This is a genomic window from Pseudoduganella sp. GW821-FHT05F09, assembly GCF_059419605.1.
Genome location: NZ_JBWKSD010000008.1, coordinates 1 through 56,698, shown reverse-complemented (window position 1 = coordinate 56,698; position 56,698 = coordinate 1). Strand labels below are relative to the sequence as shown.

General features: G+C 66.3%; 51 protein-coding genes and 2 tRNA genes (1 of these 53 cut by a window edge). 38 read left to right on the top strand and 15 right to left on the bottom strand.

What is annotated here, in order from left to right; translation table 11 throughout:
• From AC07S4_RS23610 to AC07S4_RS23580, 7 genes are all read right to left on the bottom strand, one after another.
• Positions 1-448, bottom strand: the beginning of a protein-coding gene (locus tag AC07S4_RS23610) for a methyltransferase (RefSeq protein WP_494988945.1). Its footprint begins 713 nt before the window's first position; only the first 448 of its 1,161 coding nucleotides appear in the window; the start codon lies at positions 446-448; its stop codon lies off the left edge, out of view.
• A 105-nt stretch (positions 449-553) separates the two neighbouring features.
• Positions 554-1,495 carry a hypothetical protein gene (locus tag AC07S4_RS23605; protein ID WP_494988944.1) on the bottom strand — a complete coding sequence of 314 codons (942 nt, stop codon included), beginning with the start codon at positions 1,493-1,495 and terminating at the stop codon, positions 554-556.
• Between the two features lie 67 nt (positions 1,496-1,562).
• Positions 1,563-1,775 (bottom strand): hypothetical protein, encoded by a 213-nt coding sequence (locus tag AC07S4_RS23600; protein ID WP_107875433.1) that lies wholly within the window; start codon positions 1,773-1,775, stop codon positions 1,563-1,565.
• Positions 1,776-1,809: 34 nt separating this feature from the next.
• Positions 1,810-2,271 (bottom strand): putative metalloprotease CJM1_0395 family protein, encoded by a 462-nt coding sequence (locus tag AC07S4_RS23595; RefSeq protein WP_494988943.1) that lies wholly within the window; start codon positions 2,269-2,271, stop codon positions 1,810-1,812.
• 269 nt (positions 2,272-2,540) lie between these two features.
• Positions 2,541-6,353, bottom strand: a complete 3,813-nt coding sequence (locus tag AC07S4_RS23590; protein ID WP_494988942.1) for an AAA family ATPase — start codon at positions 6,351-6,353, stop codon at positions 2,541-2,543.
• 13 nt (positions 6,354-6,366) lie between these two features.
• Positions 6,367-7,620 carry an exonuclease SbcCD subunit D C-terminal domain-containing protein gene (locus AC07S4_RS23585; protein ID WP_494988941.1) on the bottom strand — a complete coding sequence of 418 codons (1,254 nt, stop codon included), beginning with the start codon at positions 7,618-7,620 and terminating at the stop codon, positions 6,367-6,369.
• Between the two features lie 94 nt (positions 7,621-7,714).
• On the bottom strand, positions 7,715-10,381 hold the full coding sequence (locus AC07S4_RS23580) for a sensor domain-containing diguanylate cyclase (protein WP_494988940.1): 2,667 nt from the start codon (positions 10,379-10,381) through the stop codon (positions 7,715-7,717).
• Positions 10,382-10,569: 188 nt separating this feature from the next.
• On the opposite strand from AC07S4_RS23580, the gene AC07S4_RS23575 reads away from it, so the two are divergent.
• The 7 genes from AC07S4_RS23575 to clpB all read left to right on the top strand — a co-directional run bounded on the left by AC07S4_RS23575 (position 10,570) and on the right by clpB (position 21,909).
• On the top strand, positions 10,570-11,841 hold the full coding sequence (locus AC07S4_RS23575; protein ID WP_494988939.1) for a winged helix-turn-helix domain-containing protein: 1,272 nt from the start codon (positions 10,570-10,572) through the stop codon (positions 11,839-11,841).
• Complete coding sequence (locus AC07S4_RS23570; protein ID WP_494988938.1) at positions 11,838-12,827, top strand: DUF2804 domain-containing protein; 990 nt, start codon at positions 11,838-11,840, stop codon at positions 12,825-12,827. The genes AC07S4_RS23575 and AC07S4_RS23570 overlap by 4 nt, the downstream gene beginning before the upstream one ends.
• 34 nt (positions 12,828-12,861) lie before the next feature.
• Positions 12,862-15,249 (top strand): bifunctional acetate--CoA ligase family protein/GNAT family N-acetyltransferase, encoded by a 2,388-nt coding sequence (locus AC07S4_RS23565; protein WP_494988937.1) that lies wholly within the window; start codon positions 12,862-12,864, stop codon positions 15,247-15,249.
• Positions 15,250-15,374: 125 nt separating this feature from the next.
• On the top strand, positions 15,375-16,109 hold the full coding sequence (locus AC07S4_RS23560) for a hemerythrin domain-containing protein (protein ID WP_494988936.1): 735 nt from the start codon (positions 15,375-15,377) through the stop codon (positions 16,107-16,109).
• Positions 16,110-16,181: 72 nt separating this feature from the next.
• A complete protein-coding gene (locus tag AC07S4_RS23555; RefSeq protein ID WP_494988935.1) occupies positions 16,182-18,782 on the top strand; it encodes a DUF349 domain-containing protein in 2,601 nt (866 codons plus the stop codon).
• Positions 18,779-19,237, top strand: coding sequence for a molybdopterin synthase catalytic subunit MoaE (moaE, locus tag AC07S4_RS23550; protein ID WP_494988934.1), 459 nt, complete (start codon positions 18,779-18,781; stop codon positions 19,235-19,237). Before AC07S4_RS23555 ends, moaE begins: the two co-directional genes overlap by 4 nt.
• A gap of 77 nt (positions 19,238-19,314) precedes the next feature.
• Entirely contained in the window at positions 19,315-21,909 is a 2,595-nt protein-coding gene (clpB, locus tag AC07S4_RS23545; protein ID WP_494988933.1) for an ATP-dependent chaperone ClpB, read from the top strand.
• On the opposite strand, the gene AC07S4_RS23540 is transcribed toward clpB, so the two are convergent.
• A complete protein-coding gene (locus tag AC07S4_RS23540; RefSeq protein ID WP_161074698.1) occupies positions 21,906-22,280 on the bottom strand; it encodes a hypothetical protein in 375 nt (124 codons plus the stop codon). The two genes, clpB and AC07S4_RS23540, sit on opposite strands and share 4 nt — an antisense overlap.
• A gap of 16 nt (positions 22,281-22,296) precedes the next feature.
• Entirely contained in the window at positions 22,297-23,739 is a 1,443-nt protein-coding gene (locus tag AC07S4_RS23535) for an aldehyde dehydrogenase family protein (protein WP_494988932.1), read from the bottom strand.
• A gap of 129 nt (positions 23,740-23,868) precedes the next feature.
• Between AC07S4_RS23535 and AC07S4_RS23530 the strand changes: the two genes are divergently transcribed.
• On the top strand, positions 23,869-26,784 hold the full coding sequence (locus AC07S4_RS23530; protein ID WP_494988931.1) for an ATP-binding protein: 2,916 nt from the start codon (positions 23,869-23,871) through the stop codon (positions 26,782-26,784).
• Here the strand turns inward: AC07S4_RS23530 and AC07S4_RS23525 are convergent.
• Positions 26,741-27,526 carry an AraC family transcriptional regulator gene (locus AC07S4_RS23525; protein ID WP_494988930.1) on the bottom strand — a complete coding sequence of 262 codons (786 nt, stop codon included), beginning with the start codon at positions 27,524-27,526 and terminating at the stop codon, positions 26,741-26,743. The genes AC07S4_RS23530 and AC07S4_RS23525 overlap by 44 nt on opposite strands.
• A 100-nt stretch (positions 27,527-27,626) precedes the next feature.
• Here AC07S4_RS23525 and AC07S4_RS23520 point away from each other — a divergent pair, with 100 nt between their 5' ends.
• The 5 genes from AC07S4_RS23520 to AC07S4_RS23500 all read left to right on the top strand — a co-directional run bounded on the left by AC07S4_RS23520 (position 27,627) and on the right by AC07S4_RS23500 (position 33,325).
• Positions 27,627-28,835 carry an MFS transporter gene (locus AC07S4_RS23520; protein WP_494988929.1) on the top strand — a complete coding sequence of 403 codons (1,209 nt, stop codon included), beginning with the start codon at positions 27,627-27,629 and terminating at the stop codon, positions 28,833-28,835.
• Positions 28,836-28,872: 37 nt separating this feature from the next.
• Positions 28,873-29,367 (top strand): ribonuclease E activity regulator RraA, encoded by a 495-nt coding sequence (rraA, locus tag AC07S4_RS23515; protein ID WP_494988928.1) that lies wholly within the window; start codon positions 28,873-28,875, stop codon positions 29,365-29,367.
• Positions 29,368-29,455: 88 nt separating this feature from the next.
• The gene (locus AC07S4_RS23510; protein WP_494988927.1) at positions 29,456-30,436 is read left to right on the top strand and encodes an Rpn family recombination-promoting nuclease/putative transposase; all 981 of its coding nucleotides are present in this window, start codon (positions 29,456-29,458) and stop codon (positions 30,434-30,436) included.
• Between the two features lie 339 nt (positions 30,437-30,775).
• A complete protein-coding gene (locus tag AC07S4_RS23505) occupies positions 30,776-31,972 on the top strand; it encodes a 23S rRNA (adenine(2030)-N(6))-methyltransferase RlmJ (RefSeq protein WP_494988926.1) in 1,197 nt (398 codons plus the stop codon).
• Between the two features lie 75 nt (positions 31,973-32,047).
• Positions 32,048-33,325, top strand: a complete 1,278-nt coding sequence (locus AC07S4_RS23500; protein WP_494988925.1) for an EAL and HDOD domain-containing protein — start codon at positions 32,048-32,050, stop codon at positions 33,323-33,325.
• 7 nt (positions 33,326-33,332) lie between these two features.
• Here the strand turns inward: AC07S4_RS23500 and AC07S4_RS23495 are convergent, their stop codons facing one another.
• From AC07S4_RS23495 to AC07S4_RS23475, 5 genes are all read right to left on the bottom strand, one after another.
• A complete protein-coding gene (locus AC07S4_RS23495; RefSeq protein ID WP_494988924.1) occupies positions 33,333-34,307 on the bottom strand; it encodes an alpha/beta fold hydrolase in 975 nt (324 codons plus the stop codon).
• Positions 34,295-34,780: a GNAT family N-acetyltransferase gene (locus AC07S4_RS23490; RefSeq protein WP_494988923.1), complete on the bottom strand. Its 486-nt coding sequence runs from the start codon at positions 34,778-34,780 to the stop codon at positions 34,295-34,297. Before AC07S4_RS23490 ends, AC07S4_RS23495 begins: the two co-directional genes overlap by 13 nt.
• Positions 34,758-35,036, bottom strand: coding sequence for a hypothetical protein (locus tag AC07S4_RS23485; protein WP_494988922.1), 279 nt, complete (start codon positions 35,034-35,036; stop codon positions 34,758-34,760). The genes AC07S4_RS23490 and AC07S4_RS23485 overlap by 23 nt, the downstream gene beginning before the upstream one ends.
• 93 nt (positions 35,037-35,129) lie before the next feature.
• The gene (locus AC07S4_RS23480) at positions 35,130-35,867 is read right to left on the bottom strand and encodes an SAM-dependent methyltransferase (protein ID WP_494988921.1); all 738 of its coding nucleotides are present in this window, start codon (positions 35,865-35,867) and stop codon (positions 35,130-35,132) included.
• Positions 35,868-35,878: 11 nt separating this feature from the next.
• Positions 35,879-36,490, bottom strand: a complete 612-nt coding sequence (locus AC07S4_RS23475; RefSeq protein ID WP_494988920.1) for a Maf-like protein — start codon at positions 36,488-36,490, stop codon at positions 35,879-35,881.
• Between the two features lie 156 nt (positions 36,491-36,646).
• On the opposite strand from AC07S4_RS23475, the gene AC07S4_RS23470 reads away from it, so the two are divergent.
• The 25 genes from AC07S4_RS23470 to AC07S4_RS23350 all read left to right on the top strand — a co-directional run bounded on the left by AC07S4_RS23470 (position 36,647) and on the right by AC07S4_RS23350 (position 56,697).
• Positions 36,647-37,135, top strand: coding sequence for a YceD family protein (locus tag AC07S4_RS23470; protein WP_494988919.1), 489 nt, complete (start codon positions 36,647-36,649; stop codon positions 37,133-37,135).
• 208 nt (positions 37,136-37,343) lie between these two features.
• The gene (gene rpmF, locus AC07S4_RS23465) at positions 37,344-37,526 is read left to right on the top strand and encodes a 50S ribosomal protein L32 (RefSeq protein ID WP_008449924.1); all 183 of its coding nucleotides are present in this window, start codon (positions 37,344-37,346) and stop codon (positions 37,524-37,526) included.
• 147 nt (positions 37,527-37,673) lie between these two features.
• Positions 37,674-38,735 carry a phosphate acyltransferase PlsX gene (gene plsX, locus AC07S4_RS23460; protein ID WP_494988918.1) on the top strand — a complete coding sequence of 354 codons (1,062 nt, stop codon included), beginning with the start codon at positions 37,674-37,676 and terminating at the stop codon, positions 38,733-38,735.
• Between the two features lie 16 nt (positions 38,736-38,751).
• On the top strand, positions 38,752-39,738 hold the full coding sequence (locus tag AC07S4_RS23455; protein ID WP_494988917.1) for a beta-ketoacyl-ACP synthase III: 987 nt from the start codon (positions 38,752-38,754) through the stop codon (positions 39,736-39,738).
• A 105-nt stretch (positions 39,739-39,843) separates the two neighbouring features.
• Positions 39,844-40,785, top strand: a complete 942-nt coding sequence (gene fabD, locus AC07S4_RS23450) for an ACP S-malonyltransferase (RefSeq protein ID WP_494988916.1) — start codon at positions 39,844-39,846, stop codon at positions 40,783-40,785.
• An 11-nt stretch (positions 40,786-40,796) separates the two neighbouring features.
• The gene (fabG, locus tag AC07S4_RS23445) at positions 40,797-41,543 is read left to right on the top strand and encodes a 3-oxoacyl-ACP reductase FabG (protein ID WP_057158026.1); all 747 of its coding nucleotides are present in this window, start codon (positions 40,797-40,799) and stop codon (positions 41,541-41,543) included.
• A 146-nt stretch (positions 41,544-41,689) separates the two neighbouring features.
• Positions 41,690-41,929: an acyl carrier protein gene (gene acpP / locus AC07S4_RS23440; protein WP_055936274.1), complete on the top strand. Its 240-nt coding sequence runs from the start codon at positions 41,690-41,692 to the stop codon at positions 41,927-41,929.
• Positions 41,930-41,959: 30 nt separating this feature from the next.
• Entirely contained in the window at positions 41,960-43,204 is a 1,245-nt protein-coding gene (fabF, locus tag AC07S4_RS23435) for a beta-ketoacyl-ACP synthase II (RefSeq protein ID WP_494988915.1), read from the top strand.
• Between the two features lie 135 nt (positions 43,205-43,339).
• Positions 43,340-43,762 carry a protein YgfX gene (locus tag AC07S4_RS23430; protein WP_494988914.1) on the top strand — a complete coding sequence of 141 codons (423 nt, stop codon included), beginning with the start codon at positions 43,340-43,342 and terminating at the stop codon, positions 43,760-43,762.
• A 70-nt stretch (positions 43,763-43,832) separates the two neighbouring features.
• Positions 43,833-44,432 carry an RNA polymerase sigma factor RpoE gene (rpoE, locus tag AC07S4_RS23425; RefSeq protein WP_494988913.1) on the top strand — a complete coding sequence of 200 codons (600 nt, stop codon included), beginning with the start codon at positions 43,833-43,835 and terminating at the stop codon, positions 44,430-44,432.
• A 16-nt stretch (positions 44,433-44,448) separates the two neighbouring features.
• Positions 44,449-44,916: a sigma-E factor negative regulatory protein gene (locus tag AC07S4_RS23420; RefSeq protein WP_494988912.1), complete on the top strand. Its 468-nt coding sequence runs from the start codon at positions 44,449-44,451 to the stop codon at positions 44,914-44,916.
• 110 nt (positions 44,917-45,026) lie between these two features.
• The gene (locus AC07S4_RS23415; RefSeq protein ID WP_494988911.1) at positions 45,027-46,529 is read left to right on the top strand and encodes a DegQ family serine endoprotease; all 1,503 of its coding nucleotides are present in this window, start codon (positions 45,027-45,029) and stop codon (positions 46,527-46,529) included.
• Between the two features lie 58 nt (positions 46,530-46,587).
• Positions 46,588-46,827: a glutaredoxin family protein gene (locus AC07S4_RS23410; RefSeq protein ID WP_494988910.1), complete on the top strand. Its 240-nt coding sequence runs from the start codon at positions 46,588-46,590 to the stop codon at positions 46,825-46,827.
• A 151-nt stretch (positions 46,828-46,978) separates the two neighbouring features.
• Positions 46,979-48,772, top strand: a complete 1,794-nt coding sequence (gene lepA, locus AC07S4_RS23405) for a translation elongation factor 4 (RefSeq protein ID WP_228893333.1) — start codon at positions 46,979-46,981, stop codon at positions 48,770-48,772.
• Complete coding sequence (lepB, locus tag AC07S4_RS23400; RefSeq protein ID WP_494988909.1) at positions 48,769-49,689, top strand: signal peptidase I; 921 nt, start codon at positions 48,769-48,771, stop codon at positions 49,687-49,689. The genes lepA and lepB overlap by 4 nt, the downstream gene beginning before the upstream one ends.
• Positions 49,690-49,705: 16 nt before the next feature.
• Entirely contained in the window at positions 49,706-50,098 is a 393-nt protein-coding gene (locus AC07S4_RS23395) for a DUF4845 domain-containing protein (protein WP_494988908.1), read from the top strand.
• A gap of 12 nt (positions 50,099-50,110) precedes the next feature.
• Positions 50,111-50,944 (top strand): ribonuclease III, encoded by an 834-nt coding sequence (gene rnc / locus AC07S4_RS23390; protein WP_228893332.1) that lies wholly within the window; start codon positions 50,111-50,113, stop codon positions 50,942-50,944.
• Positions 50,945-50,957: 13 nt separating this feature from the next.
• Positions 50,958-51,881: a GTPase Era gene (gene era, locus AC07S4_RS23385; RefSeq protein WP_494988907.1), complete on the top strand. Its 924-nt coding sequence runs from the start codon at positions 50,958-50,960 to the stop codon at positions 51,879-51,881.
• A gap of 13 nt (positions 51,882-51,894) precedes the next feature.
• Positions 51,895-52,671 (top strand): DNA repair protein RecO, encoded by a 777-nt coding sequence (gene recO / locus AC07S4_RS23380; protein ID WP_494988906.1) that lies wholly within the window; start codon positions 51,895-51,897, stop codon positions 52,669-52,671.
• A gap of 21 nt (positions 52,672-52,692) precedes the next feature.
• A complete protein-coding gene (pdxJ, locus tag AC07S4_RS23375) occupies positions 52,693-53,472 on the top strand; it encodes a pyridoxine 5'-phosphate synthase (protein WP_494988905.1) in 780 nt (259 codons plus the stop codon).
• Complete coding sequence (gene acpS / locus AC07S4_RS23370; RefSeq protein WP_494988904.1) at positions 53,469-53,861, top strand: holo-ACP synthase; 393 nt, start codon at positions 53,469-53,471, stop codon at positions 53,859-53,861. Before pdxJ ends, acpS begins: the two co-directional genes overlap by 4 nt.
• Before the next feature lie 12 nt (positions 53,862-53,873).
• The gene (uvrC, locus tag AC07S4_RS23365) at positions 53,874-55,727 is read left to right on the top strand and encodes an excinuclease ABC subunit UvrC (protein ID WP_494988903.1); all 1,854 of its coding nucleotides are present in this window, start codon (positions 53,874-53,876) and stop codon (positions 55,725-55,727) included.
• An 89-nt stretch (positions 55,728-55,816) separates the two neighbouring features.
• A complete protein-coding gene (gene pgsA / locus AC07S4_RS23360) occupies positions 55,817-56,407 on the top strand; it encodes a CDP-diacylglycerol--glycerol-3-phosphate 3-phosphatidyltransferase (RefSeq protein ID WP_161075453.1) in 591 nt (196 codons plus the stop codon).
• 95 nt (positions 56,408-56,502) lie between these two features.
• Positions 56,503-56,578, top strand: a tRNA-Gly gene (locus tag AC07S4_RS23355).
• A gap of 43 nt (positions 56,579-56,621) precedes the next feature.
• A tRNA-Gly gene (locus tag AC07S4_RS23350) sits at positions 56,622-56,697 on the top strand.
• Position 56,698 lies beyond the last annotated feature (1 nt).

Here is a 56,698-nt window from a genome sequence, read left to right as displayed (position 1 = left end):
GGTGCTCGCCACGGCCGTAGGCTTCGTTGCAGGCCAGTTTCACGTCCGGCGCGCGGCGCAGGGGAATGCTGTAGTCCGCTTCGAACGGCACCAGCAGCATGGCCAGCGTGCGGCCGCGCTGCGATTGCGCCTGGCGGTGCAGGTGGAAGGCTTCGGTGGGCGTGGCCGGCACCTTGGGCGCCTTGGCTTTCTTGCCCTTGCTGCCCTTGTGGTCGGCGCGGCGGGCCAGCGCTTGCAGCAGCTGGCGCGCGTTCTGGAAGTCGCCCTTCCACAGCAGCGCCGTGCCTTCGCAGGCCAGGCGGTAGGCGGTGTCCGCGTTGGTGGTGTCGTCGGCGATGACGATGCGCTTGGGCGGCGCCATGCCGCTCTCGGAGCGCCAGAGTGCCGAGTGGTCCGTGCCGTTTTCGGTCCAGTGGATGTATTGTGCTTCGGGAGTGGCTGCGGTCATGGAATCTTCAATCTTGTAGGTAAACGGCAGAACCGCCGCGCTGGGGCGGCGGTTCTGTATCAGCGGCTATTATACGCGGCGCGCCGGAGCTGCCGGCGCGGAGGATCAGGCGGCGGCTTGCTGCGGTTCGGTTTCCGCAGCCGGTATCACGGGCGCGGCGGGCGCTGGCTCGGCTGCCGGGCTTGCTGCTGCCGCTGCTGCTGCAGCCTCAGGCACGCTGCCCGGTGCCTTGGCCAGCACATTGGCCGGCGTTTCCTGCGTGCCGTAAGCGTGGGCGACGGCTTTGGACTTGCCGGCTTGCGGGCCGTAGGTGTCGAGCTGTTCGGTGCTGTTGACCAGGTTGAGCAGGCGCAGCGACAGCGTGCCCAGCTTTTGCTGCTCGCCAGGCTGCTTCTTGTCTTCCTGCACCACGTCGCTCTTGAGCGGCTTGTCGAACAGGCGGAACAGGTCTTGCAGGCTGCCGGGGAATTTAATGTCCGGGAACTCCACGGCCGGCAGCGGATCGGCTGCCGAGCGCGCCGCTTTGGCAGCGTCGGCTGCGCCATCGGCGGCGGCCGTGCTCTGGCTGGCGCTGGCTTGCAGCGCGTAGTCGTACTGGACTTCCACTTCAAAATCGAAAGTGCTGCCGTCGGCGGTGGTGATGGTGCCTTTGCCGAGGAAATGCGAGCTTTCCGTCAGGCTGAACGCGGCCGATTTGCTGCTGCCGCCCGCGCCCTGGCTTTGCTGCACGCCCGCCGCAAAGCTGGACGAAGATTCCAGGCTGACCGAGTCAAACGACACGGTAGCGCCCTTGGCGCTGTCGCCGAACAGCTGCTGGGCGAAGCTGCCGAGCAGGTTTTGCGCCAGGTCCACGGTGGAATTGCCCAGGGAGTCGACGCGCTGCTGCAGGTCGATGCCGTTCTTGGACAGGGACACTAAATCGTTCTGTGCCTTCTCCAGCAGCGAGGAATTGCCAACGTGCAAGTTCTTGCTGTCTGTTTGCTGGTTAGCAAGAGACAGGCCGGCGGGCTGGAGCTGGCGGGAGCTCAGGGGAGAGATAGTGGACATCGCGGCACCTATTAACGGGTTTCCTGTTCTAACGGCATAAAACCCGATTTCTTTAGCGCCGCCGTGCTTAATGGTGGTGCGACCAGCTGCCGTCCGGGGAGGCCAGATACGATTGCACGGCGTCTTTTTGGCCGGTGGCGTGGCGTTTTACTTCGCCGCACTGGCAGATGCCCTGGTATGGCTGGATATGGGAGCAGGCCGATACTTTCTGCAGGAACACTTGTACCGATTTGTTGCATTTCACGCATTTAAACGTCAGCGTGCGGGGGGCTTTCAGCATGGGAGGCTCGCGGAAAAAAGGGAGGATTCTAGCATTAAGCGTAGACGTCGACGGCGGCCCCGGCCGCCGGCCCGGACCCGCCGGGGGCGTAGGCCCGCTCCAGTTCGGCGCGCGCCTGCTGTTCCAGCTGCTGGGCGCGCGCGGCCACGGCGCGGTCCTGGGACGATGGTTCGGCCGGCGCCAGGGCGGCGGCCTGGATGGTGCGGGCGCGGGCCATGGTTTCCTGCGGGCTGGCGCCGGGGGAGGTGTCGATGCTGACTTCGCCGCCCACGGCGTAGTTCACGCCGTTGGCGCCGCGCTGGTAGGTGTAGCTGGGGCCGGAGGTGGCCAGGCCGCCGGCGGCAGACAAATGGGCCAGTTCATGCTGGCGCACCTCGGTGTCGCGCTGCTTGAGTTTGGCTATCTGCGCCAGCTGTTCGGGCGACAGCTGCACCCTGGCCTGCGCGCTGGCGGGCGCGGCCGCACTGGAGACGGAGGAGATGGCGCTGATGCTCATGGCCATTCCATCTTAGCAAAAAGCGTAACAAAGTGTTGTATTCGGCGCGGCGCGGTCAACTGAATGGCCAGGGCCGCGTTGAACGCTTATCCGAACCGTTGCTGAAAGAGGCTAGCTGTGGACCAGAAGAAACACCCGACGAAGGAAGCCGTGCGGGAGTGGATGCGGAACAAGATCGAGGAACGCCGCCCACCGCCCGACCCGCAGCAAGTGCGGCGCGAGCTGGGCTGGGACATGGTGAAAGTCGAGCGCGGCGAACTGCCCGTGCGTTAGGACGCCAGCACCGAGACCACGCTCTTGCCGCCCGCCGAGGGCTGCACCAGGATGCGGGTGGAAATCCGCTCCGTCATCTCCTGCACGTGGGAGATCACGCCGACCTTGCGGCCCATCGCTTGCAGCCCGTCCAGCGCGTCCATGGCCACGCGCAGGGTTTCGGCGTCCAGGCTGCCGAAGCCTTCGTCGATGAACAGCGATTCCACCCGCACCCGGTTGGACGACAGCGACGCCAGCCCCAGCGCGAGCGCCAGCGACACCAGGAAGGATTCGCCGCCGGACAGCGAGTGCACCGAACGCATTTCGCCGCCCATGTCCTGGTCGCGCACCAGCAGGCCCAGCGAGGGGCCGCTGCTGTGGTTGATGCGCTCGAGCTGGTAGCGGCGCGCCAGGTGGCCCAGGTGGGCGTTGGCGTAGCCCAGCAGGACGTCCAGCGTGAATTGCTGCGCGTAGTTGCGGAATTTCTTGCCGTCGGCCGAACCGATCAGCTCACTCAGGCGCGCCCAGCGCTGTTCGATGGCTTCCTGCTGTTCAATCTCTCCCAGCATGGCGTGCGCGCGCTGGCGCTTGTCGTTGTCCTGCGCGAGGCCGAGGCGGTGCGCGGCGGCCTGGTCGTGGGCCAGCTTGCGCTCGGCCGACAGCTGGTCCAGCGCCTGCGCCAGCGTTTCCATGCTGCGGCTGGCGCCCGCCTGCGCCGGGGCGCTCTCCAGATGCTGCTGGCGCTGGAGCTGGCGTTCTTTCAGCACCGTGGCGGCGCTGGCCGCTGCCTGGTCCAGCGCGTGCAGCGCCTCGCGTTCGGCGCGGATGGCGTCCGCCGGGCGGAAGAGCAGGGCCAGCAGTTCTTCCAGCGTGATGGCGCTGCCGGCCAGTTCGGCCAGGTCGATGGTTCCGGTCTCCGGCGCGGCCTGCTGGTGGTTGAAGCTGTCCAGCCAGGCGGCGAGGCGGGCGGCGGCGGCTTCGGCGGCGGCGTGCAGCGTGTCCAGGCGGGCGGCCGACTGGGCGATGGCCTCTTCGGCGCGCGCATGCTGCTGTGCTGCCTGCTGGCCCGCTTGCTGCTGCGCCGCGTGACGCGCGCGCGCGGCGTCGATGGCCGCTTGCAGCAGCACTTCCACGTCGCGCACCTCCTTGCCGCCCCACAGGGCCATGCGCTGTTCCTGCATGGCTTGCAGGCCGGCGTCGGCGCTGCTGAAGGCGCTGCGGGCGGCGTCGGCGTCCTGGCCGGTCTTGGCCTGGGCGGCGGCCAGCGCGTGCAGTTCCGCGTCCAGCGCGGCGAAGGCGTGGGCGCGTTCGTCCAGCTGGGTGCGCTGGGTCTGCCATTGCCGGGCTTCGGCGCGGCGCGCCTCGTAGAAGCGCGCGGGGCCGGACTTCCATTCGTCCTTCCAGCCTTCGTTCGGCAGCTCGGTGCTGTTGAATGCCGCGTCCAGTTCGTCCAGCAGGCCGCTCAGCTGCAGCGCCACTTCAATGCGCTTGTCCTCCAGTGCCTGGAATTCAGCGTTCGACTGCGCCAGCGCGGTGTGCGCGGCCGCTGCGGCGGCTTGCTGGCGCGCGTGTTCGGCAGTGGCGCTGTCGCAGGCCTGCTGCGCAGCGTCGCGCGCTGCGCTCGCCCGTCGCTGCGCCAGTTCCTGCTCGCCGATCAGCTGGAGCGCGTCGCGCGCGCCGGACAGCTCGGCGGCGAACCAGGCCGCAGCGTCTGCGCCTGCGGCGGCTTCGGTCTCAGCCGCCAGCGGGTGCGCGCTCCATGTGGCGCCGGCGCGGGCCAGCGCTTCCTCCAGCGCGTGCTGCTCGGTGGCCAGCAAGGCCAGCCGCTCGACGCTGTTTTGCGCGGTGGTGCGCTGGTAGGTCTGCAGTTCGATGTTCTTTTGCAGCTGCTCGCGGCAGCGCGTCACCTCGGCCTGCAGGCTGGCGTGCATGGCGGCCAGGGCGCCGTCGTCGTGGCGGTAGGGGTGCTCCTCCGCGCCGCAGACCGGGCAGGGCTGGCCGTCCTGCAGCGTGGCGCGCAGCGTTTCCACGTTTTCCGCGCAAGCGGCTTCGGCCAGTTTCAGCGAACGTTCGGCCTGGCCGAAAGTCGCCATCAGGATCGCGTGCTGCTGCTGCGCCTCGGCCAGATGCTGTTCCGCCGCTGCCTTGCTGCGCTGCTGCTGCGCGGCGTCGCCGTCGAGCTGCGCCTTGCGCTGCCGGCGCGCGTCCAGCTCGGACCATGCCTTCTCGCCGGTGGCCAGCAGGTCGCGCCGCTGCTCCAGCGCGCGGCGGCGGCCGTGCATGGCCTCCGCGTCAAACGCCGCCAGCGCGGCAATGGCTTGCTGGCGCTGCGTTTCCAGCGCTTGCAGGCGTTCGGCTGCGCCTTCCAGCCCTGCCGTGGCGCGCGCTGCTTCGTCGCGGTGGTGGCTGGCCTGGCGCTGCACCGCCGCCAGCGCGTAGCCGTGTTTCTCGGCCTGCGAGGCGGCTTGTCCGGCCTGCACGAACAGCACGTCCCACTTCTGCCACGACTCGGCCAGCGCCTGCCATTGCTGGTGGCGCGCCAGCCACGCCGCCCCGTGCTCCTGCGCGGCGCTGAGCTGGCGGTGCTCGGTTTGCTTGTTCTGCAAGGCGCTGCGGGCCAGCTTGTCTGCCTGGCTGGCCGTTTCCAGCGCGGCGCTGGCCTGCCGGTGGGCGGGCAGCATGGCTTCGATGCGCGCGTCCAGCGCCTTGGCCTGGTCCAGCTTGGGCGCGGCGTTGCGCTGCGCCGCTTCGGCTTCAGCCACCGCCGCTTCGGATTGCAGCAGCACGGCCGCCGCATGCGCCTGCGCCTGCAGCGCCTGTTCGGATTCCAGTTTGCGCGCCGCCAGCGCTGCTTGCGCGGTCTCGATCTCGCCTTCGATGCGCGTGATGTCGGCGGCGAGCGGGCGCGCGGGCTGCACGGCGTCCAGCTGCTCCAGCGCGGCGCGGCGCGGCGCCGCCGCTTCCACATCCGCCAAGCGCTCCTGCAAGGATTGCTGCGCTTGCAGCTCGCTCTGTTCCAGCCTTTGCGCCTGCTCGTGCCAGCGCAGTTCCTGTTCCAGCACGGCTTTTTGCGCGTCCAGTTCCGCCACCACGGCGTCCGCCTGGGCGCTTTGCGCTTCCAGCGCGCCGCGCTCCTCGCCGCTGAGCGGCTTCTGGTCCGCCAGGCGGCCGGTGAGGCGCTGCAGCGCCGCCTGTTCCAGCTTGGCGCGCTCGAAGGCGCGCATGGAAATCTCGCTGTAGACGGCGCTGCCGGTCAGCGTTTCGAGCAGCTCGCCGCGCTCGTTGTCGTCCGCTTTCAGGAAAGTGGCGAACTCGTTTTGCGCCAGCAGCACGGCGCGCGTGAACTGCTCGAACGACAGGCCGATGCGCTTTTCGATTTCCGCCTTCACTTCGGTCTTGGTGCCGCCCACCGGCAGCAGGTCCGGCAGTTGCAGCAAGCTCATTGCCGTGGGCTGCAGCGCGCCCTCGGCCTTGTTGCGCGAGCGGCGCACGCTCCAGCGCGCGCGGTAGCGGTGGTTGTCGCTGCCGACGAAATCGACTTCCGCGTAGCCGTCGGCCACGCCCCGGCGCAGCAGGTTGCGCGTGTCCTGCGTGGTGACGGTTTCGGCGCCCACGTCCGGCAGCATGCTGCGGCCCAGGGCTTTCAGCAGGCGCGGCGTGGCGTCGTACAAGGCCAGGCACAGCGCGTCGAGCAGGGTGCTTTTGCCCGCGCCGGTGGGGCCGCTGATGGCGAACAGGCCGGCCGAGGCCAGCGGCTCCTGTTCAAAGTCCACACTGAATTCTCCGGCCAGCGAGGCCAGGTTTTTACCGCCGATTCTGAGGATGCGCATAGATATTCTTGGTTCAGGCGCCGGGCAGCATAAGCTCGGTAAAGGCACTCAACTGGTCCGCCGGCGCTTCGTTGCCGAAGCGCTGGAGGTAGAGGCGCTTGAAGATGTCGTCCGGCTGCAGCTTGTCCAGCTGGTCCAGCGTCAGCGCGGCGTCGTCGAGCGAGGGGGCGCGGCTGGGCGTGGAGGTCTCGATTTTCGCCAGGCGGAACGGCTTGCCTTCCAGCGCGGCTTCCACGCGGGAGCGCATGCCGGGCTGCGGCGCGTCCAGCAGCACGCGTACTTCCAGGAAGGGCCAGGCTTCGGGCGGCAAGGCGGTTTCGCCGGGCAGGGCGGCCAGCGCTTCCAGCACCTGCTCCAGCGGGGCGGGCTTGGCCGGCACGCGCATCAGCTCCACCGCGCGCGGCACGGGGATGGCGCTCACTTCGCAGGGCGTGCCGCCGGCGCCTAGGTCCACGCGCAGGATCTGGTGGCGGTAGCCGGTTTCGGCGAAGGACAGCGGAATGGGGCTGCCGCAGTAGCGTATGCCTTCCTGTTTACCCACCGCCTGCGCCAGGTGCAGGTGGCCCAGCGCCGCGTAGGCGATGGATGGGCCGAAGATCCCGGTTGGCAGCATCTCGGTGCCGCCGATGACGATGCGGCGTTCGGAGTCGTTCGACATCTGCCCGTCCACCATGTGGCAGTGGCCCATGGCGATGATGGACTGGCCGGGCTGCAGGCGCGACTGCGCCACTTCGCAGGCTTGCTGGTAGAGCAGGGCGATGCCGGCCAGGTAAGGATCGGCGGGGGGCTGGCCGTCCTGGCCGGCATCCGGCTGGCGCGGCACGTCGCCGGGGCGCAGGAAGGGCACGGCCAGGCACCAGGCCTCCACCGCGCCGCTCTTGCCGGTCAGCGGCAGCACCAGGCGCTCCACGTCGATCTGGCCGTCGGCGCCGCGCGGCACATTGCCGATCACTTGCGTGCCGTGCGCTTCGAGCAGCGGGCCGGGGGCTTCCAGGCGGCCCGGCGAGTCGTGGTTGCCGGCGATGACGATCAGGTCGAGCTGCGGCGCGCGCGCCCTGGCCTGCTGCAGGAAGCGGTACAGCTGGCGCTGCGCGGCGGACGAGGGATTGGCGTTGTCGAACACGTCGCCGGCGATCAGCAGCGCGTCGGCCTGCTCGGCGACGATGGTGTCGAGCAGCCAGTCGAGGAAGCACTGGTGCTCGTAGCCGCGTTCAAAATTGTGGAGCGACTGGCCCAGATGCCAGTCGGAGGTGTGCAGCAGACGCATGGATTGCCTGGATAGGGTGTAGGTAGGGCCGAAAAGCGCTCAATATAGCCTAAACTCGGCCCTCGCGAGTTGCGGCGTATCCAACGGCGGACGTTCAGGCCGCATTCGGGGTGGCGTGCAGCGCGGGCAGCGCCGACAGCACAGGCGCGGCGCGGTAGGTGTTGCGGCCGGCCTGCTTGGCCTGGTACAGCAGCATGTCGGCCCGGTTCAGCAGTTCGGCCGGGGTGACTTCCTCGCCCTGGTAGAAGGTCAGTCCGATGCTGGTGGAGACCGACACGGTGGCCACGTCCAGCTCGAACGGCGCCTGCATGGTGGTGACGATCTTGGCCGCCAGGTTCTCGGCATCCTCGCTGCGCGCCAGGCGCTCGACGATGATGGTGAACTCGTCGCCGCCCAGGCGCGCGATGGTGTCGCTGGCGCGCATGGCGTGCGTCAGGCGCGCCGAGAACACCTTCAGCAGCGCGTCGCCCACGCTGTGGCCGTAGGTGTCGTTGACCGGCTTGAAGCGGTCGATGTCCATATACATCACCGCCATCATGGTGTTGTTGTCGCGGCTGGCGGCCATGGCGTTGTTGAGCTCCTGCAGGAAGCCGGCGCGGTTGGTCAGCCCGGTGAGCGCGTCGATCTGCGACAGCTTGAGCAGGCGCTGCTTCTCGCGCTTTTGCGCCGTAATGTCCTGCCGCATGACGTGGAAGCCCACCACGCTGTAGCCGCCTTCGTCGAACTGCGGAATGTAGATCACCTCGAAGCTGCGCACGATGCTGTGGCTTTCGTCGTCCTCCTCGAAGGACAGCGTTTCGCCGGCCAGCGCGCGCTGGATATAGGGCTGCAGATACTGGTAGCGCTCATCGCCCACCGTCTCGCGGATGGTGCGGCCCACCATGTCGGTGCCGGACTGGCTGAATTCGCGCTCGTAGGCCAGGTTGTTGAAGCGGTAGACTTCGTCCTCGTCCACATAGGCGATCATGGCGGGCAGGGTGTCGGTGATGGTGCGCAGGCGCGCTTCGCTTTCGCGCAGCGCCATGACGGACTTGCGCATCAGCGTGATGTCGTCCAGCGTGCCGACAAAGCCATCGATGCGGCCGTCGATGATGATGGGCGCCACCTTCATCGAGGTCCAGACGATCTTGCCGTCCGGGTGCACGCAGCGCAGCGTGTCCTGGAAGGGCTGCAGCGTGTCGCGCAGGTGGCGGATGGCGGCGCTCAGCACCTCGCGGTCGTTTGGATGCACGCCCACCATCCAGGCGTCGCCCAGGGCCTGCTCGCGCGTCAGCCCGGTGATGGCTTCGAAGGTGCGGTTGACATAAGTGCAATGGCCGCTGGCGTCCGCGCGGATCAGGCCCAGCGGCGAGGCGTCGTTGACGGCCTGGAGTTCGGCCTGGTTCTGGCGCATTTTCAGCTCGTCGCGCTTGCGCGAGGTGATGTTGCGGGTGGTGACGGTCACGCCGTCGTCGATCGCCACGATCTGGTGGCGCAGCCAGCGCGGCTCGCCGGGCAGGGTGCGCGTCTCGAATTCCTCCTCCAGCGGCTGGCCGGTTTCCATCACCGCGCGGTAGCGGTCCAGAAAGCCTTCCTTGCGCCAGTTCGGCACCAGTTCGCCGATGCGCTGGCCCAGCAGCGTGTCGCGCGGCAGCTCCAGCATGCGCGCGCCGCGCTCGTTCACGTCGACCAGCGTGAAGTCCACCACCTCGCCGCGCGCGTGCGAGCGGCAGGCTTTCAGCAGGAACACCGCGTCCAGGCTGGCGTCGGCCGCCGCGCGCAGCTTCTGCTGGGCCTCGGTGGCCGCCAGCATGCTGCGGCGCAGCCGCCGGCTTTGCTGCATCAGCAGCGCGGCGAAGGCGCACACCAGCACCGAGGCCAGCGTGGCCAGCACAAAGTAGATGCGGCGCTGGTTCTCGAAGCGCGCCATGGACGAACTGACCGTGTTGCCCACCACCGCCGTCAGCGAGTAGCGCGGCATGTCGCGGTAGCTGTAGATGCGCTCCACGCCGTCCAGCGGCTGCTTCAGCGTCAGCTCGTCGGCGCTGCCGTAGGCGTCGGTGCTGGTGGTGGTGAAGTCGATGGCGTCGCTGATGTACAGGTGTTCCTCGATGCGGCCGATGGCCAGGCCGGTGTCGCGGCTGGTCAGCATCACCAGGCCGTTGGGCTCCACGTGCAGGCGGTCGTAGTCTTCCACGAAGTAGGCCGGGTCCACCATCAGCATGATGACGCCGGCGAACTGGCCCCTGGCGTCGTTCAGGCGCCGCGCAATCTGGATCTGCCACTTCTTGGTCTTGGGCTCGACCATGGGGTTGGAGGCCAGCGCCGCGTCGTCCTGCGCCAGCGTCAGGATCTTGAACATCGGGTCGGCGCTGATGTCCGGGCTGAAGAAGCCGTTGCGGCTTTCCAGCAGCCTGCCGTCGGCCAGGTAGAGCGCGATGGGCAGTTCCAGGCGCGAGGGCATGAGCGAATCGAGCAGGCCGCCCTTGCGGGTGAACTCGGGCAGGCGCAGCGTGCCGCCGGTTTCCTCGTATTTGAGCTTGAACAGCTGGGTGGCGTGCTCGGTCTGGCGCAGCAGGTGGCTGGTGTGTTCGGCCAGGGTGCGGGCCAGCGTCTGGCTGTGCAGCACCGCCTCGTGGCGCGCGCTGTGGTACTCCTGCTTGACCTGGTAGGCCACGGCGCCCCACATGGACAGCAGCAGCCCGAGGGCAAACGCGGGCAGCAAAACCGCCCGGTAGGTTTTGCGCAGGAAGCGCCGGACTGGGTTATCTGATCTTATCAATTGGTCGCCTTGGGGCTTTTGGGGTAACGCAGTCTCCATTGTGGGATATTTTGCACGTAAATCCGCTGCTTGGGTCCTGGCAAAACCAAAATAAATCCGCCGGGCAGGAAAAAATGATAAATCGCCAATGGAACGCCCGTTTTCTTTTAGAATGACGGGCTGCGTTTAACCATGGAAGGGCCGCGCTTTTGACCGAATTGACACTCAGCCTGGCGGCGGCGCGCGCCCTGCATCTGGCGGCGCAGGGGCTGTTGCAGCCGCGCCGCAGAAAAGCGCGCAAGGCCGACGTGCTGGAGGCGATACGGCAGATGGGCGTGCTGCAGATCGACACCATCCACGTGGTGGCGCGCAGTCCCTTCCTGGTGCTGTGGAGCCGCCTGGGCGACTATCCGCAGCCGTGGCTGGAGGAGCTGCTGGCCGAGGGCGCGCTGTTCGAGTACTGGGCGCACGAGGCCTGCTTCGTGCCGGTGGAGGATTACGGCCTGTACCGCCACCGCATGATAGACCCCGGTTCCATGGGCTGGAAGTACTCCGAGACCTGGATGGCCGAGCGGCGCGCCGACGTCGACGCGGTGCTGGCCCACATCCGCGCCAACGGCCCGGCGCGCTCCTCGGACTTCGAACGCACCGACGGCAAGGGCGGCGGCTGGTGGGAATGGAAGCCGGAAAAGCGCTCGCTGGAGGTGCTGTTCACGGCCGGCCAGCTGATGATAGCGCGGCGCCACAACTTCCAGCGCGTGTACGACCTGGCCGAGCGTGTGCTTGAACGCTCCCTGCCGGGGTGGGACGACAGCCGCATGCCCGCCATGGACGAGACCCGCCGCACCTTCGTGCTGAAAACGGTGAAGGCGCTGGGGCTGGCCAAGGCGTCCTGGATTGCCGACTACTTCCGCACCAAGCCGCCGCGCCTGGACCCGGAAACGCTGGTGGCCGAAGGCGCGCTGCTGCGCGCCCGCGTGCAGGGCTGGGATGAAGCGGTCTACATCCATCCCGAGCATGCCGCGCTGGCCGCCAGCGCGGCGGCCGGCGGCCTGGCTGCCACGGCGACCGCCATCCTGTCCCCGTTCGACCCGGTGGTGTGGGACCGCCGCCGCGCGCTGGAGCTGTTCAATTTCGACTATCGGCTTGAATGCTACACGCCGGCGGAAAAACGCCGCTACGGCTATTTCACGCTGCCCATCCTGCGCCGCGGCGCGCTGGTGGGCCGGGTGGACGCCAAGGCGCACCGGCGCGAGGGCGTGTTTGAACTGAAGTCCGTGGCGCTGGAGCCTGGCACGCGCGCCAGCGAGCGCTTCGTGCGCGACGTGGCGGCGGCCTTGCAGCGCTGCGCCAACTGGCACGGCTGCCCGCGGCTGCGGGTGCAAGGCGCCGAGCCGGCGGAATTTGCCGCCGTGCTGCAGGCCGAACTTGATAGCATGATGAAGACCGTATTGGAGACTATGTTGGAGAAGACTGCGTGACCCTGCCCGCCGCACCCGCCAGCCTGATTGGCGCCGACGGCCAGCCCCTGTTCGGACGCTACGCCGGTATGGCCGGGGGATTCGACTGGCGCGCGCTGGCCGCCCCGCATGCGCGCAGCGCCTTGTGGCGCGGCTTCCGCCACAAGCGCTGGCACTACGTGGCGCTGTCCACCGAGCAGGTGTTCTGCGCCGTGGCCATTGTGGACCTGGGCTGGATAGGCACCTGCTTCGGCTACGCCTTCGACCGCGACGACGGCGACATGCTGGCCAATTTCTCGCAGGACGGCCTGCCGTTGACGGCGGCCCGGGTGGCGGCGCACGCGGACGGCCGCAGCACCTTCAAGGTCAAGCAGACCTACATCAACATCGAAGGGCTGGGCGAGGGCCGCTACAAGCTGGAGCTGGACTGCCCCTACCTGGTCATCGACGCCGAATTCGGCCCCGCCGCCGCGCCGCCGCTGCTGGCTTGCGGCCCGGTCAAGAACGGCTCGGTGCACGCCACGCAGAAGTCGGCCGGCATGCCGCTGTCGGGCAACGTGAAGCTGTGGCGCGGCGAGTACGACCTGGCCGGCGGCGTGGCCAGTTTCGACTATTCCAACGGTCTGCTGGCGCGCAATACCGCCTGGCGCTGGGCGTCGGCGCATAATCTGGAACTGGGATTCAATTTGCAGGCCGGCTATTTCGGCGGCCACGAAAATGCGCTGTGGCTGGACGGCCAGGTGCACGCCCTGGGGCCGGCCCATTTCATCTACGACCAGGCCGATCCGCTGGCGCGCTGGCACATCTTCACCGAGGACGACCTGCTCGAGCTGTTTTTCACGCCGGAAGGCGCGCGCCGCCAGGACAAAAACCTGGTGGTGGCGGCCAGCCGCTATGTGCAGCCCATAGGCACTTTTACCGGCTGGGTGCGCAGCAGCGCGGACCAGCCGAAACGCATGGTGACGCAGCTGGTGGGCGTGACCGAAGACCACACCTCGCGCTGGTGAGCCAGCACCGGCGCGCGGGCTGAAAGGACGGCCGATGAGCATCAGGAACTTCAACAGTCTGTTCGACCCCGGCTCGGTGGCCGTGATCGGCGCTTCGCTGCGGCCGGGCAGCCTGGGCGCCATCGTGCTGACCAATATGGCCGAGGGCGGCTACGCCGGTGCGCTGTGGCCGGTCAACCCCAAATATGACGAGCTGCTGGGCGTGCGCTGCTACGGCAAGGTGTCGGCCCTGCCGAAGGCGCCGGACCTGGCCATTATCTGCACCCCGCCGGCCACGGTGCCGGGCCTGATCGCCGAACTGGGCGCGCGCGGCACGCGCGCCGCCGTGGTGCTCAGCAAAGGCCTGGACGAGACCCGCAGCGGCGGCAAGACGGCGCGCCAGGCCATGCTGGATGCGGCCAAGCCGCACCTGCTGCGCATCCTGGGTCCGGGCGGGGTGGGCCTGCTGGCCCCGCACAGCGGCCTGAACGCCAGCCTGGCCGAAGGCGGCGCCAAGGCCGGCAAGATCGCCTTCGTGTCGCAGTCGGACGCGCTGATGGCGGCGGTGCTGGACTGGGCGCGGCTGCACGGCATCGGCTTTTCCAAGTTCGCCTCGCTGGGTGAGCGCGCCGACATCGACCTGGGCGACCTGCTCGACTTCCTGGCCGACGACGCCGACACGGCGGCCATCCTGGTCTACATGGAAAACCTGGCCTGCGCGCGCAAATTCATGTCGGCGGCGCGCCTGGCCGCGCGCGCCAAGCCGGTGATCGTGCTCAAGGCGGGGCGCGACGCCAGCGACCCGGTCTACGACGCCGCCTTCCGCCGCGCCGGCATGCTGCGCGTGCATTCCACTGAAGACCTGTTCGACGCGGCCGAAACGCTGGCCCATGCGCGCGCGCTGCGCGGCGAGCGGCTCGCCATCGTGGCCAACGGCGGCGCGCTGGGCACCATCGCCACCGACGCGCTGGCCTACGCGGACGGCAAGCTGGCGCCGCTGTCGCCCGAGACCGTCAAGCTGCTGCGCGCGGCCCAGCCCGAGGTGGCCGCGCACGGGGCGTCCGCAGCGCAAAATCCCGTCCAGCTGGGCGGCGCCGCCACGCCCGAGCAGTACGTGGCCGCCTTCGAGGCGCTGCTGCGCGAGCCGCAGGTGGACGCGGTGCTGCTGATCCATGCGCCCGCCACCGGCGTGGACGCCAGCCGTATCGCCGCGCTGCTGGCGCCGCTGGCGCGCGGCTCGGGCAAGAACGTGCTGTCGTGCTGGCTGGGCGGGGCCTCGGTGGCCGGGGCACGCCGCGTGTTCGCCGAGGCCGGCCTGCCGAGCTACGACACGCCCGAGCAGGCCGTGCGCGGCTTCATGCAGATGGCGCAATACCGCCGCAACCAGGAATTGCTGATGGAGGTGCCGGGCCAGTTTCCGCCGGGCAGCAAGCCGGAACGCGCCGCCGCGCGCGCCGTCATCGCCGCCGCCATGGCCGAGGGGCGCCAGGTGCTGGCGCCGGAGGAAACGCGCGCCGTGCTGGGCGCTTACGGCATCCGCATGGCGGAGCCGGACAGCGCGCCGCCGCACAGCGACGAGCTTGCCATCGGCGTGCATGACGATCCCTCGTTCGGCCCGGTGATCAGCCTGGCGCCGGGCGGCGCGGCCGGCGCCCGCGCCCGCGCGGAGGCCCGCGTGATCGGCCTGCCGCCGCTCAACATGGTGCTGGCGCGCGACTTGCTTGAGCGCTCAGGGCTGGGCGACGGCGACGCCGTCTGCCACACGCTGATACAGGTGTCCGACCTGGTGGCCGATACCTGCGAACTGGCCAGCCTGGCTATCGATCCGCTGCTGGCTGGACGGGACGGCGGCGTGCTGGCGCTGGACGCGCGCATTACGCTGGGCGCGCCGCGCGCCAGCTACCGGCTGGCCATTCGCGCCTATCCGCAGGAGCTGGAGCAGGAAGTGCAGTGGCAGGGCGGGCCGCTGACGCTGCGCCCGATCCGGCCGGAGGACGCGCCGCAGCATGTCGAATTTTTTGCCAGGATAGATCCGGACGACGTGCGCCTGCGTTTCTTTTCCGCCATGCGCGAACTGCAGCCGGCGCAGCTGGCGCGGCTCACGCAAATCGACTACGACCGGGCCATGGCCTTTATCGCCACCCGCATCGGTAGTGGGGGCAAGCCCGAAACACTAGGGGTAGTAAGGGCTGTTGCAGACCCCGACAATCAGCACGCCGAATTCGCTATTTTGGTGCGTTCGGACTTGAAGGGAAAGGGCCTAGGCGCTATTCTGTTTCAAAAGCTGGTCGAATATTTCCGCAGCCGAGGCACTGCGGCGATAGTCGGCGAAGCGTTGTCTGAAAATGGCGGTGTCCAGCAGCTGGTCCGGCGCTTCGGCGGCACGGTCAGCCCGTCGCTGGAGCCAGGGATGGCCAATTTGCTGCTCAAGCTGCAAGCCTGAGGCAACCCGGATTACCAAGCTCTAATAACGGGACAGTTTGTGCTAGATCAAAGTCCCGGTCGTCGCGTTTATTTACACTTTTACTTCCGCCTCGTCGCATTGTGTGATTTCAGCTTGGAGTAAGAATGTTAACGGCCACCTACACCTTGGTTGCTCTGTCCGTCGAGCAAGCCAACATACGCGTCAGTTTGCTTTCGTTCCAAAAATACGTGCAGTCCACCCTGCTGCGCCAGAACAGCCTGACCTTGTCGCAGCTGGAATTCGCCTGCGAATCGCTGAACCGGCTGTACCAGGCTTGCCATTGGCGCAAGATCGAGATGTATCTGATCCCGGCCATCCGCCAGGCCACCGAGCAGGCCAACCAGCTGCTGGAAGAGCTGAACCGCCTCAATGACGTGGCGCTGGGCGTGATCCGTTCCTTGCAGCAGCAGGTTTCCGAGTCGAAAGACGAGTCGGAGCAGCGCGTGCAGGAAATCTGCTCCGGCATCGACGCTTTCTGCGAGTCGCTGCTGCAGCGCCTGGACAAGGAGGAGAAGGAGCTGTTCGCCGTGGCGCGCACCGTCATCGGTGGCGAGGCCTGGTTCGCCATCGCCAACCAGTTCCTGCTGCACGACGCCAACGTGGCCGAAGCGCGCCGCTGCAAGGGCGGCCAGCTGCACCTGGTGCCGGCGCCGGAGGCCAAGCCGCGCGCCGCGCAGGGGCGTCACAGCGGCGCGGATGCGCGCGAAGATGCGCTGCTGCCGGCGCTGGCGGTGCTGCCCATCGTGATGCCGGACGAGGACCTGGACCCGAATATCGCGGTCTCCGAACTGGTGCGTCCGCGCCGCCAGCGGCCGCTCAGCCGCGCGCTGGCGGACTAGCAAATAAATAGGGGGCAAAGCATTTGGCGTTCCTTTGCTATCATGGTGGTTTTGAGACAGCGATAGCCCATCATGTTCGAATTCCTCTTCAAGCGCCCCGGCGATGCACCCAACGGCCAGCCGGCCGACGCCGGGCAAGCTTCCGCTGCCGTGGCTGCGTCCGTGCAAGCTGAGCAGACCGCATCGCGCCGCGCCGCGCAGGCCGAGCGCGCCAAGGCGCTGGCCGAGGACGAGGCTGCCGCTGTCGAACTGATCTTGCAGAGCGAATTTGCCGACGTGCGGCTGGCTGCGGCCGCGCACGTGGTGTCGCAGCCAGCGCTGGAGAAGGTGCAGCAGGCCATGCGCAACACCGACCGCCGCGTGGCCAAGCTGATGCAGTCGCGCCTGGACGCGATCCGCCACCAGCAGGCCGAGCAGCGCCAGGCCTTGGCGGCCATCGCCAACGCGCGCAAACTGCTGGCCGACGAAAAACTCACGCCCAACCAGGTTGCCGAGCTGGACCGCTTGTGGAAGGTGATCGCCGCCACGCCGGAGCTGGCCGAGGAATTCAGCGGCGTGCGCGGCGCGCTGGGGCAGCGCCTGGAAGACCAGGTCAATCTGCAGCGCGCCGCGCTCGATGCGCTGGCCGCCGTGCGCCGCGTGGCGGCGGGCCAGGCGGACGCAGCCGAACTCGATGCGCTGGCCGGGGAACACGCCAAACACATGGCCGCGTCCGAAAAAGGCGCTTTGCCGCGCAATCTGCTGGGCGATTTTGAAACCGCCATGAGCGAGGCGCGCGCCAAGCTGGCAGCGCAGACTGGCGCGGCGGCAGCCGCCGCATCCGCATCCGCATCCGGCTCCGCCGGTGATGATGCCAGCGCGGCGCAAGCCGCTGCCGGCGGCAATGCTGCGGACGGCGCCGTTGCCAAGCAAGAGGCTGCCAACAGCGGCGCCCATACCGGCGCGGCCGGGGGCGATCCGGCGGAGATTGCGGGCGAGCAGGGCGCAAAGCCGCACGGCTCCGCCAAGCCGGCCGAACCGCGCCCGGCCAAACAGCGCGAGCTGTCGCCCGCCGCGCAGGAAGCCGCGCGCGAGGCCAACAAGCGCTTCATGGCCGCGCTGGACGCCATGGAGGCGGCGCTGGCCGAAGGCCAGCTGCACATCGCCAACGATCATGACAAAGTCCTTAAGGAAACCAAGACCGGCCGCCTGAGCACCGCCCAGGCCGACCGCCTGGCGCATGTGCGCGCCGACCTGAAGCGCCTGGGCGACTGGGCGCGCTGGGGCGGCAACGTTTCTCGCGAGGAACTGGTCAAGGCCGTGGAAGACCTCAAGGGCCAGCAGCTGGCCATGGCCGAGCTGGCCAAGAAAGTGGGCAGCATGCGCGAGCGCTGGAAAGCGCTGGACGTGGTCTCCGGCGCGGCCCCGAAAGGCCTGTGGGAGCGTTTCGACAGCGCCTGCACCGCCGCCTACGCGCCCGCCGCCGCCCATTTCAAGCACCTGGCCGACGAACGCCACACCAACGCCGCCAAGGGGCAGGCGCTGATCGCCGAGGTCGAGGCGCTGCAAGCCAAGTCCGCCGCCGGCGAACCCGACTTCAAGGCCCTGGCCGCCGCGTCGCAGCGCTTGCGCCAGGCCTGGGGCCGCCTGGGCGCCATCGACCGCAAGGAAAAGAAAAAGCTGGACACCGCTTTCGGCAAGGCCATGGACGCCATGCTGGCGCCGCTGGAGAACCAGCGCAGCATCGAAGTGGCTTGCCGCGAGCAGCTGATCGAGGAAACCGCCAAGCTCAACCCGTCCGACCGCCACACGCTGGACACGCTGCGCATCCTGCAGGAACGCTGGCAGGAGCACGCCAAGGCGCTGCCGCTGGAGCGCAAGCAGGAGCAAGCGCTGTGGCAGCGCTTCCGCGCCGCCTGCGACGCCATTTTCGCCGCCCGCAAGGAATCGGCCCACGCCGCCGACCACGAGCGCCGCGCCCATCTGCACGCCCGCGAGGCGATATGTGCGCAGCTGGAGCAAGCCACTTTCAGCGGCGACGACAAGGCCCAGCAGGCCGCCATCGCCAAGGCCCTGCGCGACGCCGCCAGCGCCTGGCACGCGTCCGGCCACGTGCCGCGCGCCAGCGAGCCCAAGATCGAGGCGCGCTACAAGGCCGCCGTGGCCGCCGTCCAGGCGCAGGGCGACGCCATCCGCAAACGCGCCGGCGCGGCCCAGGCCAACGCACTGCGCGACAAGCTGCGCCTGGCCCAGGCGCTGGAAACCGAGCTGGCCGGCGCCAACGGCGCCGGCGTGGATGCCGCCGGCTGGGACGAGCGCTGGAAAGCCTTGCCCGCGCTGGCCAATGAATACGAACGCGCGCTGCACACCCGTTTCGCCTCCGCGCTGTCCGCGTCGGCGGAGGAGGGCAAGCGCAGCGCCTATGCAGCCCAGCTGGAGGCGTCCCGCGCCAGGCTGCTGCAGGAAGTGCTGCGCCTGGAGATCGTGGCCGGCGTGGACAGCGGCGCCGAGTTTGCGCGCGAACGCCTGAAAATGCAGGTCGAAGTGCTGCAATCGTCGCTCAAGTCCGGCCAGAAGCCGATGACGCAAGCGGCCCAGTTCCTGCAACTGTGCGCCATGCCCGCGCTGGCGGACGCGCGCACCGCCACCCGCATTGAGCAGCTGTTCCGCCGCATAGGCGCGGAGGCGAAATGAAGCAGGTCCGGGTGCAGGCGGAGGACTTCGATGCCGCCGCCGAAGTGGCGCAGCTGCGCGCCGGAAACGCCAAGGTGGGCGGCATCGTCACCTTTGTGGGCACCGTGCGCGACCTGAATGAAGGCGCGGACGTGGCGGAAATGGAGCTCGAGCACTATCCGGGCATGACGGAGCAGTCGATCGAGGCCATTATCGAACAGGCCAAGGCGCGCTGGCCCATCTACGGCGCGCTGGTGATCCACCGCATCGGCCAGCTCAAGCCGACCGAGCAGATCGTGCTGGTGGCGGTCACGTCGGCCCATCGCGGCGAGGCCTTCGCCGCCTGCGAGTTCATTATCGACTTCCTCAAGACCGAAGCGCCGTTCTGGAAGAAAGAGCAGACCCCCGACGGCGCCCGCTGGGTCGACGCCCGCGTCAGCGACGACGCCGCCTTGAAGAAATGGACGGTTTCTTGATGTAGATCAGAATGCTCTCCTTGAAAACCGCTTGCGCAGCCCAATTTGCACAGTAGACCAATTCAGGAGCATTCGACATGCGGCAAGACAAACTCACCACCAAACTTCAGGAAGCCCTGGCCGACGCGCAAAGCTTGGCCGTGGGCAATGACAACCCCTATATCGAACCGGTGCACCTGCTGGTCGCCCTGGTCAACCAGGACGACGGCAGCGCGCGCTCGCTGCTGCAGCGCGCCGGCGTCAACGTCAACGGCCTGACCAACGCGCTGAAATCCTCGCTGGAGCGCCTGCCCAAGGTGTCCGGCACCAGCGGCGACGTGCAGGTCAGCCGCGAGCTGATGGGCGTGCTCAACCTGGCCGACAAGGAAGCGCAGAAGCGCGGCGACCAGTTCGTGTCCAGCGAAATGATCCTGCTGGCGCTGGCCGACGACAAGTCGGACGCCGGCAAGCTGGCGCGCGAGGGCGGCCTGACCCGCAAGGCGCTGGAAGCGGCGATCGACACCGTGCGCGGCGGCGGCAAGGTGGACTCGCAGGAAGCCGAAGGCCAGCGCGAGGCGCTGAAAAAATACACGCTGGACCTCACCGAGCGCGCCCGCGCCGGCAAGCTGGACCCGGTGATCGGCCGCGATGATGAAATCCGCCGCGCCATCCAGGTGCTGCAGCGCCGCACCAAGAACAATCCCGTGCTGATCGGCGAACCAGGCGTGGGCAAGACCGCCATCGTCGAAGGCCTGGCGCAGCGCATCGTCAACAACGAAGTGCCCGATTCGCTGCGCGGCAAGCGCGTGCTGTCGCTGGACATGGCGGCCCTGCTGGCGGGCGCCAAATACCGCGGCGAGTTCGAGGAGCGCCTGAAATCGGTGCTGAAGGAACTGGCCATGGACGAAGGCCAGACCATCGTCTTCATCGACGAGCTGCACACTATGGTGGGCGCGGGCAAGGCCGAAGGCGCCATGGACGCGGGCAATATGCTCAAGCCTGCGCTGGCGCGCGGCGAGCTGCACTGCGTGGGCGCGACCACGCTGGACGAATACCGCAAATACATCGAGAAGGACGCCGCGCTGGAGCGCCGCTTCCAGAAAATCCTGGTCGACGAGCCGACCGTGGAGGCCACCATCGCCATCCTGCGCGGCTTGCAGGACAAGTACGAGCTGCACCACAAGGTTGCCATCACCGACGCGGCCATCATCGCGGCGGCCGAGCTGTCGCACCGCTACATCACGGACCGCTTCCTGCCCGACAAGGCGATTGACCTGATCGACGAGGCGGCCTCCAAGATCAAGATCGAGATCGACTCCAAGCCGGAGGTGATGGACAAGCTGGAACGCCGCCTGATCCAGCTGAAGATCGAGAAGGAAGCCGTCAAGAAGGAAAAGGACGAGGCCTCGCGCCGCCGCCTGGACCTGATCGACGAGGAAATCGTCAAGCTGCAGCGCGAGTACAACGACTTCGAGGAAATCCTGAAGGCCGAGAAGGCCAATGTGCAGGGCACCACGCACATCAAGGAGGAAATCGAGCGCATCAAGCAGCAGATGGAGGAAGCCACGCGCGCCTCCAACTGGCAGCGCGTGTCCGAGCTCCAGTACGGCAAGCTGCCGGAGCTGGAGTCGCAGCTCAAGCAGGCCGAAACGGCAGGCGCCGCGCCGGACAGCGCGGACAAGCCCAAGCTGCTGCGCACCCAGGTGGGCGCGGAGGAAATCGCCGAAGTGGTGTCGCGCGCAACCGGCATTCCCGTGTCGCGCATGATGACGGGCGAGCGCGAGAAGCTGCTGCACATTGAGGAGAAGCTGCACGAGCGCGTGGTGGGCCAGGACGAGGCCATCAACGCGGTGGCGGACGCCATCCGCCGTTCGCGCGCGGGCCTGGGCGATCCCAACCGCCCATACGGCTCCTTCATGTTCCTCGGCCCCACCGGCGTGGGCAAGACCGAGCTGACCAAGGCGCTGGCGTCCTTCCTGTTCGACACCGAGGAATCGCTGATCCGCCTGGACATGAGCGAGTTCATGGAGAAGCATTCGGTGGCCCGCCTGATCGGCGCGCCGCCCGGCTACGTGGGCTACGACGAGGGCGGCTATCTGACCGAAGCGGTGCGCCGCAAGCCTTACAGCGTGATCCTGCTGGACGAGGTGGAGAAGGCGCACCACGACGTGTTCAACGTGCTGCTGCAGGTGCTGGACGACGGCCGCATGACCGACGGCCAGGGCCGCACGGTGGACTTCAAGAACACCGTCATCATCATGACGTCGAATCTCGGTTCGCAGAAGATCCAGTCCATGGAGGATTCCGATCCTGCGCTGGTGAAGCTGTCGGTGATGGCCGAGGTGCGCTCGCACTTCCGTCCGGAGTTCATCAACCGTATCGACGAGATCGTGGTGTTCCACGGCCTGGACGAGAAGAACATCGGTTCCATCGCCAAGATCCAGCTGCACATCCTGGAACAGCGCCTGGCGCGCATGGACATGGCGCTGGTGGTGAGCGACGCGGCGCTGCAGAAGATCGCAGAGGCGGGCTACGATCCAGTGTACGGCGCGCGGCCGCTGAAGCGCGCCATCCAGCAGCAGATCGAAAATCCGCTGTCGCGTTTGATACTGGAAGGCCGCTTCGGTCCGAAAGACACCATCCGCGTCGACGAACGCAACGGCGCGCTGGTCTTCGAAGCCGAAGCCGCCTAGCCGGCTTCCCGCTCCCCAAAATCCTCCACCTCATAGCGGTCCAGAAAACGCCTCGGCTCACGCCGGGGCAGGCCGCTGTCCGCCATCGCGAAGCGCAGCCGGTCCGCCTCCAGCTGCTCTATCGTGCGCCGCACGTAGGCGCCGAGCGACTGCCGCGTGGTGCATTTCTGCCACATCGGATAGCGTCCGCTGACGCGGTAGCCGTCCAGGTATTCAATCTCAAAATCGCACTCGAAATAATCCTGCGGCCCGGTGGCCCAGCTGCGCAGCAGTTTGTCGGCAGACACGAAGGAGCCCAGTACCGCCGTCACATGGGCGCGCTCCTGGTGGATGCGGATTTTGGCGATTCCTACTTTTTCGTCATAGTGCATGGCATGCTCGCGAAGGTCAGTGCCGCATTTCGCCGTCAACCTGGCGCCACAGATGCAGCGGGTTGGCGTCCTGCAGCGCGGCGGGCAGCAGGCTGGGTGGAACATCTAGATAAAACACGGGACGCAGAAAGCGCGCCATCGCCTGCGCGGCGGTGGCGCCGCTGAACACCGGCATGGAGGTGAAGCTGTTCACATTCACATGGCGCGCCATGCGTTCGAGCTGCGGCATCAGGCGCGCGGCCAGGGCGCTGTCGCCGCTGTCCATGTGCAGGCTCGCCACCAGCTGCGGGCCGAGCCGCGCGGCCACCGCCATCAGCTCATCGGGGCAGGCGCAGCGCAGCAGCAGCCCGGCGGGACCGGGACGGTCCTCCGCCAGCGTGGGCGCGGCCAGCAGGCTGCAAGCTTCCGCCTCGGCGAATACGGCGCGCGCCAGGGGCAGGTCCTGCGCCTGGCCTTCGTCTTCGCCCTTGCCCTCGGCCAGCAAGTCCACATGCCCGCTGCGCAGCAGCCGTTCGACCGTGCCGGCGTGAACCTGCCGCGCACCGCCGGCCAGCGCCACCGGCGGCAGGGCCTGTACGCCGTCGATGATGGTCTCCCGCAAATCGATATAGCCGTCGCCCTCTATCGCCACCACCATGCCGGGCTTGAACTGGCGGTGCCCGGTGCAGGGGCTGAAGTGCATCAGCAACTGCTGGCCCAGGTGCTCGGCGCGCGCATTGAGCGCGTGCGGCAGGATGAACACGGGATTGCTGCTGGCCGTCTCCAGCAGCACCGGCACCGGCTCGCTGCGGTCCAGGCTGCGCCGCATCAGCGCCATGCCTTCGGCGCGGTTGCCGGAGAAGGTGGCGGCCTTCACGTCGGGATGGCAGAGCAGTGCGCCGGCGCTGGCGGCGCTTGGCGCCACCAGGCTGTACACGCCTTGCGGCAAGCCGCTGGCCCGCACCGCCGCGGCGATGGCATCGGCCAGCAGCGCGCAGGTGCGCGGGTGGCTGGCGCTGCCGCGCACCAGGACCGGGCAGCCGGCGGCCAGCGCGGACAGCGCATCGGCCGCCGCCGCCGCATACACCGGCGCGGCGCAGTCCAGGCCGGTGCCCAGCACCGCCACCGGTCCCAGCGCAATATTCTGCATGCGCTGGCCGGGCGGCGCGGTTTCTATGGCCGCCCCCAGCCAGAGATGGCGGCGCAGCACCGCGCTGCAGGCGCGTAGTTGTTGTAGCAATGCATCATGTTCTATGGCAATAGCGGAAGGGCTGGCGCCCAGTTCGGCGGCGGCGCTGGCGGCCACGGCCTCGCGCGCGCTGCCGACATGCTGCGAGATCAGGTCCAGCAGGCGGCAACGCTCCTCCACGCTGCTGTGGCGCAGCGCCTCGGCGGCTTCATCGGCGCGGCGCGCTGCCGTGTCCAGGCTGGTCCAGGCGAACTGCGGCAGCGGGACGGCGGAGGTGTTCGGGTTGTTCACTAGGGCATGCCTTTGAAGGTCTGTGGCGCTCGAATATTGTAAAAAGTATTCCGTGCAGCAGTTAATAAATTCTTGTAAATTGGCGTTAAATATCCATAAGGGATAGGCGCCGGCCATACCGACGATTGAATGACCTCCAACCACACAGCCATCCTGTTTGGCGCCTATCGCCTGGTGCCGTCCGAACGCGCGCTTTTCGAGGGCGGGCAGCCGGTACGCCTGAGCGGACGCGCTTTCGACCTGTTGCTGGTGTTGCTGGAACGGCCAGGCGAAGTGCTCAGCAAGGACGAGCTGATCGCCCGTGTGTGGCCCAGCACCTGCGTCGAGGAAGGCAATCTGCGGGTGCATATCGGCGCACTGCGCAGGGCGCTGCGCGACGCCAGCGGCAGCCAGTACGTGGAAAACGTGGTCGGGCGCGGCTACAGCTTCGTGGCGCCGGTGCGGCGCGTTGCGCAGGACGCCGGCGGGGCGGCGGAGCAGTCGGCGCAGCCGCCAGCACAGCCGCCCGGGGCGCAGCCGGCTCCGGCGGCGGCCGCTCTGTCCTCTTTCCGTATCATTGGCCGCGACGACACCCTGCGCCATCTGGCCGCGCAGGTGCCGCAGCGCCGCCTGGTCACCCTGGCGGGGCCGGGCGGCATCGGCAAGACCACCGTGGCGCTGGCCGCCGCCGAGGCGCTGGCGCCCGCCTTTGCGCACGGCGCCCTGCTGGTCGACCTGGCGCCGCTGACCGGCGGCGCGCAAGTGACCAGCGCACTGGCGCTGGCGCTGGGCATGCCCGCCATGTCCAGCGACCCGCTGTCCACGCTGGTGGCGCATCTGCACGCCATGCACGTGCTGCTGGTGTTGGACAACTGCGAGCACCTGATCGACAGCGTGGCCGCCCTGGCCGAGCGCCTGCTGCGCCAGGCGCCGCGCGTGCACATGCTGGCCACCAGCCGCGAGCCGCTGCGGGCGGACGCCGAGTGGGTGCACCGTCTGCCACCGCTGGCGCTGCCGCCGGTGCTGCCCGCCCACAGCCCGGCCGCGCTGGCGGCGCTGGCTGCCACCCCCGCAGTGCAGCTATTCGTCGAACGCGCCACGGCCGGCATGGACAGCTTCCGCCTGCACGAAGACAACGCCGCCGCCGTGGCCGACATCTGCCGCCGGCTGGACGGCATACCGCTGGCCATCGAGCTGGCGGCGGGCCGGGCCGAGTTCTTCGGCGTGCACGGCCTGGCTGCGCGGCTGGAGGATTGCTTCACTGTGCTCAAGCGCGGCCGCCGCACCGCCTTGCCGCGCCACCAGACGCTGCGCGCCACGCTGGACTGGAGCTACGACATGCTGGGCGCAGCCGAGCAGGCCGTGCTGCGCCGCTGCGCCATTTTCCGCGCGCCGTTCACGCTCGACTGCGCGGCGGAGGTGGCGCAATGCGGCGGCATCAGCGCGGAGGAGGTACTCGACTGCATCGCCAACCTGGCCGCCAAGTCGCTGCTGAGCGCCGACGGCGGCGCCGCGCAATTCCGCCTGCTGGGCACCACGCGCGCCTACGCGCTGGACAAGCTGCGCGCCAGCGGCGAACTGGCCGTGGTGGCGCGGCGCTACGCGCAGCGTTGCCGCGATTTCCTGCGCCCCGCCCAGGCCGAGCTGGAGCACCAGCCCCTGCAGGCCTGGCTGGCCACCTACGGCCGCAGCATCGACCACGTGCGCGCCGTGCTCGATTGGACCTTGAGCATGGACGGTGCGGACGGCGACCTTGCCTTGGGCCTGGAGCTGTGCGCCCTGTCAGGCCCGCTGTGGTATCAGCTCTCGCTAATGGACGAATACCGCAGCCGCTTGCAGCAGGCGCTGGGACTGGCGCGCCAGGCGGGCGCCGACGCGCTGGCGCCGCAGCTGGAAATGCCGCTGGCGCTGGCGCTGGGCCACGCGCTGCTGCACACCGGCGACCAGGCCGACAACGCCGGGCGCACGCAGGCGTTCACGCGCGCGCTCGAGCTGGCGCAGCAGACCGGCGACAACGCCAGCCGCATGGGCGCGCTGTGGGGCTGCTACATCGACGCCATCTTCAACGGCGACTACCAGCTGGCGCTGGGCTACGCGGAGCGCTTCGGCGTTGCGGCGGCCAGCGCCGGCGGCGAGCTTCATCAACTGGCGCACGCCCGCATGCTGGCGCGCACCATGCACTACCTCGGCCACCAGGACCGCGCGCGCCGCCATATTGAATTCGTGGCCCGGCACCCGCTGGACCGCGCGCGCCTGTCGCACGGGCGCGGCTTCCAGCTGGACCAGCACATCTCCACCATGGCCATCCACAGCCGCGTGCTGTGGCTGCAAGGCCAGCCCGAGCAAGCGATGGAAGTCGCGCGCGCCTGCGTGGAGACCGGGCTGCAGGCCAGCCACGGCATTTCGTTGTGCTTTGCGGTGCTGGCCGGGTGCACCATCTTCACCTGGTGCGGCGACGAAGCCGAAGGACAGCGCTGCACCGCCTTGATGCTGGACCACGCACAGCGCTGCGCACTGCCGCAATGGCATTTCTGGGGCGAAGGCTACGCCATGGCGCAGCGCCTGCTGCACGGCCAGGCACCAGGGGAAAAGGAAGTATTCCTGCTGCAGCAGGACCGGCACTGCGGCAATCTGCAGGTGGACGTGCTGGCCACGTTGCATCCGCGCCTGCTGACGGCGCGGGCGATCGCGCGCGCCGAGGGCGGCAGCGCAGGCTGGAGCCGCGCCGAAGTCATGCGCTGCCAGGGCGAGGCCCTGCGCCAGGCCGGGGCCATGGAACAGGCCGAACAGCTATTCACACGCGCGCTTACTATCGCAGGTGAGCAGGGCGCGCTGGCCTGGGAACTGCGCGCCGCCACCAGCCTGGCGCGGCTGCAAAGCGCGCAAGGCCGGCGCCAGGAAGCGCGCACCCAGCTCGACGCCGTCTACAGCCGCTACACCGAAGGCCACGCCACCCGCGACCTGCAAGCAGCGCACACCCTGCTCGCCGACCTCGCCGCAGGCCGCCCCGCAGCGCCATCAGCTAAGCAAAAAACGCCGACGGCGTCGTCCCGAACGTCTTCTTGAACATCGCCGAAAACGCCGACTGGCTGGCATAGCCCAGTTGCTCCGCCACCTGCGCCAGCGGCAGCCCGCGCGCGATCAGCGGCGCCGCGTGCGCCAGCCGCACCTGCTGCCGCCACTGTCCGAAAGTCAGCCCCAGCTCGCGCTCAAACAGGCGCGCCAGCGTGCGCTCGGACGCGCCCACCTGCCTCGCCCAGTGCTCCAGCGTCTGCGGCGCGCCCGGATCCTCCATCAGCGCGGCGCACAGCACCTTCAGCCGCTTGTCCTCCGGCAGCGGCACGCGGATGGGGCGCGTGGCCGAGCGCCCCAGCTCGTCCAGTATCAGCTCCGCCAGCAGCGGCTCGCGCGGCGAGGCCAGGTCCAGATCCAGCTGCTCCAGCGCCACGATCAGCTCGCGCAGCAAACTGGACACCTCCAGCACCTGGCACTCCGTGCCCGTGAACGGCGCCCGTTCGGCCAGCACGCACAGCGGCCGCAGGCGCGCCTTTTCCAGCACCGTCACCGCGTGCTCCACGTGCGGCGCAATCCAGATCGCCCGCAGCGGCGGCACGATCCAGCTGCTGTTGTTGGCCGTTACCCGCACCACGCCCTCCAGCGCATACGTCACCTGACCCCATGCATGGCTGTGCGGCGCCATGAACTCGTCCGCCTCCAGGTCGCGCGCGCGCAGGGTGACCGGCCGCGCCGCGCTGGGTTCGTTGCGGGGATGATAATGGTTGGTATGGGTGACAACGGGGATGAGCATGGCACGCCTTGGCAGAATCGCGACAAAAGATGTCCGCCTATCTTAAATCAGCCGCCGCCGGATTGCTACACTGGAATTTGCACACAACTCTGGAGTCAGCATGAGCACCGCTAGCTTGCGGCAGGATGCGCGCGTGATAGGCCTGGTCGGCTTCGCGCACGGCACCTCGCACTTTTACCACCTGATCCTGGCCGCGCTGTTCCCGTGGCTCAAGCCCGAATTCAACCTGTCCTATGCCGAACTGGGCCTGCTGATGACGGTGTTCTTCGTCGTCTCCGGCATCGGCCAGGCGCTGGCCGGCTTCGTGGTCGACCGCTTCGGCGCGCGCGCCGTGCTGTGCTCCGGCATTGCGCTGTTGGGCGTGTCCGCGCTGGCGCTGGCCGCCGCGCCCAACTACACCATGCTGCTGGCCGGCGCCATGCTGGCGGGCGTGGGCAACAGCGTGTTCCACCCTGCCGACTACACGCTGCTGAACCAGCGCGTGTCCAAGGCGCGGCTGGCGCACGGCTTCTCGGTGCACGGCATCAGCGGCAACATCGGCTGGGCGCTGTCGCCCATCTTCATGACCTTCGTCACCACCCTGTCGAGCTGGCGCACCGCGCTGCTGTGCGCTGCCGCGCTGCCCTTCATCGTGCTGCTGGTGCTGTTCCTGAACCGCCACGCGCTGCGGCCCGACCCCATCGCGCGCGCCGCGCCGGGGCAGGCCGCAGGCGGCTCGCTGGCCTTCCTGGGCCTGAAGTCGGTGTGGATGTGCTTCGCCTTCTTCTTCATCACCGCGCTGGCGCTGGCCGGCATCCAGAGCTTCGCCTCCACCGCGCTGGTGTCGCTGTATGGCATGTCGCTGGGCTGGGCCACCTCCGCCTACACCGCCTACATGGCGGCGTCGGCGGCGGGGATGGCGCTGGGCGGCTTCCTGGGCGCGCGCAATACCAACCATGACCGCACCATCACCATCGCCTTCGGAGCTGCCGCCGCGCTGGCCGTGCTGCTGGCGCTGGCCGTGGTGCCGTGGTGGATGGCGGTGGTGCTGATGGGCGCCATCGGTTTCGCCTCCGGCATCGCCGGGCCGTCGCGCGACCTGCTGATACGCGCCGCCGCGCCGCCCAACGCCACCGGCCGCGTGTTCGGCGTGGTGTATTCGGGGCTGGACAGCGGCCTGTCGGTCGGCCCGCTGGTGTTCGGCGCGCTGATGGACGCGCATCAGCCATCCTGGGTGTTTGTGCTGATAGGCGGATTCCAGGCCATGGCGATCGCCACGGCGGTGGGCGTGGGCAGCAATACCCGCGCGGTACGCCTGCAAAAGGCTTAGAATCGTCGCTGATTGCCAACTTCAAGCCGGAGATCCCATGAGCTTTGCCACCACCGACCTGTGCGACGACAATGCGGACCTGCTGGAGAGCGGCGTGCTGGCCGTGCTGCCGCCCGTGTATCAGCATTTTGGGCAGCACAAAAAGTTCAGCGGCCCCGCCACCACGCTCAAGGTGTTCGAGGACAACGCGCTGGTGCGCAGCACGCTGGAGACGCCCGGCAATGGCGGCGTGCTGGTGGTCGACGGCGGCGGCAGCCTGCGGCGCGCGCTGGTGGGCGGGCAACTGGGCCTGCTGGCGCAGGACAACGGCTGGGCCGGCATCGTGGTGTACGGCTGCATCCGCGACACCGACGAAATCAACGCCTGCGCCGTCGGGGTGCGCGCGCTGGCCGCCCATCCGCAGAAAAGCGCCAAAAACGGCGCCGGCGCGCGCGACGTGCGGGTCCACATCAGCGGCGTCGCGGTCCGCCCCGGCGACTGGATCTATGCCGACGCCGACGGCATCCTCGTCTCCCAGCATCAACTCGGCTAGAGCCTGCTTGCGCGGGCGCCTTTGATCCCGCCCAAACTTCATGCGCGCCAGCACCCCGGCCGGGCCGTACCAGCCGTAGACTTTGCGCATGCGCGCCGACTTTGACACCGGATACAAACAGCTATTCGCCCACCCCGAGATGGTGCGCGACCTGCTGCAAGCCTGTTTGCCTTTCGCCTGGGCGGGAAAACTCGATGTGTCCGCTTTCGAGCGCATCAATGCCAGTTACGTCGGCGGCGCAGGCGCACAGCGCCATGACGACATGGTTTGGCGCTTGCGTGTTGGCGGAGAATCCATTTACGTCTATCTCTTGCTTGAATTCCAGTCCTCCAGCGACCGCTGGATGGCTCTGCGCATGCAAGTCTATGTGGGCTTGCTCTACCAGGATTTGATCAAGCGCCACAAGCTTGGCCGCAGCGGAAAACTTCCGCCAGTGCTGCCTATAGTCCTGTACGGAGGCCGGCGCGCCTGGACTGCGAGCCGTGCACTTTCAGGGCTGGCGTTGCCCGCACCCGAGGGCCTGGCATGGCTGCAGCCTGAGCAGCAGTATTTGCTGGTCGACCATCACCGTATGGCTGCGGCGCCCCCAGCCGAGCGCAATCTGGTGGCTGCACTGTTTGGATTGCGGCAGTGCCACTCTAAGCAAGGCTGTGTTGAGCTACTGAAATCCTTTGGAGTCTGGCTGAAGGCGGAACGTAACATGCCCTTGCGCGACAGCCTGTCGAGCTGGATAGAACGCTGTTTGCGGCATAAGCTACAACCAAGGGTATCGCTGGAAAGGGAGGTGGCCATCATGAAGGACAAATATTTTGATTCGTGGGAAGAGTGCGTATTCGACGAGGCTATGCATGGACGGGAAGAAGGACGGGAAGAAGGGCGGGAAGAAGGACGGGAAGAAGTATTGCAAGGCAATCGTGCCTTGCTACTGAGATTGTTGGCCAAGCGCGCCGGCGCCACGCCACCCGCATGGGAGCAGCGCGTGGCCGCCTCCAGCCTGGCGGACTTGCAGGGCTGGATAGAAAAACTGTTCGACGGCGCGACCCCGCAGGACCTGTTCGGCCGGCCATAAAAGAAATGGCCGCACGCGTTGAGGCAACGGTGCGGCCGATTCGTTTGCGCAGCTTGTCCGGACAAGCTGTGAAACGGGCCTAGCCCCACGCCGTAACAACCGGATACCGCTTTTAGCGTCGACATCATCCGGTTCCACGCGGCGCCAGGCTGCTGTGGTTTTTAAAGTAGCTTTAGATTAGCAGACTCTTTCCAATAGTCTCATTGTATTTTCTTAAGATAACTTACATTCCAATTAGGAAAGTTAGATGTCTTGGGAGTATCTTCTCGCAAAGGCAGGTGGGGAGCGCATTAGGTATAATGCATCCTTGCAGCATCCATCTTTAAGGAATTCCCCACCATGTTCAGTTACCGCCACGCCTTCCACGCCGGCAATCACGCCGATGTGCTCAAGCATTTCGTGCTGGTCCAGCTGCTTCAGTATATGAATCAGAAGGACACCGCTTACAGCTACATCGACACCCATGCCGGCGCGGGCGTGTATGCGCTGGACGGCAATTTCGCCTCCAAGAACGCCGAGTACGAAACCGGCATCGGTCCGCTGTGGGAGCGCACCGACCTGCCGCCGGCGCTGGCCGAATACGTGGACCTGATCAAGGCCATGAACCCGAGCGGCAAGATGCGCTACTACCCCGGCTCGCCGTACTGCGCCGACCAGGTGGCGCGCGAGCAGGACCGCCTGCGCCTGTACGAGCTGCACCCGGCCGACTCCAAGATCCTGACCGACAACTTCCGCAAGCTCGACGAGCACAAGGCGGCGCAGGGCATCCGCTCCGCCGTGCGCGGCAAGCGCGTGCTGGTGACGCGCGGCGACGGCTTCCACGAACTGAAAGGCCTGCTGCCGCCGCCGTCGCGCCGCGGCGTGGTGCTGTGCGACCCCCCCTACGAGGACAAGCAGGACTACCGCAAGGTGGTGGACATGCTGAACGACGCCACCAAGCGTTTCCCCGCCGGCACCTACGCGGTCTGGTACCCCATCCTGCAGCGCATCGAGGCGCGCAACTTCGCCGAGCGCATGAAGCACATCAAGGGCACCGAGTGGCTGAACGTGACGCTGACCATCCGCACCCCGGGCCCGGACGGCTTCGGCGGCCTGCACAGCAGCGGCATGTTCATCGTCAACCCGCCGTTCACGCTGGAAGCCACGCTCAAGGAAGTGCTGCCCTACCTGGTGGAAGTGCTGGGCGAGGACGCCGGCGCCGGCTTCGTGCTGGAAACCGGCAACGCCGCCACCGCGCCGCGCGCCGCTTCGCTGCAGCAGGCCGAGAACAACCCACGCGGTGGCTTGCGCGCACCGGTTTCGCCGCGCGCCATCGGCCCCGGCGGCAGCTTGCGCGGCAATAACGCGCCTGCGCCGCGCGGCAGCCTGCGCACCTCGTCGCGTCCCGGCACGCCCGGCGCCGGTACTGGTACGGGCCGTCCCGGTTCGCCCGGCGCCAGCTACAGCCGTCCGGCCGGCGCCAAGCCGGTCGCCAAGCTGGGCACCGACGGCCCGCGCACCGGCGCTCCACGCAACACCAAGCCGCGCCGTCCTTAATTTGCGTTAATAAATGTTGGCAAGACTCTATCAATGGGTATAGTCTTAGCATAACAACGCAGATTGGGGCAGCCCATGACCATTGCTTCGCCGCTACAGATAGCGCCGGCCCTCGCCAACCATTTTTACCTGGCGCGCCAGCCCATACTCAACCGCAGCCAGCGCCTGGTTGCCTACGAGCTGTTGTTCCGCAACGCGGATACGGACCGGGCCGACGTCACGGACGACGCCGCCGCCACCGCCTCGGTCATCGCCCACGCTTCCGAGCTCGGCATGGGGCAGGTGGTGGGCGACCAGATGGCCTTCGTCAACGTCGACACCGTGGGCCTGATGAGCGACTTCATCCGCTTCCTGCCGAACGACAAAGTCATTCTCGAAATCCTGGAAACCGTGCAAGCCACGCCCGCCGTTGTCGAGCGCGTGCGCGAACTGAAGGAGGCCGGTTTCCGCTTCGCGCTGGACGACGTGGTGGCCGAGTCCGAAGACGTCAGCACGCTGCAGCCGATGATGGACGTGATCAAGGTCGACGTGCACCACATGGAGCCGGCCCGCCTGAGCGCGCTGGCCGGGTCCATGCGCAACTCCAGCCAGAAGCTGCTGGCCGAAAAGGTCGAGACGATAGAAGAGTTCCAGCAATGCATGGACCTCGGCTTTGAATACTTCCAGGGCTATTACTTCGCCCGTCCCGTGATCCTGAGCGGCAAGAAAATCACGCCGTCCCAGCTCTCCATTCTCAACCTGCTGAACCTGCTCAACTCGGACGCCGACCAGCGCGAGATCGAGCACAGCGTCAAGCACGACCCGCTGATCACGCTCAACCTGCTGCGCTTGGTGAATACCCCGGCGGTGGGCGCGCGCTTCCGCATCAACTCGGTGGGCCATGCGCTGATCGTGCTGGGCCGCCGCCAGCTGCAGCGCTGGCTGCAGATACTGCTCTACGTGCGCACCGGGCAGAAGCCCGAGTTCGACTCGCCCCTGCTGCAAATGGCCACCACGCGCGGCAAGACGCTGGAGCTGATGGTGGAGCGGCTGCGCCCCGGCCAGCGCACCAGCGCCGACATCGGCTTCACGGTGGGCGTGATGTCGCTGATGGATACGCTGTTCTCAGTGCAGATGAGCGAAATCCTCGACAGCGTGAACGTGCTGGACGAGGTGCGCGGCGCCTTGCTGACGCGGCACGGCGACTACGGCCGCCTGCTCACGCTGATCGAGCACAGCGAGCGGCTGCAGGACGGCGATCCGGCCGTGCTGGGCCGCATGCTCGGCGACATGCATCTGTCGCCGGCCGAGCTGTACGCCATCCAGGTAGCGGCCTACGAGTGGGTCAACGACTACACCAGCGGCATCCACTGACAGTGCATTATTGGCCGAAGGCCTTGCGCTCGCCCTTGAACCACGCCGCCAGTGCGGCGATGAAATCTTCAATATGGGACTTGTCGCCCGCCTTCAGGCCGTGGCCGGCGTTCCTGTATTCGATGAACTGGAAATCCTTCGCGGGCCGCTGCGCAAAATAGCGCTTCAGCAAGCGGCCCGACTCCACCGGCTCGGCGTCGTCCTGCTCGCCCATGGCAACCACCATGGGAATGTCGAGCTGCGCGTATCCGGCCAGCGGATCCTGGAACAGGTGCGAGCTCCAGTAGGCGTAAGGGTGGCCGAAGAATTCCTTGCTCAGGGAGTCTGGCTCCCCGGCGATGGCGGCGAACTCCGCTTCCAGCCGCTTTCTGGTGAAGTCCGCATACGGCGCCACGCCGCGGTCGGCGAAGACCAGGAAACCGTCCGCCTGCTTCATGCCGCCGGCGCCGATGACGGCCAGCCAGCCGATTTTCCTGCTGCGCGCGGCGACCATGGGCGCAACCTGGCCGCCTTCCGAAAAGCCGAGTATGGCCAGCGAGCGCTCCCCGGCCGCCTGCAGGCGCGGCTCCTGCGCAATGAACTCCAGCGTGTCCGCCACGCGGCGGCCCAGCGTATCGGCGCGGTTGTAGGCCTCGGAGCAGGTGCCGGGTTCGCCGCTGTCGCCTTTCGCGATATGCGGTTTTTCCAGGAAGTACAGGTCCAGGGAAGCGGGGTAGTTCTTGAAGTACTTGGCAAAGCGTCCGCTGTAGTCGTTGCAGCCGGAGCCGCTCACCAGCACGATGGCGGGCGAGCCGGCGGGCGCTTCGGTGTCGTGCAGGCGGTAGTAGCGGCGCGCTTCGCCCTTGATCTGTATGCTGGCCTCGTCGAGCAGGCGTTCGGCGCGGGCCGGTGCGGCGGCGCCTGCGGCCAGCAGGGCGGCCAGCAGGACGAGCAGCAGCGCGGTCCGTGTCGGGCGCTTGCCGGCCGCCGTCACGCCAGCCATTCCATTTTTTGCACCGTGATCTCGGGGAAGCTGGCCAGCGGCTCCCATACTGGCAGGAAGGCGAAGCCCAGCTTGCGGTAGAAGGCCGAGGCGCGCGCATTGTCGGGCGACACGTCGAGCACCACGCGCTTGTGGCCGTCCGCCACGGCGCCGGCCTGCACCGCTTGCACCAGCGCGGCGGCGGCCGGCGTGCCACGGTAGGCGGGCTGGACCCACATGCCGATCAGATTGCACTCCTGCTGCGCGCTGACGGCGCGCGCCGCCATGCCGATGGCGTTGCCGGTCTCCGCGTCGAAGGCGAGCAGGAACTCGGTGCCGTTGCGGCCCGAGGCGCGCTCCTGCCATTGCGCGTCCGTGTAGGCGGCGGCGCTGGCGTGGCTCACGCCGAATGCGGTGGGCGCGTCCAGCAGCGCCGCGAGGCGGATGGCCTTCAGTGTTTCCCAGTCGGCTTCAGTTGTAGGTCGAATTTTCATAGGGCGGCGCGGCGGATGGTTTCTTCTTGCGCGTGAATGCGACGAGCAGGCCGAACGGCCAGGATACGAACAGCAGCGTCTGCCAGCGGGAAAACGCCTCGTATTCCTCTTCGGTATGGCTGATGTGGCTCTTGCCGCAGTAGGGGCCGTCCTGGCAGGGCTTGAACGGCGCGTCCGGGAATGTGTGGAGGCCGTACAGCAGCAAGACGATGCACCATCCGGTGACCAGCCGCGCAGCGATATCCGATAACTTCATGGCGCTCCATGCTTTGTAGAAAGACCTCTAGCTTAGCAGCAGGGGGACTCGCCAAAATTCACGGATTGTCACTATTTGTTACCGGCGGCGTCCTTACTGGCCCAGGATCAGGAACACCGTGGGTTTCTTGTGGAAGTCAGGCGCCTTGCCGGCGGCCAGCAGGCCTTTCCATTGCGCGCCCGTCATGGTGCGGATGGTTTCGGACGGCAGGCTGATGTCGGTGGCCACGCACACCAGCGTGCCGCCGGCGCAGCTGGCCACCAGCGCCTCCAGCATGGCCGCGTTGCGGTAGGGCGTTTCGATGAACAGCTGGGTCTGCTTTTCGCTGCGCGAGCGCGTTTCCAGTTCCTTGATGCGCTTGGCGCGCTGCGCCGCGTCCGTGGGCAGGTAGCCGTTGAAGGCGAAGCTTTGGCCGTTCAGTCCGCTGGCCATGACGGACAGCAGGATGGACGACGGCCCCACCAGCGGCCGCACCGGAATGCCGTGCTGGTGCGCCAGACGCACCAGGTCGGCGCCGGGGTCGGCCACGGCGGGCACGCCCGCTTCCGACACCAGGCCGGCGTCCTGCCCGGCCAGCAGCGGCTCCAGCAAGCCCAGCAGCGCCTGCTGCGGCGTGTTCACGTTCAGTTCGCTGATCTTGATTTCCTGCAGCGGGCGCGACAGCGGATGCTGTGCCCCCACCAGTTTCAGGAAGGCGCGCGCGGTCTTGGCGTTCTCGGCCACGAAGTAGCCGAGCGCGGCGGTGGTGGCCTGCACATGTTCGGGGATGACGTGGGACAGCGCCTCGGTTTCGCCGAGGGTGTTGGGGATCAGGAAGAGGGTGCCTGGCATGTTGTAGCTTCTTATTTGATGTTGAAAAAGGACACGCCGGCCCGGCGCAGCATGCCGGTCAGCGCGATCAGCGGCAGGCCGGTCAGTGCGGTCGGGTCGCTGCTGTCGATGCGTTCCAGGATGGCGATGCCCAGCGCTTCATTCTTGGCGCTGCCCGCGCAGTCGTAGGGCTGCTCGATGCGCAGGTAGGCGGCCAGCTCGTGGTCGGGCAGGTCGCGGAACTTTACGACGGTCTGGATGTCTTCTATATAGGACTCGCTGTTGCGGCCATCCCACAGGCACAGCGCGGTGTGAAACACCACTTCGCGGCCGCGCATTTTCTGCAGTTGCGCCAGCGCGGCGGCGTGGCTGCCCGGCTTGCCGATCTGCTCGTCGTCCAGCGTGGCCACCTGGTCGGAGCCTATCACCAGGCAGCCCGGGTGGTTGGCGGCCACGGCGGCGGCTTTTTCGCGCGCCAGGCGCAGCGCGGTGGCGCTCGGCGTTTCGCCGGGCAGGGGGCTTTCATCGATGTCCGGCACCGCCACGTCGAACGGCAGTTGCAGGCGGGATAACAGTTCCTTGCGGTAGGCGGAGCTGGAGGCGAGGATGAGGCGTGGGGCGGAAGAAATCTGTTCGGTAAGCATCTGGTTTACTGGCCCTGTGCGGGAAATTGTTATATGCTCTGTGCGCCGTGGTTCAGCGCTGCCGCAAGCGCCTTTGCGGCTGCGGTTTGCGTGAAAGCTTTTGACGGCTTGGTGAAAACCCTGCTATTATCGCAGGTTTTCCGGGGAATGCAGGCCATGAGTGTGATTGACGCGTTTGACTTTAGCCGCAGCAACGGAAGCCGCAGCGGCGTAACGCCGGTTGCTGAAATGGCCCGCCTGGCCAAGGAATGCGCGGATGCGTCCGGCTCTGTCACCTGGCAGGTCGCGGGCGGTACCAGCAAGCACGGCTTCCCGCAGATGCGCTTGACTGTGGACGGCACGGTGCAACTGGTTTGCCAGCGCTGCATGCAGCCGTATGCCCACCACCTGGCGTCCTCGACGCTGCTGATGCTGGGCAAGGACGACGAGCAAGCCGACGAGATCGAACAGATCGTCGATGATGAAACGGTGGACGTGATCGTGGGCACCCGCGACATGGACCTGATGTACCTGGTGGAAGATGAAGCGCTGCTGGCCCTGCCGCACACGCCGAAACACGATGTATGTCCGGATACGGTGCTGCTCGACTCTCTGCAGTCCGAGAAGAAGTCGCCGTTTGAAGGTCTGAAAGACCTCAAGAAATAAGTAAAACCCGCTATACCGAATAAGCAGTAAGTAAGGAACGTGTCAAAGCGCGTGCAGGCAGTCGAGTATTGCGAGTATTGGCATTGTGTAGTTAGTAGGGCCGGTCGTTTGATCGGCGATGGCAAATTTTGCCGCTGGGATACTCGATTCGCATGTATTTGCAGGTCGAATGTGTTAGAATTTTAGAACTTATGTATTAGGAGTCATCATGGCAGTTCAGCAGAACAAGAAGTCCCCATCCAAGCGCGGTATGCACCGTTCGCACGATTTCCTGGTTGCACCGCAACTGGGCATCGAGCCAACCACCGGTGAAACGCACCTGCGTCACCACATCAGCCCGAACGGTTTCTACCGTGGCCGTAAAGTGCTGAAGACCAAAAACGACGAGTAATCGACGTTTTTACCAGAATAAGAGCGGTGCGACGTGGTATTTACTGACGTGGCGCCGCTTTTTTCTTTTCCTCGGCGGCTAGTAGGCCAGCCTGTCAAACTTGCATCTCTGCAGCCCTGATTCATTCAGGCGCGCACTTGTCCCACAATGACAATCAAAATATCTATCGACTGCATGGGCGGAGATCACGGCCTGTCTGTCACCATTCCTGCCGCCATATCCTTTCTCAAACGTGAGGCGCAAGCCGAGCTGATCCTGGTTGGCCTGGAAGACGCTATCCGCGCGGAGCTCAAGAAGCACCACGCCGAGGCGCACCCCCGCATTTCCATACACCACGCCTCCGAGCAGGTCGCCATGGACGACCCGCTGGAGGTCGCCCTGCGCCGCAAGAAGGACTCGTCGATGCGCGTGGCGGTCGAGCAGGTCAAGGACGGCAAGGCCCAGGCCGCCGTCTCGGCCGGCAACACCGGCGCCCTGATGGCCGTGTCGCGCTACGTGCTCAAGACCATGGCCGGCGTCGATCGTCCCGCCATCTGCTCCATCATGCCCAACCAGAAGGGCGGCCCCACCTATATGCTCGACCTGGGCGCGAATGTCGACTGCGAACCGCACCATTTGCACCAGTTCGCCATCATGGGCTCGGTGCTGGTGCACGCCATGGAAGGCATCGCCCGGCCCACCATCGGCCTGCTCAACGTGGGCACCGAGGACATCAAGGGCAATGAAGTGGTCAAGCTGACCAGCAAGCTGCTGCAGGCCGACCACGAGCGCGGCGCGCTCAATTTCTACGGCAACGTGGAAGGCAACGACATCTTCAAGGGCACCACCGACCTGGTGGTGTGCGACGGCTTTGTCGGCAATGTCACCCTGAAATCGGTGGAAGGCGTGGCGCGCTTCTTCAAGGACGTGCTGACCTCCGAATTCAAGCGCAACATCTTCACCATGCTGGGCGCGCTGATTGCCAGCAGCGCCTTGAAGGCCATCAAGAGCCGCCTCAATCCGTCCCGCTACAATGGCGCCAGCCTGCTGGGCTTGCGCGGCCTGGTTTTCAAAAGCCACGGCGGCGCCGACGCATATTCATTTGAATGGGCGATCCGGCGAGCGTATGATGCTGCAAAAAATGATGTGCAGGCGCAGTTGTCGACCATGATCGCCGAGCTGATGCCACGTAGCACGGAGACTACACAGGAGCCCAGCTCCGTCACCTGAAAGTGGATGGAAACGCATGACTTTGTATAGCAAAATTATTGGCACCGGCAGCTATCTGCCTGAAAAACGAGTGACCAACGCAGACTTGGCTGCCCAGTTGGCCGCCAAGGGGATAGAGACGTCCGACGAGTGGATTTCCAGCCGCAGCGGTATCTCCGCTCGTCACTACGCGGAGCCCGAGCAGGCTTCGTCCGACCTGGCCGTGCACGCCGCGCGCCACGCGCTGGAAATGGCCGGCATGGGCATCGACGATATCGACCTGATCATTGTCGCCAGCTCCACGCCGGACTTCTTCGGCAGCTTCCCCAGCACCGCCTGCATCGTGCAGCGCAAGCTGGGCCAGACCACCAACGGCGCCGCCGTGGACGTGCAGGCCGTATGCAGCGGCTTCGTCTACGCCGTCTCCACCGCCGACGCCTTCATCCGCGCCGGCGTGCACAAGAACGTGCTGGTGATCGGCGCCGAAGTGTTCTCCCGCATCCTGAATTTCGAAGACCGCACCACCTGCGTGCTGTTCGGCGACGGCGCCGGCGCCATCGTCATGACCGGTTCGGACGAGCCCGGCATCCTGGCCACCAAGCTGCACGCGGACGGCCGCCATTCGGACATCCTGAGCATCCCGGGCAGCCTGGCCGGCGGCGCGGTGGCGGGCAGTTCCTACCTGTACATGGACGGTCCGGCGGTGTTCAAGCTGGCCGTCAGCGTACTGGAAAAAGTGGCGCACGAGGCGCTGGAGCACGCCGGCATGACGCCGGACCAGATCGACTGGCTGGTGCCGCACCAGGCCAATATCCGCATCATGAACGGCACCGCCAAGAAGCTGGGCCTGCCGCTGGACAAGATGATCGTCACGGTGGACCAGCATGGCAACACCTCGGCGGCGTCGATTCCGCTGGCGCTGGACCAGGCGGTGCGCGACGGCCGCATCAAGAAAGGCCATAACGTCATGATGGAAGGCGTGGGCGGCGGATTTACCTGGGGTGCTGTCCTTGCTCGTATGTAAGGATGTAAAATACAGCCCGTTTTAGAATTAGTACTCTAAGTCCGGGATCGGACCCGCTCGGTCTGACCCCAGAATAGGCATCTGGTTAATAACTAAGAGACAAATATGAGTAAATTTGCATTTGTATTCCCAGGCCAGGGCTCGCAAGCCATCGCCATGATGGACGGCTTCGCCGGCAACCCGGTGGTGGCCCAGACCATCGCCGAGGCGTCGGACGCGCTGGGCTTCGACCTGGGCAAGCTGATGGCCGAAGGTCCGAAGGAAGAGCTCGACCTGACCACCAACACCCAGCCCGTCATGCTGACGGCGGCCGTGGCCGTGTACCGCGCCTGGATCGCCGCCGGCGGCCAGGTGCCGTCGGTGGTGGCCGGCCACAGCCTGGGCGAGTACTCGGCGCTGGTCGCCGCCGGCGTGATCTCCTTCAAGGACGCCGTGCCGCTGGTGCGCTTCCGCGCGCAAGCCATGCAGGAAGCCGTGCCGGTAGGCCAGGGCACCATGGCCGTGGTGCTGGGCCTGTCGGACGACGACGTGCGCGCCGCCTGCGCCGAAGCCGCCGCTGAAAATGCGTCGCTGGTGGTGGAGCCGGTCAACTTCAACGCGCCTGCGCAAGTGGTCATCGCCGGCCACACCGCCGCCGTCGAGCGCGCCTGCGAAATCGCCAAGGCCAAGGGCGCCAAGCGCGCCATGAAGCTGCCGGTGTCGGCGCCGTTCCACTCCTCGCTGCTCAAGCCCGCTTCGGACCGCCTGCGCGAGTACATGGCCGGCCTGAACTTCTCGGCGCCGCAGATCGCCCTGATCAACAACGTAGACGTGGCCGTGCTGAACGATCCGGCCAGTATCAAGGACGCCCTGGTGCGCCAGGCCGCGAGCCCGGTGCGCTGGGTGGAAACCATGCAGAAAGTGGCCGCCGGCGGCATTACGCAAGTGGTCGAGTGCGGCCCCGGCAAGGTGCTGATGGGCCTGGCCAAGCGCATCGATCCCGTGCTGGTGGGCGACGCCATCACCGACCAGGAATCGCTGGAACGCGTACTGGGCACCTTCAAATAACAAGGAAGAACATGAATCTGGCAAATCAAGTTGCGCTGGTAACGGGCGCATCGCGCGGCATCGGCAAGGCCATCGCCACCGAGCTGGCCAAGCAGGGGGCGCGCGTGATCGGCACCGCCACCACCGAAGCGGGCGCCGAAGCCATTTCGGCCTACCTGGCCGAGATCGGCCCGGAAGCCGGCAAGGGCCTGGTGCTGAACGTGACGGACGCGGCGCGCTGCGCCGAAGTGATCGACGAAATCGCCAAGACCTGGGGCGCGGTCGCCATCCTGGTCAACAACGCCGGCATCACCCAGGACAACCTGGCCATGCGCATGAAGGACGAGGAATGGGACAGCGTCATCGCCACCAACCTCAGTTCGGTGGGCCGTTTGTCGCGCGCCGTGCTGCGCGGGATGATGAAAGCCAAAAGTGGGCGTATTATTAACATCACCTCGGTGGTGGCATCGTCCGGCAACCCGGGTCAAATGAACTATGCGGCGGCCAAGGCCGGCGTGGAAGGCATGAGCCGCGCGCTGGCGCGCGAGATCGGCAGCCGCAACATCACCGTCAACTGCATCGCCCCCGGCTTTATCGACACCGATATGACCAAGGCGCTGGGCGATGAGCAGCACGCCGCCTTGCTGACGCAGATCCCGCTGGCGCGCCTCGGCAAGCCGGAAGACATCGCGGCAGCGACCGCTTTCCTCGCATCGCCGCAGGCCGCCTACATCACCGGCACCACCCTGCACGTGAACGGCGGGATGTATATGAATTGATGGCGAAAATGCGGTAATTAACCGCGTTTTCACTGTCTTTTAGCAGTGATTTCGGTGCAAATAGCAGCACGCGCCGAAATTAGTTTTTCAGCGCGCAAACCTGATAAAATGCGCGCTTTCCGTAACAAACACAATGGAGCCATAACATGTCGGATATCGAACAACGCGTTAAGAAAATCGTCGCTGAACAACTGGGCGTCGCAGAAGCAGACATCAAAACCGAATCGTCTTTCGTGGACGACCTGGGTGCTGACTCCCTGGACACCGTTGAACTGGTGATGGCTCTGGAAGACGAGTTCGAAATGGAAATCCCTGACGAACAAGCTGAAAAGATCACCACCGTGCAGCAGGCGATCGACTACGCAACCGCGCACGTCAAGGCCTAAGCCTGCCCCGATCGACTCCAGGAGAATCGCTTGAGTTCTAAAAACCGTCGTGTAGTGGTCACCGGCCTCGGCTGCGTGTCCCCCGTCGGCAATAGTATTGCCGAAGCGTGGAGCGCCGTCACTGAGGGCAAGTCCGGGATTGCCAACATCACCAAGTTTGATGCGCAGCCGTTCACTACCCACTTCGCCGGTGAGGTAAAGGGCTTCAATATCGAGGATTACATCCCCGGTAAGGAAGCGCGCCATATGGATACGTTCATCCACTTTGGCATGGCGGCCGGCATTCAGGCGGTGCAGGATTCCGGCATCGTCGTCACCGAGGAAAACGCCGACCGCATCGGCGTGATCATCGGTTCCGGCATCGGCGGCTTGCCGATGATAGAAGACCAGAAGGAAGACTACGACAAGCGCGGCCCGCGCCGCATTTCGCCGTTCTTCGTGCCGGCTTCGATTATCAACATGATCTCGGGCAACCTGTCGATCAAGTACGGCATGCGCGGTCCCAACCTGGCGATCGTGACGGCCTGCACCACCGGCCTGCACAGCATCGGCGCCGCTGCTCGCCTGATCGAGTACGGCGATGCGGATGTGATGGTGGCCGGCGGCGCGGAATCGACCGTGTCGCCGCTGGGCATGGGCGGTTTCGCCTCGGCCCGCGCGCTGTCCACCCGCAATGACGACCCTGCGACCGCTTCGCGGCCGTGGGACCGCGACCGCGACGGCTTCGTGCTAGGCGAGGGCGCCGGCGTCATGGTGCTGGAAGAGTACGAACACGCAAAAGCGCGCGGCGCCAAGATCTATGCAGAAGTGCATGGTTTTGGCATGACCGCCGATGCTTACCACATGACGTCGCCGCTGGAAGATGGCAGCGGCGGCAGCAAGGCAGTGATTGCCGCCCTGAAGAACTCCGGCCTCAACCCGGATCAGGTGCAGTACGTCAATGCCCACGGCACGTCGACCCCTTTGGGCGACCAGGCCGAAGTGGTCGGCATCAAGCGCACCTTCGGCGATCACGCCAAGCAGATGGTGGTGTCCTCGACCAAGTCGATGACCGGCCACTTGCTGGGCGGCGCCGGCGGCCTGGAATCGGTGTTTACGGTATTGGCCATCCACCATCAGGTGGTGCCGCCTACCATTAACATCTTCAACCAGGATCCTGCGTGCGACCTGGACTTCTGCGCCAACGTGGCGCGCGACATGAAGATCCAGTATGCGGTGAAGAACTCGTTCGGATTCGGCGGCACCAACGGTAGCCTCGTGTTCGGAAAAGTTTGAACTTTTTAGCCTCGCTCCGGTCGAACCGGAGTGAGCGCTGAGACGGTGCCGGCGCCCGCCGGCACCTGTCGCCCGGCTAGGCCGGCGCTTCTGCTGTACCCATCCCATTGTTGGCACCCCCAGGCTTAACGCGTCATGTCGATTGCGGTGACTGCTGTCGTGCGTCCATCTTTTTGCCTGCGCCTGCTGCAGGCGGGCTTTGCCGCGTGCGCGCTGGCGGTGGCCTGCTTGCAGCCGCCCTGGCTCGCTATTTCTTGCGCTGCGGCAAGCCTGTGGGCCTTGCATTGCGCACTGCGCGGGATCAAAACGCATCGGCTTGATATTTCCGGTATTGGGCAAATCCGGCTGGCGGTATACCTGCTGTCAGCGGATAGCACGGCGCCAGTGACGGTGGCCCTGCAGGCCGGGTCGGCCTGCTGGCCGTGGCTGCTGTTGCTGCGGCTGCGCCAGGACAGCGGCGCGGTCACGGTGCTGCTGGTGCTGCCCGACAGCGTGGCGGCCGGGCAGTTCAGGGCGCTGTCCCTGGCCTGCCGGGCCTGCGCGGCAAAAAAACTTTGAACTTCTTGCCGCGCGCTTGTTCTATAGCAGTAAGAGCTGGCGCGCTGCGGAATACCGGGGAACAGCTGCAATGACAGAGCGCGAGAGCGATCAGTTGCTGGTCGAGCGGGTCCAGGCGGGGGAGCGGCAGGCGTTCGACTTGCTCGTGACCAAGTATCAGCGTAGGCTGATGAGGCTGGTTTCGCGCATTGTGCACGACCCTGCGGAGGCGGAGGATGTGGTCCAGGAGACGTTCATCAAGGCATACCGCGCCATCCGGCGTTTTCGGGGCGACTCGGCCTTTTATACCTGGCTGTACCGCATTGGCATCAACACCGCCAAGAATTTCCTGGCCAGCCAGAACCGCCGCACGCCGACCTCCACCGAGAACGACGCCGAGCAGGCCGAATCGTTCGACAGCGGCGAGCAGTTGCGCGACATCAATACGCCCGAGTCGGTGCTGGCCAGCCGGCAGATCGCGCGCACCGTGAATGCGGCCATGGACGCGCTGCCGCTGGATTTGCGCACCGCCATCGTGCTGCGCGAAATCGAGGGGCTGAGCTACGAGGAAATCGCGGACATCATGTCCTGCCCGATCGGCACCGTGCGCAGCCGCATCTTCCGCGCGCGCGACGTGATCGCCGAGCGGCTCAAGCCGCTGCTGGACATACCGCTGGACAAACGCTGGTAAGCAAACGGGAGCGCCGATGGAAACGCTGAAACCACTGCACGAACTCATCTCCGCCATGGCCGACGGCGCGCTGGCCGCCCACGAGGCCGAGCTGGCGCTGGCCGCGCTGACCGAGCCGGAGGGCAGGGCGGCCTGGCAGGCCTACCAGCTGATCGGCGACGCCCTGCGCAGCGACGCCTCCGGCGCCGAGCTGAGCGATGGTTTCAGCGCGCGCCTGGCGGCCCGGCTCGACGTCGAAGTCTCTCCCTCGCCCCCGCCCGCGCCAGCGCCCGGTCGCGCCGCGCCCGCTCCAGCGTCCGAACAGGCGCCCGCCGGCGTCCATGGCGCCGCGCCCGCCCTCGCGCAGCCGGCCGCCGCTTCCCCGGCGCAGGCCCTTGCTACGGGCGCCGCTTCCGCGCCGGCATTGGCGCCCGCGCCCGCATCTTCCCAGGCGCCGGCCGCATCCCCGGCCCTGGCCGCTGCCGTGCCGGACACGGCCGTTTAAACGCCCCTCTTGAAAAACCTTGCCGTTCGCAATATCTTGTGCGAGCGGCAACGGCCGTTTTCGCTTATATTGACTGAATATCCGCTGAACCCACACGCACGATAACCTCCATGAAAAACAATTTCCCTGCAGGTAGTAAAACCGTATCCGCGCTGGCGCTGAGCGCGGCTGTCCTGTTTGCCCCGGCCGTGGCCGGCCTGGCGCCGCTGGCGCAGGCCGCCGCGCCGGTGGTGGCCGGTTTGCCCGACTTTGCCGACATGGTTGAAAAAGTCGGCCCGGCCGTGGTCAACATCCGCACCACCGAGCGCCTCAAGCTGAGCCAGGGCCGCAACGGCCAACCCGGCGAAGAAGAAATGCAGGAATTCCTGCGCCGCTTCTTCGGCGGCGCCATGCCCACCCCGCGCCAGCCCGGCCAGACCCCGCGCGGCCGCCGCGGCGCGCCGCAGCAGGACGACCAGGAAGTGCAGCGCGGCGTCGGCTCCGGCTTCATCACCACGGCGGACGGCTACGTGCTGACCAACGCCCACGTGGTCGACGGCGCCGACGAGGTGTATGTCACGCTGACCGACAAGCGCGAATTCAAGGCCAAGGTGCTGGGCGCGGACGCTCGCACCGACGTGGCCGTGCTGAAAATCGAAGGCAGCAAGCTGCCCTATCTGACCATAGGCGATTCCGGCAAGATCCGCGTGGGCGAATGGGTGGTGGCCATCGGCTCGCCGTTCAACCTGGAAAACACGGTTACCGCCGGCATTATTTCCGCCAAGTCGCGCGACACCGGCGACTACCTGGCCCTGATCCAGAGCGACGTGGCGGTGAACCCCGGCAATTCCGGCGGCCCCCTGATTAATATGCGAGGCGAGGTGATCGGCATTAATTCCCAGATCGCCACCTTGTCCGGCGGCTACAACGGCATCTCCTTTGCCGTGCCGATCGACGAAGCCATGCGCGTGGCGGACCAGCTGAAGAAATCCGGCAAGGTCACGCGCGGACGCATCGGCGTGCAGATCGGCCAGCTGAGCAAGGAAGTGGCCGAGTCGCTGGGCCTGAAGGAAGCGCAGGGCGCCGAGGTGACCATGGTGGAGCCGGGCGGTCCGGCCGACAAGGGCGGCATCAAGGCCGGCGACATCATTTTGAAATTCAACGGCGCGCCCATCAGCCGCTCCACCGACCTGCCGCGCATGGTGGGCGGCACGGCGCTGGGCAGCAAGGCCGTGGTGACCGTGTGGCGCAAGGGCCAGCAGGTGGACATTCCCGTCACCGTGGTGGAACTGGAGGCGGACAAGACCGCCGCCAAGGCCAGCCCGGCCGAGAAGAAGAAAAAGGCCGAGGAACCGGCCAACGCGCTGGGCTTCAAGGTGGCCGACCTGAGCGCCGCGCAGAAGAAGGAGCTGGCGGTGGAGGGCGGCGTGATGGTGGAGGCCACCGAAGGCGCCGCCGCCAACGCCGGGCTGCGCGAAGGCGACGTGCTGCTGCAGATTAACAATGTGGAGATCAAGGACGCCAAGCAGTTCAACGCCGTGGTGGCCAAGCTCGACGCCAAGCGCGCCCACGTGGTGCTGGTGCGGCGCGGCGAGGTGGCGCAGTTTATCTCCCTGCGGCCCGCCGCGAAGTAATAGCGGCGCTTGGCGGGTTAGTGCGCAGCACGTAACCCGCCGGCTCCGCACTAGACCCATGCACTTCACCCTCTACTCCCGCTCCTACTGCCACCTGTGCCAGGACATGCTGGACGCGCTCAACGCCCTGCAGACGCCCGAACGCCCCTTCACGGTCGAGGTCATCGACGTGGACGCCGACGACGCCCTGGTGGCCCGTTTTGACGAGCTGGTGCCCGTCCTGTACGCCGATTTGAACCAGCCCGAACTGTGCCACTACTTCCTCGACGAAAGCGCGGTGAAAACCGCTTTGGCATAAAACCGGGCTTTCCCCTCTGAAATCCGGTAAAATGCCGGGTTTGGAAGCTCTTGTTTCCTTGCTGTGATAGTAATAAAAAGCGCTCGCCAGGGGCCATCGTCCCGCCTGGAGCGCTACTCGCCACGTCCCTACACGCTTTTAGATTTGTTTAATGAACAACATACGCAATTTCTCCATCATCGCCCACATCGACCACGGTAAATCGACCCTGGCCGACCGCATTATCCAATTGTGCGGCGGCTTGTCCGAGCGCGAGATGGAGTCGCAAGTGCTCGATTCGATGGATCTGGAGCGCGAGCGCGGCATCACCATCAAGGCCCAGACCGCTGCGCTGCAGTACAAGGCGCGCGACGGCAAGATCTACAACCTGAACCTGATCGACACCCCCGGCCACGTCGACTTCTCCTACGAAGTCAGCCGTTCCCTGTCCGCCTGCGAAGGCGCGCTGCTGGTGGTGGACGCCTCGCAGGGCGTGGAAGCGCAAACCGTGGCCAACTGCTACACCGCGCTCGACCTGGGCGTGGAAGTGGTGCCGGTGCTGAACAAGATCGACCTGCCGAACGCCGACCCTCCGAGCGCCATCGCCGAGATCGAAGACGTGATCGGCATCGAAGCGGGCGACGCCGTGCATTGCTCGGCCAAGACCGGCATGGGCGTGGACGACGTGCTCGAATCCATCATCGCCAAGGTGCCGCCGCCCAAGGGCGACCCGGACGCGCCGCTGCAGGCGCTGATCGTCGACTCCTGGTACGACGCCTACGTGGGCGTGGTGATGCTGGTGCGCGTGGTCAACGGCACGCTGAAGCCCAAGGACCGCATCAAGCTGATGGCCACCGACTCGCTGCAGCTGGTGGAAGACGTGGGCGTGTTCGCGCCGCGTTCGCTGTCGCTGCCGCAGCTGTCGGCCGGCCAGGTGGGCTTCATCATCGCCGGCATCAAGGAACTGAAGGCCGCCAAAGTGGGCGACACCATCACCCTGGCCAACCGCCCGGCGCCCGCGCCTCTGCCCGGCTTCAAGGAAGTGCAGCCGCAGGTGTTCGCCGGCCTGTTCCCGGTGGAAGCCAACCAGTACGACGCCCTGCGCGACGCGCTGGAAAAACTGAAACTGAACGATGCCGCGCTGATGTACGAGCCGGAAGTGTCGCAGGCGCTGGGCTTCGGCTTCCGCTGCGGCTTCCTGGGCCTGCTGCACATGGAAATCGTGCAGGAGCGCCTGGAGCGCGAGTTCGACCAGGACCTGATCACCACCGCGCCCACCGTGGTGTATGAAGTGGTGATGCGCGACAACAGCATCGTCAAGGTGGACAACCCGTCGCGCATGCCGGAAACCACCAAGATCAACGAGATCCGCGAGCCTATCGTCACGGTCAACCTGTACATGCCGCAAGAGTACGTCGGCTCGGTGATCACGCTGTGCATCGGCAAGCGCGGCGTGCAGATGGACATGAGCTACCACGGCCGCCAGGTCAAGCTGGTGTACGAAATGCCGATGGGCGAGATCGTGCTGGACTTCTTCGACAAGCTGAAGTCCACCTCGCGCGGCTACGCGTCGATGGACTACGAGTTCAAGGAATACCGCACCTCCGACGTGGTCAAGGTCGACATGCTGATCAACGGCGAGAAGGTCGACGCGCTGGCCATCATCGTGCACCGGTCAAACAGCGCCTACCGCGGCCGCCAGGTGGCGGCCAAGATGCGCGAACTGATCCCGCGCCAGATGTTCGACGTGGCCATCCAGGCCGCCATCGGCGTGAACGTGATCTCGCGTGAAAACGTGAAGGCGCTGCGCAAGAACGTGCTGGCCAAGTGCTACGGCGGCGACATCAGCCGTAAGAAGAAGCTGCTGGAGAAGCAGAAAGCCGGTAAAAAACGCATGAAACAGGTGGGCTCGGTGGAAATTCCACAAGAAGCATTCCTGGCAATCTTACAAGTGGACGATAAATGAACCTGCAAGCTGTGCTGAGCAATTTCGCCTTGATCCTGTTTATCCTGATGGTGATAACGGGAGTGATCTGGTTTCTGGACGTGTTCTACCTGGCCAAGCAGCGCCGCGCCGCAGCGGACCGCGCGCTGGCCGAGTACGACGCCCGCACGGCCAAGCTGACCGCCGACGGCATCAAGATCGACAACGCGGCCAACCGCGCCGGCATCGAGGCGGCGCACTTGCGCCAGCCTACCTGGATCGAATACTCGGGCAGCTTCTTCCCGGTGATCGCGCTGGTGTTCTTCCTGCGCTCCTTCCTGTACGAGCCGTTCAAGATTCCGTCCTCGTCCATGGTGCCGACCCTGCTGGTGGGCGACCTGATCCTGGTGAACAAGTTCACCTACGGCGTGCGCCTGCCCATCATCAATAAAAAAGTCATCGAGCTGAACGACCCCAAGCGCGGCGACGTGATGGTGTTCAAGTATCCGCGCGACATGAGCCAGGACTACATCAAACGGGTGATCGGCGTGCCGGGTGATAAAATCACCTATGAAAACAAGAAGTTGACGGTGAACGGCAAGGCCATTGAGTACGCGCCGCTGGACGACTACCTGAACGAGGACAGCCTGCAGTACTCCAAGCAGGCCAAGGAAAACCTGAGCGGCGTCGAGCACCGCATCATCGCCACCGAAGGCGCGCCGTCGGTGAACGTGCCGCAGGTGATGGATTTCCCGCACAGCGAAGCGTGCAGCTACCGTTCCGAAGGTTTTACCTGCGTAGTGCCTGCTGGCAACTACTTCATGATGGGCGACAACCGCGACAACAGCCTGGACAGCCGTTACTGGGGCTTTGTGCCGGACAAGAACATCGTCGGCAAGGCTTTCTTCGTATGGATGAACCTGAGCAATCCGCTCAAGCGCATCGGCAGCATTCAATAAACGACGAGGGGTAGAGATGCAAGGTTTGCAAAAACAACGCGGTATTTCGCTGGTCGGCCTGATCTTCGCCATCGCCGTGCTGGCCGGCATCGGCCTGCTGGCCTTGCAGATCATTCCCACCTACTCGGAATACCGCGCCATCTCGGCCGCCATCGTCAAGGCCAAGGCCGCCGGCAGCACGCCGCAGCAAATCCAGGAGTCGTTCAGCAAGAGCGCCGAAGTGGGCTACATCAGCTCCATCAGCGCGCGCGACCTGATCATCAGCCGCGAAGAGGGCGGCCTGGAAGTGAGCTTTGCTTACGACAAGAAAATCCCCCTGGTCGGACCGGCCAGCCTGTTGCTGGAGTATGCCGGCACCACGTCGAAATCGGGTGGCGCGCCAGCGAAACCCGACGCCGACGGCAAATAAACACGAGAGTCTATGAATTTACAGTTATTGCAAACACGGTTGGGGTACACGTTCCAGGATGCTGGCCTGTTGCAGCAAGCCTTGACGCACCGCAGCCACAGCAGTTTGCATAACGAACGGCTGGAATTCCTGGGCGACTCCATCCTGAACTGCGTGGTGGCCTCGATACTGTACGAGCGCTACAGCGGCATCGACGAGGGCGACCTGTCGCGCCTGCGCGCCAACCTGGTCAAGCAGCAGTCGCTGTACGAGATCGCACAGAAGCTGGAACTGTCCAACTTCCTGCGCCTGGGCGAAGGCGAACTGAAATCGGGCGGCTTCCGCCGTCCGTCCATCCTGGCCGACACCCTGGAAGCGCTGCTGGGCGCCATCTTCCTGGACACCAGCTTCGACGCCGCCGCCAAGGTGATACGCGCCTTCTACATCCCCATCCTGGACTCGGTGGACCCGCAAACCCTGGGCAAGGACGCCAAGACCCTGCTGCAGGAATTCCTGCAAGCCAAGAAGATCTCGCTGCCGCTGTACAATGTGGTAGCCACCCACGGCGCCGCGCACAGCCAGGAATTTGAAATTGAATGCCTGGTGCCCAAGCTGGGCATCCAGGTCTACGGCCGTGGCGGCAGCCGCCGCGCCGGCGAACAGGCGGCGGCCAAGCTGGCGCTGGAAGTGGCCGAGCAGGCCTTGCAGAAAACGCCGGCCGCCAGCCGCAAGCCGCGCCAGCGCGGCGCACAGCTGAAACTGGCCGGCATCGCCACCATCCAGGGCGACGCAGCGCAGGAGCAGAGTCACGAGCAGAACGGCCCCAAGGGCAAAGCCGCTGGCGATGGCAAGCTCGCCAAACATTGAACAAGGTAACACCATGAACACCCCAACCATTCCGGCCGCAGGCGCGGAAACCCCTGCCGGCTTCCGCTGCGGCTACATCGCCATTGTCGGCCGCCCCAACGTGGGCAAGTCCACGCTGATGAATATGCTCATCGGCGCCAAGGTCAGCATCACCTCGCGCAAGGCGCAAACCACGCGCCACCGCATCACCGGCATCCAGACCCTGGACGACGCGCAGTTCATCTACATCGACACGCCGGGCTTCCAGACCCGCCACTCGAACGCGCTGAACAAGACGCTGAACAAGACCGTCACCAACACGCTCGACTCGTCGGACGTGATCCTGTACGTGATCGAGGCGAACAACTTCGGCCCGGCCGACCAGCAAGTGCTGGACCTGCTGCCCAAGACCGTGCCGGTGATCCTGGTGATCAACAAATCCGACCGCGCCAAGGACAAGGCCGTGCTGCTGCCGTTCGCGCAGCAGGTGGCGGCCAAGCACGACTTCGCGGCCGTGGTGCCGGTGTCGGCCAAGCTGCGCTTCCAGCTGGACGGCCTGCAGAACGAGATCAAGCGCCTGCTGCCGGAGAACGACCCGATCTTCGGGCCGGACGACATCACCGACCGCAGCGAGAAATTCCTGGCCTCGGAAATCGTGCGCGAAAAGCTGTTCCGCTTCGTGGGCGACGAGCTGCCTTACACCAGCACCGTGCTGATCGAGAAGTTCGAGCAGGAAGGCAATCTGCGCCGCGTCTTCGCCGCCATCCTGGTCGAGCGCGACACGCACAAGTCCATGATCATCGGCAACAAGGGCGCGCGCCTGAAAGAGGTGTCCTCGCAGGCCCGCCTGGACATGGAAAAGCTGTTCGGCGGCCCCGTGTACCTGGAGATCTGGGTCAAAGTGAAGTCCGGCTGGGCCGACAACGAAGCCGGACTGCGCGCCTACGGCTACGAGTAAGCCCATCAGCGCGATGTCCGACGCCGCCATAGCTGAACCCGTCAAGCGCGCGCGCGCGCCGTCGCGCGAGCGCACGGTGGGCACCCGCGTGGCGGATCAGCCGGCCTTCGTGCTGCACAGCTATCCCTACAAGGAAACCAGCCTCATCATCGACATGCTGACGCGCGACTTCGGCCGCGTCGCCGTGATCGCCAAGGGCGCCAAGCGCCCGCACTCGCAGCTGCGCGGCGTGCTGCAAACCTTCCAGCCCCTGTCCGCCGGCTTCGTCGGCAAGAATGAACTGCGCACCCTGACCGGCGCCGAGTGGGTGGGCGGCATGCTGCCGCTCGAAAAGACCGCGCTGCTGTGCGGCTTCTACCTGAACGAGCTGCTGGTCAAGCTGCTCGCGCGCGACGACGCCCATCCCGCCCTGTTCGACCATTACGTCGCCACGCTGAACCAGCTGGCGCATAATGAACCCGCGCCCATCGTGCTGCGCAAATTCGAACGCGCGCTGCTCAAGGAGACCGGCGTGGCCGCCGACCTCACGCGCTGCACCGCCACCCGCGCGCGCGTGCAGGCGGACGTGGTCTACGTGGTGGACCCCGAGCGCGGCCCGCGCCCCGAGCGCGCGGACGACATTGCGCCGCGCGTGTCCGGCAAGACGCTGCTGGACATGGAATGCGAAGATTACCAAGACGCCGCCACGCAGGCGCAAAGCAAACAACTGATGCGCTTTCTGCTCGCGCATCACCTGGGAGGCGCGCCGCTGAACACGCGCCAGATACTGATAGACTTATTGCAGCTTTAACCTTGCAGCTATAGACGATATATGAGCTTCCTGTACCCGTCCGGCCCCGTCATCGACCTGGGCATCAACATCGACCACGTCGCCACGCTGCGCAACGCGCGCGGCACCACCTATCCGGACCCGATCCGCGCCGCGCTGATGGCCGAGCAGGCCGGCGCCGACTGCATCACCCTGCACCTGCGCGAAGACCGCCGCCACATCAAGGACGCCGACGTCATCGCGCTGGCGCCGCAGCTGGTCACGCGCATGAACCTCGAAGCGGCAGTCACGCAGGAGATGCTGGACTTCGCCTGCATGATCAAGCCGGCCGACGTGTGCCTGGTGCCGGAGAAGCGCACCGAGGTGACCACCGAAGGCGGCCTGGATGTGGCGGGCCACTTCAGCGACGTGCAGGCGGCGGTGAAGCAGCTGCAGGCCGAAGGCATCCGCGTGTCGCTGTTCATCGACGCCGACGAGCAGCAGATCGCCGCCGCCGCCGAAGCCGGCGCGCCGGTGATCGAACTGCACACCGGCCGCTATGCCGACACCGAAGGCGCCGAGCAGGCCGCCGAGCTGGAACGCATCAAGGCCGGCGCGCTGTTCGGCGTGCAGCGCGGCCTGAAGGTGAACGCGGGCCACGGCCTGCACTACACCAATGTGCAGGCCATCGCCGCCATTCCGGACATCGCGGAACTGAACATCGGCCACGCCGTCGTGGCCCATGCCGTCTTCGTCGGCTGGGAAAACGCCGTGCGCGAAATGAAGGCCATCATGACCTCGACGCGTGTCGCCGCCACGGCGGCGCGGTTCGGCGGAAAATGATCTTCGGCATCGGCACCGACATCTGCCAGATCGGCCGCATCGCCGACGCGCTCGCGCGCAGCGAGCGCTTTGCCGACAAGGTGCTGGGGCCGGAGGAGCTGGAGATCTACCGCGCGCGCAAAGCCGTCAGCCCGGTGCGCGCGCAGCGCTTCGTGGCCACGCGCTTCGCCGCCAAGGAAGCCTTCGGCAAGGCCATCGGCACCGGCGTGGCCGGCCCCATGACGCTGCGCAACGCGCAGCTGCTCAATGAAGGCAGCGGCAAGCCGGTGATGGTGTGCAGCGGCACGCTGGCCGAATACATGCAGCAGCACCGCCTGTCCTCGCACGTGACGGTGAGCGACGAGGTGGATTACGCCGTCGCCTTTGTTATCATCGAACAGGCGCCGTAAGCCCGTAAAGCAATGACTGAAGAAACCATCGATCCGCGCGAGCAGGTGCTGGCCACCGTCGCCAAGCTGCCCGGCCTGCCGGGCGTGTACCGCTATTTCGACGCCAACGACAATGTGCTCTACGTGGGCAAGGCGCGCGACCTGAAAAAGCGCGTGTCGAGCTACTTCCAGAAAAACCTGGCCAGCCCGCGCATCGCCATGATGGTCGAGCGCATCGCGCGCCTGGAAACCACGGTCACGCACAGCGAGGCCGAAGCGCTCATCCTTGAGAACAACCTGATCAAGGCCCTGCAGCCGCGCTTCAACATCCTGTTCCGCGACGACAAGTCCTATCCCTACCTGAAGATCACCGGCGACGCCGTGCCGCGCATGGTCTACTACCGTGGCTCGGTGGACAAGAAGAACCAGTACTTCGGCCCCTTCCCGAACTCGTGGGCGGTGAAGGAGTCCATGCAGATACTGCAGAAGGTGTTCCTGCTGCGCACCTGCGAGGACAGCGTGTACGCCAACCGCACGCGCCCCTGTTTGCTGCACCAGATCGGCCGCTGCAGCGCGCCCTGCGTGGACCTGATCGCACCGGAAGACTACAAGGTCGACGTGGAAAACGCCGCGCGCTTCCTGCGCGGGCGCACCAGCGAAGTGATGGAAGACCTGGAGAAGAAGATGCACGGCTACGCGGCCGAGCTCAAGTTCGAGCAGGCCGCCTCGGTGCGCAACCAGATCCAGTCGCTGGCCAAGGTGCTGCACCAGCAGAGCATGGAAACCACCGGCGACGCCGACGTGGACATCATCGCCGTGATCGTGCAGGGCGGCCGCGCCTGCGTCAACCTGGCCATGGTGCGCGGCGGGCGCCACCTGGGCGACCGGGCCTATTTCCCCAGCCACTTCGTCGACGCGGCGGCCATCGCCGAAGCCGCGCCGGAAGTGGAGGTGCTGAGCGCCTTCCTGGTGCAGCACTACACCGAGAAATTCATCCCCGGCACGCTGATACTGAATATCGAATACGACCAGCCGGAGCTGATGCTGGCGCTGCAGGAGCAGTGCGGCCACCGCATCAACCTGATCTTCCAGCCCCAGGGCCAGCGCCGGCAGTGGCTGGAACTGGCGCAGAAGGGCGCCGAGATCTCGCTGGCGCGGCTGCTGTCCGAGCAGGGCTCGCAGCAGGCGCGCACGCGCGCGCTGGCCGACGCGCTCACGCTGGAGTCGGACGACCTGGACACGCTGCGCGTGGAGTGCTTCGACATCTCGCACACCCAGGGCGAAGCCACGCAAGCGTCGTGCGTGGTGTTCCACCACCACCAGATGCAGAACGGCGAATACCGCCGCTACAACATCAACGACATCACCCCGGGCGACGATTACGCCGCCATGCGCCAGGTGCTGATGCGCCGCTACGAGAAAGTGGCCAACGGCGACGGCGTGATGCCGGACGTGGTGCTGATCGACGGCGGCAAGGGCCAGGTGGAGATGGCGCGCCAAGTGTTCTCCGAGCTGGGGCTGGACATCAGCCTGATCGTCGGCGTGGCCAAGGGGGAAGGGCGGCGCGTGGGCCTGGAGACGCTGGTGTTCGTGGACGGGCGCGCGGCGCAGGAGCTGGGCAAGGAATCGGCCGCGCTGATGCTGGTGGCGCAGATCCGCGACGAGGCGCACCGCTTCGCCATCACCGGCATGCGCGCCAAGCGCGCCAAGACGCGCCAGACCTCGCGGCTGGAGGAAATCGAAGGCATAGGCGTGAAACGGCGCCAGAAGCTGCTGGCCCGATTTGGCGGCCTGCGCGGCGTGGTCAACGCCAGCGTGGAGGATTTGATGTCGGTTGACGGCATTTCCAGCGCCTTGGCCGAAGAAATCTACAAACAGCTGCACTAAGGGCGCGCGTTCGCTGGTGCTAAGCACGGCGGCAAGGTAGACTAGCGGCGCGTTGATAAAAATTAACTAGCCTCAGAGCCGCAGTCACTATGCCTTTCAATATCCCGATTTTACTGACCTGGTTGCGCGTAGCGCTCATTCCGCTGGTGGTGGGCGTGTATTACCTGCCGCCGGCCTGGCTGCCGGTGAGCGACCGCAACTTGGGCGCCACGCTGGTGTTCATCGTGGCCGCCATCACCGACTGGTTCGACGGCTTCCTGGCCCGCCGCTGGAACCAGACCTCGGCCTTCGGCGCCTTCCTCGACCCCGTGGCCGACAAGCTGATGGTGGCCGGCGCCTTGCTGGTGCTGGTGCAGCTGGACCGCTGCAACGCCATCATCGCCTTCATCATCATCGGCCGCGAGATCACCATCTCGGCGCTGCGCGAGTGGATGGCGCAGATTGGCGCGTCGAAGTCGGTGGCGGTGAACTCCATCGGCAAGATCAAGACCGCCGCCCAGATGACCGCCATCCCCATGCTGCTGTTCCACGACATCCTGTTCGGCGCCGTGGACACCCATTTCTGGGGCGAGAAGCTGCTGTGGGTGGCCGCCGTGCTGACGGTGTGGTCCATGCTGTACTACCTGCAGAAGGCCTGGCCGCTGATCAAGGAAAAGAGCGGCATGCTGGAATCGAAATAAATCATTTAGCTTTGCAAGTTTTCACTCTTGACAGGCCGTCCCCATGGTCTATAATGCTGGCCTGTTGTTGATAACAACGCGCAGCAAAAAGCGAAGCGGGAGTAGCTCAGTTGGTAGAGCGCAACCTTGCCAAGGTTGAGGTCGAGAGTTCGAGACTCTTCTCCCGCTCCAGTTTGCAGTGCGAGAATGTTTCTGCGATAATGCGGTTCCTAACGCGGGAGTAGCTCAGTTGGTAGAGCGCAACCTTGCCAAGGTTGAGGTCGAGAGTTCGAGACTCTTCTCCCGCTCCAG

What these genes read in the sequence shown, in the direction of transcription:
- AC07S4_RS23605 (WP_494988944.1), bottom strand. Translation starts at nt 1,495, where the DNA reads ATGTCCACTATCTCTCCCCTGAGCTCCCGCCAGCTCCAGCCCGCCGGC.
- AC07S4_RS23600 (WP_107875433.1), bottom strand. Translation starts at nt 1,775, where the DNA reads ATGCTGAAAGCCCCCCGCACGCTGACGTTTAAATGCGTGAAATGCAAC.
- AC07S4_RS23595 (WP_494988943.1), bottom strand. Translation starts at nt 2,271, where the DNA reads ATGAGCATCAGCGCCATCTCCTCCGTCTCCAGTGCGGCCGCGCCCGCC.
- AC07S4_RS23590 (WP_494988942.1), bottom strand. Translation starts at nt 6,353, where the DNA reads ATGCGCATCCTCAGAATCGGCGGTAAAAACCTGGCCTCGCTGGCCGGA.
- AC07S4_RS23585 (WP_494988941.1), bottom strand. Translation starts at nt 7,620, where the DNA reads ATGCGTCTGCTGCACACCTCCGACTGGCATCTGGGCCAGTCGCTCCAC.
- AC07S4_RS23565 (WP_494988937.1), top strand. Translation starts at nt 12,862, where the DNA reads ATGAGCATCAGGAACTTCAACAGTCTGTTCGACCCCGGCTCGGTGGCC.
- AC07S4_RS23560 (WP_494988936.1), top strand. Translation starts at nt 15,375, where the DNA reads ATGTTAACGGCCACCTACACCTTGGTTGCTCTGTCCGTCGAGCAAGCC.
- AC07S4_RS23555 (WP_494988935.1), top strand. Translation starts at nt 16,182, where the DNA reads ATGTTCGAATTCCTCTTCAAGCGCCCCGGCGATGCACCCAACGGCCAG.
- moaE (WP_494988934.1), top strand. Translation starts at nt 18,779, where the DNA reads ATGAAGCAGGTCCGGGTGCAGGCGGAGGACTTCGATGCCGCCGCCGAA.
- clpB (WP_494988933.1), top strand. Translation starts at nt 19,315, where the DNA reads ATGCGGCAAGACAAACTCACCACCAAACTTCAGGAAGCCCTGGCCGAC.
- AC07S4_RS23540 (WP_161074698.1), bottom strand. Translation starts at nt 22,280, where the DNA reads ATGCACTATGACGAAAAAGTAGGAATCGCCAAAATCCGCATCCACCAG.
- AC07S4_RS23530 (WP_494988931.1), top strand. Translation starts at nt 23,869, where the DNA reads ATGACCTCCAACCACACAGCCATCCTGTTTGGCGCCTATCGCCTGGTG.
- AC07S4_RS23525 (WP_494988930.1), bottom strand. Translation starts at nt 27,526, where the DNA reads ATGCTCATCCCCGTTGTCACCCATACCAACCATTATCATCCCCGCAAC.
- AC07S4_RS23520 (WP_494988929.1), top strand. Translation starts at nt 27,627, where the DNA reads ATGAGCACCGCTAGCTTGCGGCAGGATGCGCGCGTGATAGGCCTGGTC.
- rraA (WP_494988928.1), top strand. Translation starts at nt 28,873, where the DNA reads ATGAGCTTTGCCACCACCGACCTGTGCGACGACAATGCGGACCTGCTG.
- AC07S4_RS23510 (WP_494988927.1), top strand. Translation starts at nt 29,456, where the DNA reads ATGCGCGCCGACTTTGACACCGGATACAAACAGCTATTCGCCCACCCC.
- AC07S4_RS23505 (WP_494988926.1), top strand. Translation starts at nt 30,776, where the DNA reads ATGTTCAGTTACCGCCACGCCTTCCACGCCGGCAATCACGCCGATGTG.
- AC07S4_RS23500 (WP_494988925.1), top strand. Translation starts at nt 32,048, where the DNA reads ATGACCATTGCTTCGCCGCTACAGATAGCGCCGGCCCTCGCCAACCAT.
- AC07S4_RS23495 (WP_494988924.1), bottom strand. Translation starts at nt 34,307, where the DNA reads ATGGCTGGCGTGACGGCGGCCGGCAAGCGCCCGACACGGACCGCGCTG.
- AC07S4_RS23490 (WP_494988923.1), bottom strand. Translation starts at nt 34,780, where the DNA reads ATGAAAATTCGACCTACAACTGAAGCCGACTGGGAAACACTGAAGGCC.
- AC07S4_RS23485 (WP_494988922.1), bottom strand. Translation starts at nt 35,036, where the DNA reads ATGAAGTTATCGGATATCGCTGCGCGGCTGGTCACCGGATGGTGCATC.
- AC07S4_RS23480 (WP_494988921.1), bottom strand. Translation starts at nt 35,867, where the DNA reads ATGCCAGGCACCCTCTTCCTGATCCCCAACACCCTCGGCGAAACCGAG.
- AC07S4_RS23475 (WP_494988920.1), bottom strand. Translation starts at nt 36,490, where the DNA reads ATGCTTACCGAACAGATTTCTTCCGCCCCACGCCTCATCCTCGCCTCC.
- AC07S4_RS23470 (WP_494988919.1), top strand. Translation starts at nt 36,647, where the DNA reads ATGAGTGTGATTGACGCGTTTGACTTTAGCCGCAGCAACGGAAGCCGC.
- rpmF (WP_008449924.1), top strand. Translation starts at nt 37,344, where the DNA reads ATGGCAGTTCAGCAGAACAAGAAGTCCCCATCCAAGCGCGGTATGCAC.
- plsX (WP_494988918.1), top strand. Translation starts at nt 37,674, where the DNA reads ATGACAATCAAAATATCTATCGACTGCATGGGCGGAGATCACGGCCTG.
- AC07S4_RS23455 (WP_494988917.1), top strand. Translation starts at nt 38,752, where the DNA reads ATGACTTTGTATAGCAAAATTATTGGCACCGGCAGCTATCTGCCTGAA.
- fabD (WP_494988916.1), top strand. Translation starts at nt 39,844, where the DNA reads ATGAGTAAATTTGCATTTGTATTCCCAGGCCAGGGCTCGCAAGCCATC.
- fabG (WP_057158026.1), top strand. Translation starts at nt 40,797, where the DNA reads ATGAATCTGGCAAATCAAGTTGCGCTGGTAACGGGCGCATCGCGCGGC.
- acpP (WP_055936274.1), top strand. Translation starts at nt 41,690, where the DNA reads ATGTCGGATATCGAACAACGCGTTAAGAAAATCGTCGCTGAACAACTG.
- AC07S4_RS23430 (WP_494988914.1), top strand. Translation starts at nt 43,340, where the DNA reads ATGTCGATTGCGGTGACTGCTGTCGTGCGTCCATCTTTTTGCCTGCGC.
- rpoE (WP_494988913.1), top strand. Translation starts at nt 43,833, where the DNA reads ATGACAGAGCGCGAGAGCGATCAGTTGCTGGTCGAGCGGGTCCAGGCG.
- AC07S4_RS23420 (WP_494988912.1), top strand. Translation starts at nt 44,449, where the DNA reads ATGGAAACGCTGAAACCACTGCACGAACTCATCTCCGCCATGGCCGAC.
- AC07S4_RS23415 (WP_494988911.1), top strand. Translation starts at nt 45,027, where the DNA reads ATGAAAAACAATTTCCCTGCAGGTAGTAAAACCGTATCCGCGCTGGCG.
- AC07S4_RS23410 (WP_494988910.1), top strand. Translation starts at nt 46,588, where the DNA reads ATGCACTTCACCCTCTACTCCCGCTCCTACTGCCACCTGTGCCAGGAC.
- lepA (WP_228893333.1), top strand. Translation starts at nt 46,979, where the DNA reads ATGAACAACATACGCAATTTCTCCATCATCGCCCACATCGACCACGGT.
- lepB (WP_494988909.1), top strand. Translation starts at nt 48,769, where the DNA reads ATGAACCTGCAAGCTGTGCTGAGCAATTTCGCCTTGATCCTGTTTATC.
- AC07S4_RS23395 (WP_494988908.1), top strand. Translation starts at nt 49,706, where the DNA reads ATGCAAGGTTTGCAAAAACAACGCGGTATTTCGCTGGTCGGCCTGATC.
- rnc (WP_228893332.1), top strand. Translation starts at nt 50,111, where the DNA reads ATGAATTTACAGTTATTGCAAACACGGTTGGGGTACACGTTCCAGGAT.
- era (WP_494988907.1), top strand. Translation starts at nt 50,958, where the DNA reads ATGAACACCCCAACCATTCCGGCCGCAGGCGCGGAAACCCCTGCCGGC.
- recO (WP_494988906.1), top strand. Translation starts at nt 51,895, where the DNA reads ATGTCCGACGCCGCCATAGCTGAACCCGTCAAGCGCGCGCGCGCGCCG.
- pdxJ (WP_494988905.1), top strand. Translation starts at nt 52,693, where the DNA reads ATGAGCTTCCTGTACCCGTCCGGCCCCGTCATCGACCTGGGCATCAAC.
- acpS (WP_494988904.1), top strand. Translation starts at nt 53,469, where the DNA reads ATGATCTTCGGCATCGGCACCGACATCTGCCAGATCGGCCGCATCGCC.
- uvrC (WP_494988903.1), top strand. Translation starts at nt 53,874, where the DNA reads ATGACTGAAGAAACCATCGATCCGCGCGAGCAGGTGCTGGCCACCGTC.
- pgsA (WP_161075453.1), top strand. Translation starts at nt 55,817, where the DNA reads ATGCCTTTCAATATCCCGATTTTACTGACCTGGTTGCGCGTAGCGCTC.